The following is a 54,382-nucleotide window of genomic DNA, read 5'->3' as shown; positions in this document are numbered from 1 at the left end:
ACGGTGTAGGTGCGCGACTCGCCGACCTTGGCGTCGATCAGGGCACTGCCCAGCGGCGAATTGGGGGAGTAGACCTCGAGCTTGCCGTCGCTGATGCCCTCCTGGCGGGTGGCGATCAGGAATGTCTCGGTGTCCTTCTTGTCGTCGTCGTAGTACACCTTGACGACCGAACCGGGCAGCGCCACACCGGACTGCTTGGGGGCCTCGCCCACCTTGGCGTTGTTGAGCAGCTCCTGGAGCTGACGGATCCGCGCCTCCTGCTGGCCCTGCTCCTCACGGGCGGCGTGGTAGCCACCGTTCTCCCGGAGGTCACCCTCTTCGCGACGGTCGTTGATCTCGGCGGCGATCACCGGCCGGTTGGCGATCAGCTGATCCAGCTCCGCCTTCAACCGGTCGAATGCCTCCTGAGTGAGCCAGGTGACCTGTGTGTCGGTCATGTTCTCGCGCTCCTGTCTATAGTGCTCTCGCGGCGCTCCCACGCCTTTTGGCATGCAAAGTCCGTCGTTTCCGGGCCGGGGGCAGGCACGTGTATTGCCGCGGGCGTCAGCACCTATTCGAGTGCTAATGCAGCAATACACGGCCCCAGCGAGGAACCGTGTATCGCACAATCGTACCACCGAGCGGTCGACGAATCTTCATGTAATTGCTGTTCGGCGTTTGTTGCGCGCGCCAGAATCAAGGCGCTACCAGGTAGGACGGCACATCCGTGCCGCACCCGTAAACGTCGCCGATGACGGGCGGCCGGCTGGATTTCACCTCGGTGGTCACCTGCACCACGCGCTGATCGGACGGAGCGACCAGGATCTCGCGGCGTCCGGTCTCGCTGCCGTCGATCGAGCGGGCCCGCACGATGCACACCACCGGCTGCGACGGGTCGGGCCGGGTCACCCCGATCGTCACCGACACGGTCTGGTTGTCGACGAGCTCGTAGGCCGAGAGCTCGCCTTTCACCTCGCCGGTGCCCAACCGTTGGAAGGCCACGACGGCAAGGATCACACCGGCCGCGATCACCAGGCCGACCAGCGTAAACGTGATCCAGCGCCGGGTCCGCCGAGACATTTGGCGGGATCCGTAGCGGGCGGAGGGGCGTTCGATCATCAGAACTGGAACTATAGGGCGAGACAAGTTGCCCACCGCAGCCCAGGACCGGGTTCGCAGCGTGGGCATGACCGAGGGCATAGGCAAGAGGACACCGTAGTTAGATGAAAGTGAAATGAGTGAACTGCGGTTGATGGCGGTGCACGCCCACCCGGACGACGAGTCCAGCAAGGGGGCGGCGACCACCGCGCGCTATGCGGCCGAAGGTGTGCGCGTCATGGTCGTGACGCTGACCGGTGGTGAGCGCGGCGACATCCTCAACCCGGCCATGGACCTGCCCGAGGTGCACGGCCGGATCCATGAAGTGCGTCGCGACGAAATGGCCAAGGCGGCCGAGATCCTGGGCGTCGAGCACCACTGGCTGGGGTTCGTCGACTCGGGACTGCCCGAAGGCGACCCGATGCCCCCGCTGCCGGAGGATTCCTTCGCCCTCGTCCCGCTCGTCGAGCCGGTCAGCCGGCTGGTGCAGGTGATCCGGGAATTCCAGCCGCACGTGCTGACCACCTACGACGAGAACGGCGGCTACCCGCACCCCGATCACATCCGCTGCCACGAGGTGTCGGTGGCGGCCTACGAGGCGGCGGCCGACCACCTGCTGTTCCCGGAAGCGGGGGCGCCGTGGAGCGTGTCGAAGCTGTACTACACCCACGGCTTCCTGCGGCAGCGCATGCAGCTGCTGCAGGACGAGTTCGCCAAGAACGGTCAGACCGGACCCTTCGGCAAATGGCTGAAGCACTGGGACCCCGCCCATGACATATTCGCCAAGCGGGTCACCACCCGTGTTGAATGCTCGAAGTACTTCAGTCAACGTGACGACGCGCTGCGCGCCCATGCCACCCAGATCGATCCGGAAGGTGACTTCTTCCAGGCGCCGATCGAGTGGCAGCAGCGGCTCTGGCCGACTGAGGAGTTCGAGTTGGCGCGGTCGCGCGTGCCGGTGAACCTGCCGGAAGACGACCTGTTCACCGGGATTGAGAGATGATCGACACTTTGACCGCAGTGATCACACTGCTCGCCGACGAACCGCGAAATACCGGACCGGAATTCGGTAAGGCGACCCCGCTCGGTCTGTTGATCACGGTGGCGCTGCTGGTCGGAACTTTCGCCCTGGTCTGGTCGATGAACCGGCACCTGCGCAAGCTGCCCGAGTCCTTCGACCGTGAGCACCCCGAGCCCGACCAGGCCGCCGACGAAGGTACCGTCGACATCGAACCCACCCCCGACCCCGAGGGGCAGCCCCGTGAGCCCGGTAGCGGGTAACACACTCGGCGGGTCCACGAGCCCGTACCTGCGCCAGCACGCCGACAACCCGGTGCACTGGCGCGAATGGACGCCGGAGGCGCTTGCCGAAGCTGCCGAACGCGACGTTCCCATCCTGCTGTCCATCGGATATGCGGCGTGCCACTGGTGCCATGTGATGGCGCACGAATCGTTCGAGTCCGAGGACGTCGCCGCCGTGGCCAATGCCGGATTCGTCTGCATCAAGGTCGACCGGGAGGAACGGCCCGACCTGGATGCGGTGTACATGAACGCCACCGTGGCCCTGACCGGGCAGGGCGGCTGGCCGATGACGTGCTTCCTGACGCCCGACGGCCGGCCGTTCTTCTGCGGCACGTACTACCCGAAACTCGGATTCCTGCAATTGCTGCATGCGGTCGCCGAAACCTGGCGGGACCGGCGCGACGAAGTCGAGCAGGCCTCCGAGCAGATCGCCACCGAGCTGCGCTCGATATCGGCCGGCCTGCCCGGAGGCGGTGCACCGGTGGGCCCGGAGCTGTGTGACCACGCGGTGGCCGCGGTGCTGAAGGACGAAGACGAGGCCTCCGGAGGTTTTGGCGGCGCACCCAAGTTCCCGCCCTCGGCGCTGCTGGAAGGCCTGCTGCGGCACCACGAACGCACCGGATCGTCACCGGCGCTGCAGTCTGTGCAGCGGACGTGTGCGGCGATGGCCCGCGGCGGCATCTACGACCAGCTGGCCGGCGGATTCGCCCGCTACAGCGTCGACCCGCACTGGGTGGTGCCCCACTTCGAGAAGATGCTCTACGACAATGCCCTGCTGCTGCGGGTCTATGCGCATCTGGCCCGGCGCACCGGAGATATGTTGGCGCGCAAGGTTACTCAGGAGACCGCCGCGTTCATCATCTCGGATCTCGGGGCCGGCGGCATGTTCACCTCGTCGCTGGACGCCGACGCCGGTGGTAGTGAAGGACTGACCTACGTGTGGACACGCCCAGAACTGCGCTCGGTGCTGGGCGCGGATGACGGGGATTGGGCGGCTTCGCTTTTCGGTGTGACCGAGGGCGGCACGTTCGACCACGGGGCGTCGGTGCTGCAACTGCGCCGCGATCCGGAGGACGGGGCGCGCTTCGAATCGGTACGCGCGGCACTGCTGACGGCCCGTGCGTCGCGTCCTCAGCCGGCCCGCGACGACAAGGTGGTGACCGCCTGGAACGGGCTGGCCATCACCGCCCTGGCCGAAGCGTCGGTGGCGCTGGATCAGCCCGAATTCCTCTCTGCGGCAGTCGAATGCGCGCGAGGACTGCTGGATCTGCACGTGCTGGACGGGCGGCTGCGTCGGGCCGGCCTCGGCGGCCGGGTGGGGGACAGCGCGGCGATCCTGGAGGACCATGGCGCGCTGGCCACCGCACTGCTGACGCTGTATCAGCTGACCGGGTTCGGGCTGGACGAGGCGGTCGGCCTGTTGGATGTCGCGCTGGAACACTTCGCCGACCCCGATCAGCCGGGCCGCTGGTTCGACACCGCCGACGACGCCGAGAAACTCATGGTGCGCCCGGCCGACCCGATCGACGGCGCGACACCGTCGGGCGCATCGCTGATCGCCGAGGCGCTGCAACTGGGCGGACACCTGACCGGCTCACAACGCTATCTGGCTGCGGCACAGGCGACTTTGTCCTCGGCCACCCCGATCCTGGCGCGTGCGTCGCGCTCGGGCGGGCACTGGCTCGCGGTGGCCGAGGCGGCCGTGCAGGGGCCGATCCAGGTCGCCGTCGCAGGGGATCCGTCGTCGCCGCTGTTGGCCGCCGCGCGCCGGCTGGCCCCCGGCGGGGCACTGGTCATCGGGGGCGGAGTCGATTCCACCGAGCTGCTCAACGGACGTGACCGGGTGGACGGCGCCGACGCCGCCTACGTCTGCCGCGGCACCGTCTGCGACCTGCCGGTGACGACCGTCGGGGAACTGTCTGCCGCGCTGCGGGCGGCCGTGTAGCGTCGCGCGCATGAGCCACGATGCCGCAGCCCTGGAGTCCTTCGTCAAGCGCTACCTCGACACCGTCGCCGGCGGATCGGCCGCCGCGGTTGCCGCCCTCTACACCGACGACGCGACGCTGGAGGATCCGGTCGGCAGCGGCGAGGTGCACATCGGGCGGCAGGCGATCGAGGGCTTCTACAAGAACCTGGCCGGCGCAGGTGCCGACCTCACCACCGAGCTGCTGCAGTTCCGGCCCGGCGGGCACGAGGCGGCGTTCCTGTTCGCCATCAACGTCGGCTCGGCGATGCGGATCGAACCCATCGAGGTCATGACGTTCGATGCCGACGGCCAGATCACCTCGATGAAGGCGTACTGGTCACCGGCAGACGTCAAGCAGCTGTAGCTTTTCGCCGGATGAGTGTGCCTGGTCCGGCGGGCCGGCAGCACCGGTTGACCTGGGTGCTGGGTGCCACGTCGGTGGTGTTGGCGATCGCGCTGGCCGTGGTGGCCGGCCTGCACTTCGCGCAACCGCGCGAGGCCGGTGACAGCGTCCGCGCGGCGGCGGCCACCAGCCCCGAGGCCCGGTGGGCCAGCGCCGGCGACACCGCTGCGGTGTCGATCGTCACCGAGGACCCGACCTGTGGCGAGTGGACCCGGATCAGCGCCTCGCTGGTCGAGGTGCAGAACCGGGTGCTGTGGTTCGACCGGGACGGGTCGATCGCCGCCGTCGAGTGGTCGCCGGAACAGGCGGCGATGTATTCCACGGTCGCCACCGCCATGGGCAGCGTGGTGGTGCAGACCAGCCGTCTGGCGCGGCAGACCCCGCACCGCGTCATGCGCGAGGCGTACGGACAGCTGGTCGCCTACGCCCAGGAATTGATCAACCGCATCCCCCAGTACCAGCCGGCCGACATCGACGTGGCCCGCACCGCCGACGCCATGGTCGGTGCGGTGTCGAGCATCTGCGCGGCCGCCTCGGGTTCGGCGCCGGCGCGGGCACCGTTGCCGCCGGCCGCGCTGCCCCCCACGGCCCCGCCGCCGGCCCCCGCCGCGATCGATCGTCGCACGATGATGGCCGACAATCCCTCGATCTGTGCCGAGTGGCTGCCGATGTCGGCGAACCACCGGTACTCGGTGGCCGACCACACCGATGCCGACTGGCAGACGCCGGCGGTCGACTGGACGTTCTATCAACAGTCGGCCGGTGCGGCGGTGGGGTCGCTCGACACCGAATTCGCCGACGAGTCAGAGCAATTGAGCCGACGCAGCAACAACCCGGTGGTCGAGGATCTCGTGGTGCTGGCCGCCCAGTACCTGCGGGCGCATGCGTTGGCGTTGCCCACGTATGCGCCGGCCGACCGGGCACTGGCCGACGTGGCCGGCTACCTCACCAAGGCCATCGATTCGGCCTGCGCGGCCGTGGTCTGAGGTGTAGGCGAGCGTGCGCAAAGTGCTGACAAGATGCGGCGTGGCGGGGGACAGACGCGCGCGCTCGCGGTGAGAGGAATCAGAAGACGGCGAACCACATGGCGATGTAGTGGCAGATCGCCGCCACCGCCGTGCAGGCGTGGAAGAACTCGTGATGGCCGAAGGTGGTCGGCCAGGGGTTGGGCCACTTCAGCGCGTAGAGCACCCCGCCGATGCTGTACAGCGCACCGCCGACGATCAGCAGCACCACCGCCGCCACCCCGGCGCCGTGCATGATCGGCCCGATGAACCAGGCCGCGACCCAGCCCAACAGGATGTACAGCGGGACACCGAGCCAACGCGGCGCGGACGGCCAGAACATCTTGAGCAGCACCCCGGCGATCGCCCCGCCCCAGACGATCCAGAACAGCACCATGCCCTTGGATTCGGGCAGGGCCAGCAGCGCGAACGGGGTGTAGCTGCCCGCGATGAAGATGAAGATCATCGAGTGATCGAGCCGCTTCATCCACTTGCGGGCGGTCGCCGACGTCCAGGTGACCCGGTGATAGGTGCCGCTGACCGCGAACATCGCCACGATCGTGAAGGTGTAGAGCAGGGTGGCCAGCCCGGCGCGGGTGGATTCCAACGACCACGACACCGACACCAGCGCGGCGCCGGCGATGAACGCGACCACCGCCGAGTACACATGGATCCAGCCGCGCGCCCGTGGCCGGCCGAGGAACTGGGCGACGCCTTCGGCGACGGCTTCGGGCAGGTCTTCAGCCGGTCGGCTCAACGCGGCCGCAGAGCGGTACGGCTTGGTGCTACCGGTCGGCGCGGTCATATCACCTCCATTGACAACCCATGGTGTACCCGGAGATCACAGTAGTCTGGGTTCTCGTGGACATCATTCCCCCGCGGCTCAAAGAACCGGCCTATCGGCTCTACGAGATGCGGTTGCGTCACGAGTTGGCGCAGTCCAGATCCGAATTACCCCGCCACATCGCCGTTCTGTGCGACGGCAACCGCCGCTGGGCACGTGACGCAGGTTACGACGATGTCAGCATCGGCTATCGGATGGGCGCAGCCAAGATCGCCGAGATGTTGCGCTGGTGCCAGGCCGCGGGCATCGAGATGACGACGGTCTACCTGCTGTCCACCGAGAACCTGCAACGTGATCCCGAAGAGCTGGCCGCCCTGATCGAGATCATCACCGACGTCGTCGAGGAGATCTGCGCCCCGTCGAACACCTGGAGTGTGCGCACCGTCGGCGACCTCGAGCTGCTGGGGGAGGAGCCGGCCCGGCGCCTGCGCGAGGCGGTCGAGAGAACGGCGTCCACCCCGCCCGGCGCGTTCCACGTGAACGTCGCGGTCGCCTACGGCGGGCGCCAGGAGATCGTCGACGCGGTGCGCTCGCTGCTGTCGAAGGAACTGGCCAACGGCGCCACCGCCGAACAACTCGTGGAAGCCGTCACGGTCGACGGCATCTCGGAAAACCTCTACACCTCGGGGCAGCCCGACCCCGATCTGGTCATCCGCACCTCCGGTGAGCAACGGCTGTCCGGATTCCTGTTGTGGCAGAGCGCATATTCGGAGATGTGGTTCACCGAGGCCTACTGGCCGGCCTTCCGCCGCGTCGACTTCCTGCGCGCGCTACGTGATTACACCGCCCGGCATCGCCGCTTCGGACGATAGCGTCCGGTCTTCGCGCGAGCGTTCATCGCCGTGAGACACTGGGGCCATGGCTGCGCTGTCGGCGGTGGTCTTCACGCTCAGCTGGTGGCTGGGTCTGTATCTGCTCGCCCGCGACCCGCGTAAACCCGTCCTGGTCCTCGCCGCGCTCGGGCTGACCAGCTTCGCCGTCGTCGTCGCACTCGACGCCGTGCGCCTGGTCACCGGTTCGGAACTGCTCAGCCGCATCGAGATCTATCTGGTGGCGCTGCCGGGCATCGCCTGGTTCGCCGTCATGGTCGAGCTGGCGCGGCCGGCCGACACCTTCCGGTCCCGCGCCGGTGAGATCGCCGCCATCTTCGCCGTGGCGGTCCTGGCCTTCGCCGGGGCGGGTTTGGCGGGCAGCGTCGACGGCTCGCTGCGGACCGGCCACTGGGTGATGTTCGCGGTGATCTCGCTGTCTTCGCTGGGCGCCATGGTCAAGGCGGTGCTCGGCGGCGCGAAACCCGGGTCGGTGGTGGGCTTCATCGTCGTCGCGACACTGTTCTTCGCGCTGGGCAACGCGATCCTGGTGATCCCGCTCGGCCTGGTGCCCAGCTGGCTGGCCTTGGCCTCCACCGGATTCGACGTCGCACTGCTGGGTGTGGCGGTCGCGATCTGGGACGCCTTCGACGAAGGCCAGGCGCTGCGCGCGGACATGCGGCGCTCGATCATCGGCACGCTCGTGATCGCGGTGCCGTTCGCCGCGCAGGCCCTGATCGGCATGGCCGTACTCGACACCGGGACCGGGCACACCGTGCTGACGATCCTGTTGTTCACCAGCCTGGCCGTCGCGGTCGCCGTGGAGGTGCTGGCCGATCCCCTGGCCGGGCTGTTCGACCGGCTGGCCTTCTCCCGGTCCCCGGGCCTGCGGGCCGATCGGGAAGCGCTGCGCCAGACGGAGGCGGCGCTGCCGCTGCTGTCTGACCATCCGCTCGGCGGCATCGACGACGATGCCTTCGCCCGGCTCACCCGGCGCGCCCTCGGGCACTACGGCGATCTGTCGAAACTGGTCGCCAGCCCGCTGACCGCGTTGCCGGCGATCGACGCCCGGTTGGCCGAGCGCGGGGCGCCGGACCAGCCCCTGGAGCGGGCCAACGAACTCAAGGCGTTGCTGGCCGACCGTATCGCCGCGCTCAAACCCCGTGACGGCAGCGATTTCGGCACCACCGAGCAGTGGCGGCACTACAACTCGCTGTACTTCCCCTACGTCGTCGGGGTCCGTGCCTACGCGCAGAACGCCACCGCCGCCGGGCTCGACCCGGTCGCGCGTCAAGCCTGGCAGTGGTTCGTCACCGAGGTGCCGCAGCGGTCCCTGCACAACTGGCAGAACGCCGCGGCGAAGGTGATCGCCGCGGACCTGCGCGGTGACCTCGTCGCCGCCAACCACTGACACCCGTGCCCCGCTGACCAGCACCTGGCAGTGCTTGGCAGTGTTTGGCGTCGATCTGGCAGTGGTTGGTGAGCAGTGTCGGTGGTGTTCCACCCCCATCGACACCGTCCTCGCCGAGGAGCCCGAGATGACCGCCATCGTCACCAGAAGCCCAGTGCCCGATACCGACGTCGACGTCGCCGCCGGGACAGCCCCACACGATTCGCTGCTGCGCTTTGCGTTGCGCGCCGACGCCACGCTGTGCGCGGCAGTCGGCCTGTTGGCCGCCATGACCGCCGATCAACTGGCCCGGATCGCGGGGCTGTCCGCCACCGCCGGCTGGTTCGCCGGCGCCACGCTGGTCGGTTACGGCGCGTTGCTGTACGTGTTGGCCGCCGCGTCGCACGTGCGCCGGCTGGGCCTGTCCGTGCTCACCGGGAACGTGGTCTTCGCCGTCGTCGCAGTCGTCGCGATCCTGGCCGGCTGGTCGCCGCTGACCGGAGCCGGCGACGACCTGGTGCTGGCCTTCGTCGGCGCCACCGCCGTGCTGGCCTGGCTGCAATACCGCGGAGTGCGCCGTCTGGCGTGACTCCTTGCCGAGCCGGTGCGGGGTCCCGCCGCAAGAGGTTACGGCGGGTATCCCCGCACCGTGCTCCACACTCACCACCTCGTCGAAATCGCAAAGTATCGAAATCGCAAAGTAGAGAAGGAGAATCATGTCCGCCATCACCGCCGCCGGATCCGTCGCCATCGGCAGGGAAACCGGTTCACTGCTGCGCCTGGCCATGCGGCTCGACGCCGTCATCGTCGGAATCTGTGGAATCGCGCTGCTGGCCGCCGCCGGCTGGTTCGCCGAGCTGACCGGGCTGCCGACAGCCGTCGAGTACGGCGTCGGCATCTTCTCGGTGGTCTACGGGGTCGTGGTGTTCGCGCTCGCCGGGATCGAGCGGGTACGTCCAGCCGGCATCGGCACGGTGGTCGCCAACGCGGCCTGCACCGTGATCGCCCTGGCTGCCGTGTTCACCATGGAGCTCACCACCGCCGGCGTCGTGTTCGTCGTCGTCACCGGCATCTACACCTTGGCGATGGCCGAACTGCAGTACGTCGGGGTGCGGCGGATTCCGGCCTGACCTGAGTCGCGATCGCCTGGGGCTCCGAGGCCCTGGGCGATCTGCGATGCGGGTAGTCGAGGGCGACCGCCCGGCGCACCGGGACTTACAACTTCCGCAACCGCAGCCGGTTGATCGAATGATCGGCGTCCTTGCGCAGCACCAGCGTGGCCCGCGGCCGGGTGGGCAGGATGTTCTCGATCAGGTTGGGCCGGTTGATCGAATGCCAGATGTCGCGTGCGGCGAACACCGCCTGCTCATCGGTCAGGGTCGAATAGTGGTGGAAGTGCGAGGCCGGATCGGCGAACGCCGTCGACCGCATCGTCAGGAATCGGGAGATGTACCACTTCTCGATGTCCTCGATGCGGGCGTCCACATACACCGAGAAGTCGAACAGGTCCGAGATCATCAGCGCCGGACCCGTTTGCAGGACGTTGAGCCCCTCCAGAATGAGGATGTCGGGATGGCGGACCACCTGCTTCTCGCCCGGCACGATGTCGTAGAGCAGGTGTGAATACACCGGCGCACAGACCTCGTCGGCCCCCGATTTCACCGCGGTGACGAACCGCATCAACCCCCGCCGGTCATAGCTTTCCGGGAACCCCTTGCGGTGCATCAGGTTCCGACGGTGCAGCTCCCGGTTGGGGTAGAGGAATCCGTCGGTGGTGACCAGGTCGACCCGGGGGTGATGGCCCCACCGCGCCAGCAAGGCCTGCAGCACGCGGGCGGTGGTCGATTTGCCCACGGCCACGCTGCCCGCGACGCCGATCACGAAGGGCACCGGCCGGTCCGGATTCTGCTGCGGCTCGCCGAGGAACTCCGCGGTGGCGGCGAACAACCGTTGCCGGGCGGCGACCTGCAGGTGGATCAACCGGGCCAGCGGCAGGTAGACCTCTTCGACCTCGAGGAGATCGAGCTTCTCGCCCATACCCCGCAGGCGCAGCAGCTCGTCCTCGTTGAGTTTCAGCGGTGTCGACATGCGCAGTGCACGCCATTGACTTCGGTCGAACTCCACGTAGGGGCTCGGCTCGCTGGGCCGCGGCATTCGGTCAGTCTTACATTTACGGTTGTGGGCATGGCTAACGGGATGGACTTACGGTTGGACTCAGGGACCGGTTCCGCGGCGGACCCCGAAATGTTCGTCGGCGAGTACCTGCGCCTCGGCCTGCGGTTCAACCGCATCGAGGACGGCTACGTCGACTCCTTCACCGGAGACCCCCAGCTGCGGCGCGAGGTCGAGAACGAGCCGACGCCCGACCCGGCCGACCTGGCCCGACAGGCCGACCAGCTGCTCGGACAGATCCCTGACAGCCTCCCCCGTGACCGGGCCGCCTACATCGCCGCCCACCTGCGCGCGCTGAACTGCGCCGCCCGCAAGTTCGCCGGCGAAGACGTCGGGTTCGTCGACGAGGTACAGGCCTACTTCGACGTCCGGATCGCCAAGGGCGATCCGGAGCGCTACCGCCAGGCCCACGCCAAGCTCGACGAGGCGCTCGGCGGCACCGGCCCGCTGGCCAAGCGGATCCAGGGACACCGCCGGGCCGACGAGATCCCGCCGGCCCGGCTGGAGGAGTGCATCCACGCGTTCTCCTCGGCCCTGCGTGACAAAGTGCGCGCCGCCTACCCGCTGCCCGAAACCGAGACCATCACCTATGAGGTGGTCACCGACAAACCGTGGTCGGGCTTCAACTACTACCTGGGGGACTACCGGTCGACCGTCGCCGTCAACGCCGACCTCAAACAGCAGATGGCCAACCTGCCCCGCCTGGTGGCCCACGAGTCCTACCCCGGCCACCACACCGAGCACTGCCGCAAGGAGGCCGGGCTGGTGGCCCGCGACCACCAGCTGGAGCAGACGATCTTCCTCGTCAACACCCCGCAATGCCTGATGGCCGAAGGCCTGGCCGACCTGGCGCTGTATGCCATCGTGGGTGACGGCTGGGGGAGCTGGGCCGCCGACATCTACGCCGACGTGGGCCTGCGCTTCGACGGGGAGCGCGCCGCAGCGATCTCGGAGGCGACGGCCGGGCTGGCCGACGTGCGTCAGGACGCGGCGCTGATGCTGCACGACGAGCACCGCGACGTCGACGACGTGGTGGCGTTCCTCAAACAATGGCTGCTGATCGACGACACCCGGGCCCGGCAGACACTGCGCTTCCTGTCCTCGCCGTTGTGGCGGGCCTACACGAGCACGTATGTCGAGGGCTACCGGTTGCTGCGCGGCTGGCTGGACGCCCGTCCCGCTGACGTGTCGCTGACCGAGCGCTTCGGGAGGCTGCTCGATGAGCCGTTGATCCCGTCGACCCTGCGGGGCTGACGGCGCCGGGGTTTCACGCTGCTTTGTGAGACGGCGCCGGGGTTTCTCGCTGCTGTCGCGTCTTCCTCGCCGGTTTCTCGCCCGGTTTGTCACGCTGGAGTGGCTCTGGAGCGCGAGCGTCACGCTGGAGTGACCGGCCCGGATGGGCCGTCGCCACCTTGTCACGCTGGTGTGGCTCTCGATGCCGGGAGCCACTCCAGCGTGACAAACCAGCCGCCGGCCGTGTGAGCCGCGAGCAAACTGCCCAACTGGGTTGTCTCGGGGGGGCGGAATGCTCGCAATTGTGTTTGCTGACGGAAGTTCTGGAAGATCGTGATGCACCGCTGTGAGCCCTGTCTCAAAGCGCTTGATCGGTTTAGTTACCAGCGGGTAACATAGTTGCCGTAGGGCTCAGTGACAGAGCTGGGTCAGGCAAAGGGAACGATCGTCATGTCGACAACAAAAGAGGGACTCAACAAGATCAAGCGGTTGGCCATCGCGGTCGTCGCGGCGGGGGCGCTAGGGCTTGCCGCCATCGTCGGCTCCGCGGCCGTCGCCAACGCCGACCCGGTCACCAAGGTCGGTAGCGATCCGGTGGCCCCGGCCAACCCCGGGCGTAACAAGGCTCCGTTCACCAAGGTAGGTAGCGACCCGGTGACCTCCATCGTCACTGGCATCGCCGACGCGGTGACCTCGGGCGCCACCGGCGTCGAGATCCCCGATGTCCCCATCAAGAGCCCGTGGCCCGGTGGTGCGTGGGCCGACCACGACTGGCGCGAGGGATACCCCGGCGGTGCTTTCGCCAACAAGAACGACGGCAAGGGCGGCGGCGGCTATCTCAACGGCAGGGCCGGTGGCGCGTGGAACCACCGCTGACACTGCAAATCCAGGCGGACCCGAGGAGGTCCGCCTGGATTATTTGTGCCGGGTGAGTGGCTGTGCCGAGGGGTCCGAAGAGGTGTCGATCAGTGGATGCCGCGGGCTTAGGCTCGGAGGATGTCCGAGTTGCGGCTGTACATCCCAGCGTTGGCGACGCCGCTCAACGTTCTGCTGCTGCTTTGGATGGCCGTCGGCCGGGGGCTGTTCGTGCCCATGGGCTGGATGACGGTGCTCATCGTGCTCGCCTCACCCGTGCTCGTCCTCTGTCTGGTGATCACCACCAGGCAGATACACCGACTGCGTGGGGAACTCACGTCCGGGCAGGCCGGAGCGCAGCTGGTCCTGTGGTCGGCGATGTTCGGCTTCGGGCTGTTCCTCGCCGACGGCGGTGACAGCGGCACCTTCCCGTCGATCCTGATGAAATTGCTCGGTGAGCCGCCCTGGGGCGAAACCGTGAGCATGTTTCTCTGGTGGTGCTGCGTGTTCGCCGGGCCGGTTGCGTGGTTCGTGCTGCAGTCACGACTGGCCCGCAGTCTCGGTGCGGCCACGCCGGCACCTCACCCGACGCACCCCTACCCGGGTTATCCGCCCGGGTATCCAGGCCCGGGCCCGATGAACGGCCACCAGGGCGCCGACTAGGCTAAAAGCCATGGCAGCAGACTCGTCATCCACCTTGCCCGCGGCTTCCGGCGCTGAATACGCCGATACCTCAAGCGCCGCCTACCAAGCCGCATTGCAGGTCATCGAATCCGTCGAGCCTCGGGTCGCCGCAGCCACCCGCAAAGAGCTTGCCGATCAACGTGATTCGCTCAAGCTGATCGCCAGCGAGAACTACGCCTCGCCGGCGGTGCTGCTGACCATGGGCACCTGGTTCTCCGACAAGTACGCCGAGGGCACCGTCGGGCACCGCTTCTACGCGGGCTGCCAGAATGTCGACACCGTCGAGGCCCTGGCTGCCGAGCATGCCCGCGAACTGTTCGGGGCCCCCTACGCCTACGTCCAGCCGCACTCCGGCATCGACGCCAATCTCGTTGCCTACTGGGCGATCCTGGCCACCAAGGTGGAGGCGCCCGGCCTGGCCGAACTCGGCGCCAAGCACGTCAACGACCTGTCCGAAGCGGACTGGGAGACCCTGCGTCACAAGCTGGGCAACCAGCGGCTGCTGGGCATGTCCCTGGATGCCGGCGGGCACCTGACCCACGGTTTCCGGCCCAACATCTCGGGCAAGATGTTCCACCAGCACAGCTACGGGACGAACCCGGAGACGGGTTTCCTCGATTACGACGCCGTGGCCGCCGCGGCCCGCGAGTTCAAGCCGTTGGTGCTGGTCGCCGGCTACTCGGCCTACCCGCGCCGGGTGAACTTCGCCAAGATGCGCGAGATCGCCGACGAGGTGGGCGCCACCCTGATGGTGGACATGGCGCACTTCGCCGGTCTGGTCGCGGGCAAGGTGTTCACCGGTGACGAGGATCCGGTGCCGCACGCCCACGTCACCACCACGACGACGCACAAGTCCCTGCGCGGTCCGCGCGGCGGGATGGTGCTGGCCACCGAGGAATTCGCCCCGGCCGTGGACAAGGGCTGCCCGATGGTGCTCGGCGGACCGCTCAGCCACGTGATGGCCGCCAAGGCCGTCGCGCTGGCCGAGGCGCGTCAACCCGCCTTCCAGACCTACGCCCAGCAGGTCGCCGACAACGCCCAGGCACTGGCCGACGGCTTCGTCAAGCGCGACGCCGGCCTGGTCACCGGCGGCACCGACAACCACCTGGTGCTGCTCGACGTGCGCTCCTTCGGGCTGACCGGCCGTCAGGCCGAGTCGGCCCTGCTGGACGCCGGCGTCGTCACCAACCGCAACGCCATCCCCGCCGACCCCAACGGCGCCTGGTACACCAGCGGCATCCGGCTGGGCACCCCGGCGCTGACGAGCCGCGGCTTCGGCGCCGACGACTTCGACCGGGTGGCCGAGTTGATCGTCGACGTGCTGTCCAACACGCAGGCCGAGGGAACGTCGAAAGCCAAATACAAGCTCGCCGACGGCACCGCCGAGCGGGTGCGGGCGGCCTCGGCCGAGCTGCTCGACGCCAACCCGCTGTACCCGGGTCTGACCCTCTGACGACACACGGCGGCCCGACTTTCAGAAACATGTAAACCCGGGTTACAGTTACCTCATGGCACAGAAACCTGTCGCTAACGCGCTGACCTTGGAGCTCGAGCCGGTCGTCGAGGCCGAGCTGCGTCGCCACCTGGATACCGAGGTGCTCTGGTACGCACACGATTACGTGCCGTTCGACCAGGGTGAGAACTTCGCCTTCCTCGGTGGCCGGGACTGGGATCCGTCCCAGGTGAGCCTGCCCAAGAACGTCACCGACGCCTTGGAGATCCTGCTGATCACCAAGGACAACCTGGCCGGCTACCATCGCGAGCTCGTCGAGCATTTCATCCTCGAGGACAAGTGGGGCCGCTTCCTGGGCCGGTGGACGGCCGAGGAGCACCTGCACGCCGTGGCAGTGCGCAACTACCTGGTGGTCACCCGGGAGATCGACCCGACGGCCAATGAGGACGTGCGCGTCGAGCATGTGATGAAGGGCTACCGCGCCGACAGCTTCAGCCAGATCGAGACGCTGGTGTTCATGGCGTTCTTCGAGCGCGCGCACGCGGTGTTCACCCGCAACCTGGCGGCGCAGATCACCGAGCCGGTGCTGAAGTCCCTCGTCGAGCGCATCGCGGTGGACGAGGAGCGGCACGAACTGTTCTTCGCGAACCTGGTGTCGCACCTGCTGGACACCCACCGGGACGAGACCGTGGCCGCGATCGCCGCGCGGGCGCGCGAGATCGACGTGATCGGCGCGGACATCGACGCCTACCAGGACAAGGTCGCCGTGGTGGCCGAAGCCGGCATCTTCGACAAGGCCGCGCTGAAGAAGGTCATCTCGGACCGGATCACCGCGTGGGGGCTGGCCGAGGAGCCGCAGCTCCAGGAGTTCATCAGCACGTAACGCGGCGGGCGCTCAACGCGCGGCGTGCCATACAGCAAAGCCGTTGCGGCGGGAGTAGCGTCAAATCCGATGGCTAGCGACATGCTCTGCTGTCCGGACGGTACCGATCGGTTTGATTCGAGAGGACCGGCTCCGGTCCTGGTGCCGCAGTGTCCACCGAGCAACTCGTGTGGGGCCGCGCGGGTTCTAGGAGCGCCACGTGACTGAACAGCCTGTCCGTACCTACGTGCTCGACACTTCCGTGCTGCTGTCCGACCCTTGGGCATGCACCCGGTTCGCCGAGCATGAAGTGGTCGTCCCGCTGGTCGTGATCAGTGAGCTGGAGGCCAAGCGGCATCACCACGAGCTGGGCTGGTTCGCCCGGCAGGCGCTGCGGATGTTCGACGATCTGCGGCTTGAGCACGGACGCTTGGATCAGCCGATTCCCGTTGGGACAGAGGGCGGTACGCTGCAGGTCGAGCTGAATCACATCGATCAGACCGTGTTGCCCACGGGCTTTCGCACCGACACCAACGACACCCGGATCCTGGCGTGCGCAGCCAACCTCGCCACGGAAGGCAAATGCGTCACGCTGGTGAGCAAGGACATCCCGCTGCGCGTCAAGGCCGGCGCGGTGGGCCTGGCCGCCGACGAATACCACGCGCAGGACGTGGTGGTGTCGGGCTGGACCGGGATGGCCGAATGCGACGTCGCCGCAGGCGATATCGACACGCTGTTCGCCGAGGGCGAGATCGATCTGGCCGAGGCTCGGGATCTACCCTGCCACACCGGGATTCGGATGCTGGGCGGGAGTTCGTCGGCGCTCGGGCGGGTCAATGCCGAGAAGCGGGTGCAGTTGGTGCGTGGTGATCGCGAAGTGTTCGGCCTCCGGGGAAGGTCAGCCGAACAACGCGTCGCCCTGGATCTGCTGCTCGACGAGTCCGTGGGGATCGTGTCGCTGGGCGGAAAGGCCGGCACCGGCAAATCCGCGCTGGCTCTGTGCGCGGGCCTGGAGGCGGTGCTGGAGCGGCGTACCCAGCGCAAGGTCGTGGTGTTCCGGCCGCTGTACGCCGTCGGTGGGCAGGATCTCGGCTATCTGCCGGGCAGCGAGAGCGAGAAGATGGGGCCCTGGGCCCAGGCGGTCTTCGACACCCTGGAGGGGCTGGCCAGCCCCGCGGTGCTCGACGAGGTGCTCTCCCGCGGAATGCTGGAAGTGCTTCCGCTGACCCACATTCGGGGCCGATCCCTGCACGATTCGTTCGTCATCGTCGACGAGGCACAGTCCTTGGAACGCAACGTGTTGCTGACCGTGCTGTCGCGGCTGGGCGCGGGCTCGCGGGTGGTGCTGACCCACGACGTGGCCCAGCGCGACAACCTGCGGGTGGGGCGTCACGACGGCGTCGCGGCGGTGATCGAGAAGCTCAAGGGCCATCCCTTGTTCGCCCACGTCACCCTGCAGCGCAGCGAGCGCTCACCGATCGCCGCGCTGGTCACCGAGATGCTGGAGGAGATCAGCCCCGGCGCCCTGCCCTGAGTTCATGTGTGATTTGTGCACCCGCAGCGGCGCCCACCGCCGCTGCGGGTGCACAAATCACAGGTCCGGGTAGGCTGCCGGGGTGGCGAGGCTCCCCGACAGTCAGGCGTGGCGGTGGACCGTGGTCGGCGTGGCTGCCGCCGTCGTGGTCGTGGTGGTCGGGGTACTCACCGGCCACATCCACCGCGACGGCCCCGACGACGTCGACTGTGCAAAGGAGCGCTGCATCGCGCTGACCTTCGACGACGGCCCGGGTCCCTACACCGACCGGTTGCTGCAGATCCTCAAGGACAACGACGCCAAGGCCACGTTCTTCCAGATCGGCAACAAGGTCGCGGCCAACCCCGAGGGCGCCAGGCGGGTGGTCGAGGCCGGCATGGAACTCGGTCAGCACACGTGGGAACACCCCAACATGACCACCATCCCGCCCGAGGAAATCCCGGCACAGTTCAGCAAGGCCAGCGACGCCATCGAGGCCGCGACGGGCCAACGGCCCAAGCTGGTGCGCACGGCCGGCGGGCTGATCAACGATCAGGTGCTGGCCGAGGCGCGCAAGCAGGGGCTCGCCGACATCAACTGGGACGTCATCGCGTTCGACTGGGCCAACGACGCCAACACCGCCGCGACCCGGTACATGCTGATGACGCAGATCCGGCCGAACAACGTGGTGCTGTTCCACGACACCTACTCGTCCACGGTCGACCTGGTGTACCAGTTCATCCCGGTACTCAAGGCCAACGGCTATCACTTGGTGACCGTCAGTCACATGCTCGGTGAGCGCGAGCCCGGAACCAGCTATGGCAGCCGGGAGAACGGTCCGCCGGTGCCTGCCGCCGAGGCGCTCAAGGACATTCCGCCAGAAGAGATTCCGTCGCTGCCGGCGACGCCGTCACCCGCACCGATGCCGAACTTTCCGATCACCGACATCCCCGGGGCGAATTCGGGCGGGCCGAACAACGGGGCATAGGCGCATACCGCGGCGGTTTGAGGACCAAAGACCCTAACCGTGGTGGCCGGGCACGACGAGGCTTGAGGCATGCCCGACACGATGCTCGACTCCGCGGTGATCACCAGCGCAGCGCGGCTGGCGTCGCGTGCCCCCTCGCTGCACAACACGCAACCGTGGCGCCTGGTTGCCAAAGGTGACGGCCTGCATCTGTACCTGGATCCGCATCGAGTGGTGGCCGCGACCGACCGCTCGGCCCGCGAGGCGATCATCAGTTGCGGTGCGCTGCTTGACCACCTGCGGGTCGCGATGGCCGCGGCGAGGTGGGCGACATCGGTGGATCGCTTCCCCAATCCCAACAACACCGACCATCTGGCGACCCTGCAGTTCGCGCCGATGGATTACGTCACCGAGGGCCACCGCCGCCGGGCCGACGCGATCCTGGCCCGGCGCACCGATCGGTTGCCGATGACCCGCTACGCGGACTGGGACGCCTTCGAACCGCTGCTGCGGGAACGGTTGGCCGACAGCCCGGCACACCTGGACGTGCTGGACGAGGACGGCCGTGCCGATGTGGCCGAGGCGGCTGCGCTGACCGAGTCGCTGCGGCTCTACGATTCCGGATATCACGCTGAACTGGAATGGTGGACAACGCCATTCGCCACCGAAGACGGCATTCCGCAGAGCGCGCTGGTGTCGGCCGCCGAGAGTGAGCGGGTGGCGGTGTCACGTTCCTTCCCGGTGACGGCGCACACCGACCGGCGGCCGGACATCCACGACGACACGGCCACCCTCGTGGTGTTGTCCACCGACGGCTACAGCCGCGAGGACGCCCTGGATGCTGGGGAAGCGCTCTCGGCGCTGCTGCTGGAGTGCACGCTCTCGGGTCTGGCCACCTGCCCGGTCAGCCACGTGACCGAGCTGCATGCCAGCCGCGACATCATCGCCACCCTGATCGATCGCGACGCCTGCCCGCAATTGCTGATCCGGATCGGCATCGCACCCGCGCTCACCAGCACCCCGCCGCCCACACCCCGCCGCGCCGTCGACACCTTCCTCACCTTCGAAGCCGCCAAGACCGCTGAAACCGCTGAAACCGCCGAATAGGAGCCGACCGTGACCGATACCCTGACCGACCCCACCGCCACCATCACGGCCACCGCAGCCGTCGTGGTCGAGGCCGACGGCCGCGCTTCCAGCAACGACGCGCTGCACACCGCAATCGACGAGGCCCTGCGCCGCGGCGTCCCGCTGCGGGTGCTGACCACCTGGGGACCCCGGCACCGCGAGATGTACGACGCGACCGCCGTGGCCGAACGCGACCGGCTGTCTCAGGCGCAGCTTGAGCGGCGGTTGGCCCGTGCCCTGAAACGGTCCCCGGACCTCGACATACAGAGCATCGACGGCTTCGACAGCGCCGCGGAATACCTGGCGGCACACCCTCACTCGGCGCAGGTGCTCGTCGTCGGTGCCGAACACCCCGATTCGCCGGAGCTGCGGGCGGCGTTGGCGGGCTCGGGTTGCGCGGTGCTCACTTGCGCTCGGCGTCACCGGTTGTGAGACTCGGGGGATGATCAGAGTTTTTCTGGTCGACGACCACGAGGTGGTGCGCCGCGGTCTGATCGATCTGCTCAGCGCCGATCCGGAGCTGGACGTGATCGGTGAGGCGGACTCGGTGGCCCAGGCGCTGGCCCGGGTGCCCGCCCTGGCGCCCGACGTCGCGGTGCTCGACGTCCGGCTGCCCGACGGCAACGGCATCGAACTGTGCCGGGAACTGTTGTCGCGCATGCCCGATCTGCGGTGTCTGATGTTGACGTCGTTCACCTCCGATGAAGCCATGCTCGACGCCATCCTGGCCGGTGCCAGCGGCTACGTGGTCAAGGACATCAAAGGCATGGAGCTGGCCCAGGCGATCAAGGACGTCGGGGCGGGTAAATCGCTGCTGGACAACCGTGCCGCCACCGCCCTGATGGCCAAGCTGCGCGGGGATGCCGAGCGTTCCGACCCGCTGGCCGGGCTGACCCAACAGGAGCGGGTGCTGCTCGACCTGCTGGGTGAGGGGCTGACCAACCGGCAGATCGCGGCCCGGATGTTCCTCGCGGAGAAGACCGTCAAGAACTATGTGTCGCGGCTGCTGGCCAAGCTGGGCATGGAACGTCGTACCCAGGCCGCGGTGTTCGCCTCGACGCTGGACCGCCACGAACGTCGCTAGCCACGTAGGGTCTTTGGTCCCTGGCCGATGGGGCGTTCGGCCGTTTCGGTGGGCGCCCGTCGAGTCATATGGTCGCGCTATGAGCCATGTCGTCGATGTCGTTTCCGGAACCGGATTGTCAACGGGCACTGAGCCGGTCGCGGTTCTGTCCGAGCGGGAGTGCTGGGATCGGCTGGGAAGTCAATCGCTGGGCCGGATCGTCACCACGGTGGACGACGAGGCCAACATTTTCCCGGTCAACTTCGCGGTGCACAATCGCGCGATCCTGTTCCGCACCGGGGAGGGCACGAAGTTGATCAGCGCCGCCATCAACAACCAGGTGGTGTTCGAGGTCGACGATCACACTGCGTCCGACGGCTGGAGTGTGATCGTGCGGGGCACCGCGCGGACCTTGCGCACCGATGAGGAGTTGGACGCGGCGGCCCGGGTGCAGTTGCTGCCGTGGACGGCGACGACGAAGACGCACTGGGTGCTGGTGTCGCCGAACCGGGTCACCGGGCGGCGCTTCCATTTCGGACCCGAACCCGGCGTTGGGTGAGATCCTGACCCGCTCGCCCCGACGCGGCCGATAATGCCAGCATGGGCGATGTGACCGGGCAGGTGCCGCACCCCGACGACGAGCAGCGCGTCCCGCCGGTGCGTGACACCCTGTCCCAGCTGCGGCTGCGCGAGTTGCTCACCGAGGTCCAAGACCGGGTCGAGGAGATCATCACCGGCCGCGACCGGATCGACGGACTGGTCGAGGCCATGCTCGCGGTCACCTCGGGGCTGGATCTCGAGGTCACGCTGAGCACGATCGTGGCGACGGCGATTCAGCTGGTCGACGCCCGCTACGGCGCCCTGGGGGTGCGCGGCGACGATCACGAGTTGACCGAGTTCGTCTATCAGGGCATCGATGACGACACCCGTGCCCTGATCGGCCATCTGCCCGAGGGCCGTGGCGTGCTCGGGGTGCTGATCGACGATCCGAAGCCGATTCGGCTCGACGACATCCGCCTGCACCCGGCGTCGGTCGGGTTTCCGCCCAATCATCCGCCGATGCGCACCTTTCTCGGTGTGCCGGTGCGCATCCGCGACGAGGTGTTCGGCAATCTCTACCTCACCGACAAGACCACCGGGCAGCCGTTCAGCGAGGACGACGAGGTGCTGGTGCAGGCCCTGGCCGCGGCCGCCGGCGTCGCCGTGGAGAACGCCCGGCTCTACGAGCTGTCCCGCGATCGGCAGGCCTGGATCGCCGCCACCCGCGACATCGGTACCGAGCTGCTCGGCGGCACCGACCCGGCCACGGTGTTCCGGATGGTGGCCGACGAGGCCCTCAAGCTGACCGGTGCCGACCGCATCGTGGTCGCGGTGCCCGGCGGCGACACCGCCGAGCCCGAAACCCTGGTGGTGGCTGCCACGGCGGGCCGCCCCGGCACCGTGGACGCGATCCCGTTGACCCGCGACGGGCGCGCGGGCCGTGCGGCGGCAGACGCCATCGGCGCGGCGTTCCGCGACGGCACCCCGCACCGGCTGGACCGCCTACAGCTGGACGGCTCGGCCGGCCCGGCGCTGGTCCTGCCGCTGCGTGCGGTCGATACCGTCGCCGGTGTGCTGGTGGCGGTGCGTGCCGAGAATGCGCGCAGCTTCACCGCCGAGCAACTCGACATGGCCGCGGCCTTCGCCGATCAGGCCGCGGTGGCCTGGCAGCTGGCCAGCTCGCAGCGCAATCTGCGGGAGCTGGAGATCCTGGCCGACCGTGACCGGATTGCCCGCGACCTACACGACCACGTGATCCAGCGGCTGTTCGCGGTGGGCCTGGCGTTGCAGGCCACGATTCCGCGGGCGGATTCCGCTGAGGTGCGGCAACGGCTCACCGGCACCGTCGACGATCTGCAGGCGGTGATCCAGGAGATCCGGACCGCGATCTTCGACCTGCACGGCGCCCACGCCGGGACGACGCGGCTGCGTCAGCGGCTCGACGCGGTGATCGCGCAGTTCGCCGATGCCGGCCCGCACACCACCGCGCGGTTCATCGGACCGCTGTCGGTGGTCGACGCCACCCTGGCCGACCATGCCGAGGCGGTGCTGCGTGAGGCGCTGAGCAATGCGGTACGGCATTCGGGGGCAACCGAACTCACCGTGCGGGTGGAGGTTGCCGACGATCTCATTGTCGAGGTCTCCGACAACGGCTGCGGCATCGCGGCCGAGATCACCGAGAGCGGGCTCGGCAATCTGCGGGCCCGGGCGCTGAGCGCGGGCGGGACGTTCACCATCACCGACCGTCCCGGCGGCGGCACGGTGTTGCGTTGGGCCGCACCGCTTCCCGGGTAGCGTGTCCCCGCGAACAGACACAAAACTGCCCATTCTCCGAAGAGAATGGGCAGTTTTGTGTCTGCTCGCGCAGAGAAGGTGAGGGCGCAGGGAAGGGTGCTACTCGCCGGGTTTCACCTTCGCCATGGCCAGCACGTCGAGGCGCTTGTCCAGCTCGGCCTCCGAGAGCTTGTCGCCGATCAGGCCGCGGTCGATCACGGTCTGGCGGATGGTCTTCTTCTCGGCCAGCGCCTGCTTGGCGACCTTGGCGGCCTCCTCGTAGCCGATCGCCGAGTTCAGTGGCGTGACGATCGACGGCGACGACTCGGCCAGGGTACGCAGGTGCTCCTCGTTGGCAACCAGGCCGTCGATGCACTTGGTGGCGAACAGCCGAGACACGTTGGACAGCAGCGTGAACGACTCCAGCACGTTGCGGGCCATCATCGGGATGTACACGTTCAGCTCGAAGGCGCCCGACAGGCCGCCGACGGTGACGGCGGCATCGTTGCCGATGACCTGTGCGGCCACCTGGGTAACCGCCTCGGGCAGAACCGGATTGACCTTGCCCGGCATGATCGAGCTGCCCGGCTGCAGGTCCGGCAGCTGGATCTCGCCCAGCCCGGTCAGCGGGCCTGAGCCCATCCAGCGCACGTCGTTGGCGATCTTGGTCAGCGAGGTGGCGATGGTCTTCAGCGCGCCGGAGGCCTCGACCAGCCCGTCCCGGGCCGCCTGGGCCTCGAACGAGTCGGCGGCGGTGCGCAATTCGGCCAGACCGGTCTGGTTGACCAGCACCTCGACCACCTTGGCGCCGAAGCCCTCGGGGGCGTTGAGTCCGGTGCCCACCGCGGTGCCGCCGATGGCGAGCTCACCGAGGCGGGGCAGCGTCGCCTTGACACGTTCGATGCCGGCCTCGATCTGGCGGGCGTAGCCGCCGAACTCCTGGCCGAGTGTCACCGGCACCGCGTCCATCAGGTGGGTGCGGCCGGACTTCACCACGGTCTTCCACTGCTTGGCCTTGGCGGCCAGCGACTCGTGCAGCACCTCCAGCGCCGGGATCAGGTGGCGCACAGCGGCTTCGGTGGCCGCGATGTGGGTGGCGGTCGGGAACGTGTCGTTGGAGCTCTGCGACATGTTCACGTCGTCGTTCGGGTGCACGGTCAAGCCGTTGCGCGCGGCGATCGAGGCGATCACCTCGTTGGTGTTCATGTTGGAGCTGGTGCCCGAGCCGGTCTGGAACACGTCGATCGGGAACTGGTCGTCGTGCAGACCGTCGGCGATCTCACCGGCCGCGGCGATGATGGCGTCGGCCTTCTCGGCGGCCAGCAGCCCCAGGTCCTTGTTGACCTGGGCGCAGGCGGCCTTCAGCAGACCGAGCGCCCGGATCTGGGTGCGCTCCAGCCCACGGAAGGAGATCGGGAAGTTCTCCACGGCCCGCTGGGTCTGCGCCCGCCACAGGGCGTTGACCGGCACCCGGACCTCGCCCATGGTGTCGTGCTCGATGCGGAATTCACCCTCGACAGCAGCGTCGGTTCGGGCGTCGGTGCTCATTGCGTGCCTTTCTGAACGAGTTACGGGAGCGGGTAGGCGGCGGACTTGTCGCCGGTGAAGTCGATGGCGGAGTACTCGTTGAGTTTGGCCAGCCGGTGGTAGGCCTCGATCATCCGGACCGTTCCGGACTTGGACCGCATCACGATGGACTGGGTGGTGCATCCGCCCGGGTAGTACTGCACGCCCTTGAGCAGGTCACCGTCGGTGACGCCGGTGGCGCAGAAGAACACGTTCTCCCCGGACACCAGGTCCTCGGTGGACAGCACCTGGTCCAGGTCGTAACCGGCGTCGAGGGCCTTCTGCCGCTCGGCGTCGTCGGTCGGGGCCAGCTGGGCCTGGATCGCGCCGCCCATGCAGCGGATCGCCGCCGCGGCGATGATGCCTTCGGGAGTGCCCCCGATCCCGGCCAGGATGTCGGTGCCCGAGTTGGGCCGGCAGGCCGAGATGGCACCGGCGACGTCGCCGTCGGTGATCAGCCGGATGCGGGCCCCGGCGGCGCGGGCGTCGTCGATCAGCTGGGCGTGGCGCGGCCGGTCCAGGATGCACACGGTCAGATCGCTCACCGAGGCGCCGCGCACCTTGGCTACCCGGCGGATGTTCTCGCCGATCGGCGCGGTGATGTCGATGGCGTCGGCGCATTCGGGGCCGACGGCGATCTTGTTCATGTAGAACACCGCGGACGGGTCGAACATGGCGCCCCGCTCGGCGACCGCGAGCACCGAGATGGCATTGGGCATGCCCTTGCTCATCAGGGTGGTGCCGTCGACGGGGTCGACGGCGAAGTCGCATTCCGGTCCGTCGCCGTTGCCGACCTCTTCCCCGTTGAACAGCATCGGGGCTTCGTCCTTCTCGCCCTCGCCGATCACCACGACCCCGCGCATCGACACGGAGTTGACCAGCTCACGCATGGCATCGACGGCTGCCCCGTCGCCGCCCTCTTTGTCGCCGCGGCCGACCCAGCGGCCTGCTGCCATGGCGCCGGCCTCGGTCACCCGGACGAGTTCGAGGGCAAGGTTGCGATCCGGGGCTTCTCCCCGCGTGGGACTCATGGCCCAGATTGTCCCAGAACGTGGTCAGGGTTTGGGAGCTGGGATACTGGGAGCATGTCCACTGAGCCGACCTCCCAGCCAGTCCCGGCCCCCAAGCCGGCGAAGGCACGGTTGCTGCAGGACGGCCGGGACATGTTCTGGTCGATGGCCCCGCTGGTCGTGGCCTGCATCGTGCTGGCCGGAATGCTGGGGATGTGCTCGTTCCAGGCGGGCGGCCCGGGCCAGGGGCCGGTGCCGCCGTTCGACGTCCCGGCCGCCCTGCAGGCCGATGCCGACACGTTGAAGATCCCGATCCGGATGCCCCAGCTGCCCGAGGGTTGGCAGGCCAATTCCGGTAACCGCAGCGGCATCGACGGCGGTCTGACGCTGCCCGATGGCCAGCGTGGCCGGGCGGTGGCCTCGCGCGTCGGCTACCTGGCGCCCACCGGGCAGTACCTGAGCCTGACCCAGAGCAATGCCGACGAGGCCGCGCTGGTGGCCTCGATCAAACCGGATTCGTATGCGTCGGGCACCCAGGATGTCGACGGGGTGACCTGGGTGGTCTACGAGAGCAGCGATCCGGAACCGGTGTGGACGACGCGGCTGAGCGGGCCGGTACAGATCGCCATCACCGGCGCCGGTGGTACCGACGAGTACCGTACGCTGGCGAGTGCGACGCAGAAGCAGTCGCCGCTGCCGCCCAACAGGCCGTGACGCTCTGAGGAGATGGAGCCCGAGTTGACGTCGCCACAAGCTGATCTCACCGGGTGGGTCGCCGCGCCCTTCACCGCCGCCGGCCAGACCTATGACGTGTACCGCAAGGGGGCCGGCCCCGGGGTCGTGCTGATCCCCGAGATCCCCGGCCTGCATCCCGGCGTTCTCGCGCTGGGCGATCATCTGGTCGACAACGGCTTCACCGTGGCCGCTCCGTCGCTGTTCGGCACCCCGGGCGCGGCGGCGGTCCGTCCGGGTGCGGTCGGAGTGCTGGTGAAGGCTTGCGTGACACGGGAGTTTTCGGCCTTCGCCACCAATGCCGACCGGCCCGTCGCCCACTATTTGCGGGCGTTGGCCCGCGACCTCAACGCCACCACTCCCGGCAAGGGCGTCGGCGTGATCGGCCAGTGCTTCACCGGAGGGTTCGCGCTCGCCGCAGCGGTGGACGACAGCGTGCTGGCCCCGGTGCTGAGCCAGCCGTCGGTGCCGATACCGCTGACCGCCGCGCAGAAGCGCGATCCGGGGCTCTCGGAAGCCGAACTCAAGATCGTCGAACAACGCGCGGCCGACGACGGTTTGTGTACGCTGGCCCTGCGGTTCAGCCGGGACCGGCTGGTGCCGGGCGAGCGGTTCGCCACGCTCAAGGCCCGCCTCGGCGATGCCTTCGAGGTCATCGAGATCGACTCGGGCAAGGGCAATGAGCACGGCTTTGGCGCGTCGGCGCATTCGGTGCTGACCGATGAGGTGCGCGAGGTCGACGGTCACCCGGCGTATGAGGCGCGCAAGCGGGTCGTCGAGTTCCTCAGCCGGCGGCTCAGCGCCGGTTAGGCGCGGGCGGCCGGGGTCTGCCCGAACAGCACCCGGTGCAGCAGCCGGCGCCAGTTCACCCGGGGCCGACGTTCGGGTTCCTCGTCCGTCTCCAGCTCCACGCCCTTGTAGACGGCCAGGTACACGCTGACGGTGGTGACGATGATGATCATCAGCACCGGCCCGATCACGATGCCGAAGAAGCCGAACATCGAGATCCCGGCGAACACCGCCAGCAGCATCAGGGCCGGGTCCAGCCGGGCTGCCCGGGGGACCAGCCACGGCCGCAGCACATTGTCGATGTTCGTCACCACCAGCAGGTGGAACGCCACCACGAAGATGCCGCCGACGATGTTGCCGAAGAACATCATTCCGATCCCGAACGGGATGCTGACGATGCCGCCGCCCAGCGGGATCACCGACAACGCCGTCAACAGGATCGCGAAGATGAAGAACCCCTGATGGAACCCGGCGATGTAGATCGACGCCGCGCCGGCCACGCCTTGACACAGCGCGATGACGAACTGGCCTTTGACGGTGCCTTTGACCATGGCGCCGGTTTTGGCCAGGTACAGGTCGGTGATGTCCTCGCCGAGCGGGTTGAGCTGGCGGATCAGGTTCGCCGCCTCGGTCTTCTGGACCAGCAGGGAGATGAACACGTAGAGGAAGATGATCGACGCGGTGATGGCGCCGACGGCGCTGCCGACCGCGCCTTGGAGCACCTGCAGCAGCCATTCGCCGGCGCGTTGGGACACGCTGACGATGGCCCCACGCAGCGAGTCCGCGCTGAGGTGGATGTCGAGCACCGGAACCCGGCTCAGGATGGAGTTCGCCAGTTGCAGGGTGCGGTCGCCCAGGGTGCTGACGTCGGTCTCGGCCAGCCAGCCGCTGACCGCGTTGACCATCTGGGACACCTGCACGATGGCCAGGAACACCACCATCGAGACGGGGGCGATCACCATCAGAAGGGCCACCAGCACCGTCACCGTGACCGACAGCCCGGTGCCCAGCCGGGGCCGCATGCGTTCATACAGCGGTGAGAACAGGTAGGCGCCGACCGCGGCCATCACGATCAGGACGAAGAAACTGCGCAGGAAATAGGCCCCGAGCAACACGGCCAACACCGTGACGACGGCCAATGCCCGCTTCTGGGTGAGGGTGAACTGGTTCTTCATCGGACCCTTCCCGCTGTTGAGCTGACCTTATCGTCACGCTGGCGCGACGGTCGGCATTGAGCGCCACTCTCGCGTGACGGCCGCGAGTGACGGCCGGAGGCGGGCAGCTAACGGGCGGGCTACCGGGGTGTCGACGACGCGGCGTGCTGCGCGGCGCGCTGAGTGGCGACGAAACGCACCGACAGCCGCTGCAGCAGGCCGGGCGCCAGGCGGGCGAACAGCCAGGAGGCGTGGGCGCGACGCGGTTTGACGAGGATGGCCTTGTTGCGGGCAACGGCGGTCAAGATGTCGGCGGCCAGCCGATCGGCGTCGTATGCGGTCTTGACGCCCTGGCCCTGCAGGAAGTAGTCGCGCCCGACGAATCCGCCGACCGCGCCCTTGTCCAGGATCGGGGTCTCCACGGCGGCCGGGCACACCGCCAGGACGCCCACACCGTGTGCGGCGGCCTCCGAACGCAGTGCCAGCGACAAGCCGACCACCGCGTGCTTGGTCATCACATAACTGGTGAGCTGGCCCGCCGCGGCGAGCCCGGCCATCGACGCGGTGTTGACGATGTGTCCGTGCCTCTGCCGGATCATCTGCGGGTAGGCAGCAGCGACACCGTGCACGACGCCGCGCACGTTGACGTCGATGATGGCGTTCCACTGATCCAGCGTCAGCAGTTCGGTGTCCCCACCCCAGACGATGCCGGCGTTGTTGAACATCAGGTCCAACCGTCCGGCCCGCTCGACGACGCCGTCCACCGCGGCCTGCACGGCGCCCGCATCGGTGACATCCAGGCGGGCCGACCGCGCGCCGAGCGGCGCCGCGGTGCGCGCGGCCGCGTCCTCGTCGATGTCGGTGCAGAGCACCTCGGCACCGGCGGCGACCAACGCGCGGCACAGCGCCGCCCCGATGCCTGACCCGGCGCCGGTGACGATCGCCTGCTTGCCGGACATCGATGGTGTCATGCGCGATCCGCCTCCGTCTTCTCGCTGGACGTCACGCCTGGGCCAGCTTCATGACATGGCCGAGCACGTCGGGGTAACGCTTGAGATGTGCGCCGCCGTTGAGATCGAGCACTTCGCCGGTCAGCCAGGAGGCCTGCGGTGAGCAGATGAACACCACCGCGGCGGCGATGTCCTCGGGGACCCCGGTGCGGCCCAGCGCGGTGTTCTCGACGTACTCCTCGACCACGCCGGGGATCATCGCGGCGGGGTCGGTCAGCGGGGTCTGCACGAATCCGGGTGCGATGGCATTGACCCGGATGCCGCGCGGCCCCAATTCCAGCGCCGCCACCTGGGTGAGCATGGACAGTCCGGCCTTGGCTGCGCAGTAGGCACTCATCCCGGCCGCCGGCTGGCGCCCGTTCAGCGAGGAAATCGACACCAGCACACCGCCTTCGGGCAGATGCCTGCCGGCGTGTTTGGCGACGACGAAGCCGCCGGTGAGGCAGACGTCGACGACGGCGCGGAAATCCTCGACCGGCATGTCGGTGATCAGACCGACATTGCTGAACCCGGCGCAGTTGAGCACCACGTCAACCGGCCCGAGGGTCTCGAACAGCTGCTGCACCGATTCCTCATCGGTGACGTCGACGTAGCCGCTGGTGTGCGGCGCGCCGAGCTGGGCGGCCCGGGCGGCCGCGCCCTCGGTGTCGCGGTCGGCCACCACGATGCGACAGCCGTCGGCGGCCAGTGCCTGGGCGCTGGCCCACCCGATGCCGGAGGCTCCGCCGATGACGAGCGCGACGCGTTCCGTGCTCATGCGCGGCTCCCGTCCGGTCCTTCTTGCGCCTCGCCACTGTCGGCCCGGTGGTCGCCCCACTTCTTGTCGATGGCATTCCACACGTCGGCGTAGTGCCCGGGATAGTCCTTGTAGGCCGACTTCGACCGCAGGAACGCACGGATCAGCGGCGCGGCCAGCCCGATCGGGAAACGCTTCCAGCCGGCGTTGGACCTGGTGTCGGCCAGCAGCTGCGGCCAGGTGTGGTGCTGGAAGCCCAGCACTTCCTGCGACCGGCTGACATCCATCCAGTCGGTGGCGAACCAGGCGGCGTCGTCGTCGGGCTTGCCGGGCCGTCCGAGTGGCAGGCCGCCCCTGATCCCCATCGCGGTCGCCGCCTGCGAGCCCACCGCGGACTGCGTGTGCCGGTGTGTCTCGGGATCGCCGCCGATCAGGAACACCTCGTGGTTGGCCTCGACGGTGGTGGCGGTGACGAAGGCGGCCGCGACATCACGCACGTCGACGGTCTGCAGTCGGCCGTCGGCGGGCAGCACGCTCTCGAACGAGATGAGGTCGACGTCGATACCGAGGCTGAACTCGGAGCTCATCACCCCGCCCAGCCGCAGGATCAGCCAGTCCAGCGCCGAATCCCGCACCAGCGCCTCGGCCTCGACCTTGTGTGCGCCGTAGATGTCCGACGGGTTGGTCGGGGTGTCGGGTGTCAGCACGTCGGTGACGTGGTGCGGGTTGCGGGCGCCGTAGACCGCCACGCTGGAGGCCTGGACGAACCGGGGTGGCGTCGGCTGGGCCTCGGCGGCACGCAGCAGTGCGGCGGTGGCCTCCACGTTGACCTTGCGGGCCAGGCCACGCCGCATGTAGCAGAACGGCGGGATGATCGCGGCGAGGTGGATGATCGAGGCCGGGGTGACCGCGGCCACCAACGCGTCGACGGCGGCAGCGTCGGTCAGATCGGCCCAGCGCACCTGCACCGAGGCCGGCAGTGCTGCGGCGGCCTTGCGGTTGGCGGGAACATCGAGGTCGGTGGCGACCACTGTGCGGCCCGCGGCAGTCAGTGCCTTGACGACGGCAGAACCCACCAAACCAAATGCACCCGTGACCAAGACGGCGTCGGACATAGGCCTCCTCGCTAGAACGTGTTGCAACCCTAGCGAACGCGGGTGTGGTGTGTGTCACCACGATCTCGATGGTGGTCCAGCGACTGGTGGCCTGCTGTTCGCCGGTGGGGCCTCAGCTACCTACTCGGACCTCCGGTACTGGGCCAGGAAAGTCTCAGGCGAATGTTGCTGCGGTTGCCTCAAAAGCATTCACCAATGGCATTCTCGCCGGATAACTGTGACCGGTGACACGTAGCCGGGGGCACTGTGATGTGTTTACCGAAAGGTATTCGTTACCCGATTTGGCAATTTGCCCGAAGCCTATGCAAGGTGTGGCTGTAGTTATCAACGAAAGTGAGCCGATCGCAGGCGTTTGTGATGTACTCGGTTGCACGCGTCAGCAATTGGGGAGGTGTGTGATGTCCGAAGATCTCGCGACAGAGGTTAACGACAGCGATTCTGATCAGGTTGCCGGGGAGATTGCTGTCGGCGCCTCGGTGCTCGTGTATCCGGGAACCGATGACGAACTGCACGGCAGTGTCGTCGAGGATTTCGCCGACTTGGCCGGCACGGCTGTCGAGGTCGCTGGAGAGCGGATCGTCGAACCGGCGCGGCGCTGGGCAGTCAACCTCGATGACGGCGGCCTGGTGTTCGTCGACGACGACAGCATCGCGCTGGCCACGCAGGACGCCTGAGTCGCGCACAGGTCACCGCACGCTCAGCGGAAGGTGACTCAATCGGCGCACCAGCAGGCTCGGTTGCCATTCGGCGCTTCCGGCCGGATGGATGGTGTGGCCGCGGGACAGGACCGACGCAATCACGATGCGGGCTTCGAGCCGCGCCAGCGCAGCGCCGAGGCAGAAGTGGCCGCCCTTGCCAAATGCCAAGTGACTCTTGATGTTCGGCCGAGCTAGCCGAAATTCGTCCGGAGCCGCGAAGACCGCGTCATCGCGGTTTGCCGCTCCCCACAACAACAGCAGGTGCGCGCCGGCGGGCACCGTGACACCGGCGAGTTGGGTATCCGCACGCACGTGGCGGTAGTGACCCCGAAACGGGGATTCCAGCCGTAGCACCTCCTCCAGGAACAGCGCGATCATCGTCGGATCGTGTCGCAGTCGTTCGGCCAGCTCGGGTCGCCGGCTCAGGATCCAGACGGCGCTCCCGATCAGCGACGCCGTCGATTCCGCGCCCGCTCCGACCAACTGGATCAGCATGAACACCGCGGTGTCGGCGCTGAGGCGTTCGGCCCCGCAGTGCGCCGCCAGATCGCCCAGCAGATTCTCCCCGGGGTTTGCCACAGCTTCGTCGAACCGTTCGGCCAGATACCCGCCGAGCTCCATGGCCGCGATCCCCGACGCGGTCAGTTGATCGGAACCGAGCAGCCCATCCAGCAGTTGCGTGCTGGCATATGCCCACGTCACCAATTGGTCCACCGCCGCAGCCGGCAGTCCCAGCAGGCGCGCGAGCACCAGCATGGGCAACCGGTCGGCCAGCGTGGACATCCAGTCGAACTCGCGGTCGGCTTGGGCGAGCAGCTCGGCGGTGGTGGTGGCGATGAACGGATCCAGCTCGGCGATCCGTTTGGCCGCCATCCGGGGCAGCACCGTCTTGCGGTGGGCAGCGTGGGCCGGATCGTCGGCGGTGGCGAGCACGTGGATGGGGCTGTCCGGCTCGCCCATGCCGAAAGCCGTGACGGTGCCGTCGGGCTGCGACCACATCGTGGCGGTGAGATTGGACGAGAAGTCCCCAGTGCGGGCGGTGGCCTCGACGACGGCGTCGAATGAACTCACCACGAAGAAGGGGGAGTCGCCGACTTGCGCCACCGGTGAATCGGCCCGCAGCCGCTCGTAGAGCGGGTAGGGATCCTGCAGGCAGGCCGGCTCGAACAATTCTTGGGCCAGAAGCATTTGCCCAGGTTGGTGGGTGGTTCTGGGCTCCGTCAACCGGGTTGGCAGATGTTGATATCGGCCGGTGGGTGCGCGGCGCGGGCGGTGTCTCAGCGCAGCGCGCTGGCCTGCACAGTGATTGAGATAGATCGCTGTTTGCGTCTCACACTGCGATAAATTCATGCCTATGTCGCTACCTCGCGCAGATTGGCTGGTCGGTGATCGACGTGCGGCCGCAGCCGAACGCATCTACGCTGCGGCCGCCGAGATGGCCGCCCGGGACGGGTTCGATGCCCTCGATATCGATGCGCTGGCGGCTCGGGTGCACTGCTCGCGGGCGACGGTGTACCGGCACGCGGGTGGCAAGTCGCAGATCCGCGATGCCGTGCTGGGCCGGTTGGCGGCGTCGATCGTCGAGGAGGTGCGACGCGCCGTCGACAGACTGACCGGGGCGCAGCGTGTGCTCGTCGCGGTCACCGTTGCGCTGCAACTGATTCGCGCCGACCCGATGTTCGACCTGCTGCTGAGCGCGCTGCGCAGGGCAGACGGGATGGCCGGCCTGACGCAGTCCCCGGTGCCGGCCGCGTTCGCCACCGAACTCAGCGGGTTGGCGCAGGACGACCCGGTGGCCGCGGCGTGGATCGTGCGGCTGGTGCTGTCGCTGTTGCTGTGGCCCGGCGCGGACGAGGCGGCCGAGCAGGAGATGCTGCGCCGCTTCGTCGCCCCGGCGTTCAGCTAGGGCGTTTCACGCAGCGAAAACCGATGTGGCTCATGCCGGTATCGATCGCCTGGGGCCGCCGCGCGGCCGGGCGGTACCGCATGCAGTAGCTGTCGGCGCACAGGAACGAGCCGCCCTTGATCACCTTGCGCCCGATCGGAAACTGCGGCTGTCGGGGATCGACGCTGTCGGCTGCGCAGCACGGTGTGGTGGCCCGGTCCTCGCCGTACCAGTCGGCGGTCCATTCCCAGACATTGCCTGCCATGTCGAACAGCCGGTAGCCGTTGGGCGCGAAGCTGCCGACTGGTTGGGTTGTGCCATAACCGGTTTCGGGCAGGTAGGGAAACTCGCCGTGCCAGTAGTTCGCCAGCCGCTGTCCGGGTTGCTCGGGCTCGTCGCCCCACGTGTAGGCCGCACCCGAGATCCCGCCGCGGGCAGCGGTCTCCCACTCGGCTTCGGTGGGCAGTTCGAGGCCGGCCCACTGGGCGTAGGCGTGCGCATCCTCGTAGGCGATGTGGACCACCGGGTGGTTCTCGCGACCGGTCAACGACGACCGCGGACCCCGAGGATGATTCCAGCACGCGCCCGGCGTCCACGCCCACCATTGGCTGATGTGGCGCAGGTCCACCGGGCCGGCCGTGCGTCGGAACACCATCGATCCGGGTACCAGGTTCTCCGGTGGGGCGCCGGGGAAGTCGTCCGGATTCACCGGACGTTCGGCGACCGTGACGTAGCCGGTGGCCGCCACGAACTCGGCGTAGTCGGCATTCGTCACCTGGTGGCGCTGGATCCAGAACCCGGCGGTGGCGACCTCGCGGACGGGAGCCTCCTCCGGGTAGTGGGTATCGGAGCCGAGCGTCGTGGTCTGTGCCGGAATCCAGACCAGATCCGACTCAGTCAAAGACCCGCGTCCAATCGTCGCGCATGCTCGCCACCGCCCAGCCGTTGGGCCCCGCCAGGTCCAGGGCCTTCTCCGCCCCTGCGGTGTAATCGAATTCGCGGTCGGCATCATCGTGGCGCACCAGCAGTCCCATCGACGGGCCCGGCCCGGCTGCGGTGTACTCCAGCATCTGGATGTCGCCGTTGGAGTTGCCGGCCGCGAAGATCGGCCGACGGCCCACCCGCCCCCAGACACGCACGGCCTTGACCGGACCGTCGTTCAGGAATTCCGGTGTGGCCGTCGTCTTGAGTTGCCCGTCGACGAAGTCCAGCCCCACCGAGCTGCCGATGATCCGTTCCGGCGGAATGCCATACATCGATGACGTCACCGGACGCATGAAGTCACGGCCGCCGCCGGAGGCGATGTAGTTCGTGAAACCGTTGGCTTCCAGGTACCGCAGCAGCTCCACCATCGGCGCGTAACCACACGCGGTGTACGGGCGGCCCAACGTCGGGTGCTGTGCCTCGGCGAAGAACGCCTTGATCTTCGCGGCGTGATCTTCGACAGACAGTCCGGCATAAGCCGAAAGTATGCCGCCGGCAAGGATTTTCAAGGCAGAGTCGTCGCCGTTGTAGTGCTTGGTGACGGCATCGCCGAACCAGGCCAGATCGCCGGCTGCCGCAGCCTGGTACGGCTGCTTGGCGGCCAGGGCCGGGTCGGCTGCCGCCTGCTCGGCCAGTCGGCGCACCAGGAAATCCAGTTGGATGTAGGCCGGCTTTTCGCACCACAACGTGCCGTCGTTGTCGAAGACGGCGACGCGCTCCTCGGGGGACACCTCGGCGGTGACGCGCTCCACGAAGCGGACGATCGCCGACTTCGTGGAGCCGTCGTTCCAGGAATCGAGAACTCCCAACTCAGCCGCCCATGCGTTCGAGGAAGTTGTGGAGCTGATCGACCGCGTTGCTGATGGTGAACGAGGCCGGTTCGCGGCGCGGCGGAAACTCCTTGAAGGTCTCCAGGAACTGGGTCACCAGCGCGTTCGCCATGAGGGCGAGATAGTCGTGTTCGAACCACCAATCCCAGTAGGTGTTGGAGGTGATGTCGGCGCGCTCGTAGGGGTCGGTGCGCAGGTTGAACAGTTTCGGTGCGCGCAGCGGCGTGAACGGCTCGAACCAGATCTGCAGCGTGCCCTGGCAGCGCTGCTCCATGAACACCACTTTCCAGTTGTCGATGCGCACGCCGAGCACGTCGCAGTCGTCGGAGAAGTAGATCAACCCGCGGCGCGGGCTCTTGTCGACCTCGCCGGTGAGGTACGGCAGCAAGTTGAAGCCGTCGATGTGAACCTTGTACGTCCTGTCCCCGGCCTTGTGGCCCTTCTTGAGCTTCTCGACGATATCGGCGTCTCCGGCCGCGGCCAGGAAGGTCGGCAGCCAGTCGTGATGCTGGACGATCTCGTTGGAGACACTGCCGGCTTCGATCTTTCCGGGCCAGCGGATGAGCTCTGGGATGCGAAACGCGCCTTCCCAGTTGGTGTTCTTCTCGCTGCGGAACGGTGTGGTGGCACCGTCGGGCCAGGTATTGGCGTGCGGGCCGTTGTCGGTCGAGTAGATGACGATGGTGTCCTCGGCCAGGCCCAACTCGTCGAGCGCATCCAGCAATTGGCCCACGTTGCGGTCGTGGTCGACCATCGTGTCGTGGTAGCCGGACTGCCAGCGCCCGGCCTGTCCGACGCTTTCGGGCTTGGTGTGGGTGCGGAAATGCATGTGGGTGGTGTTCATCCAGACGAAGAACGGTGTATCCGATTCCTTTTGGCGCCGGATGAAGTCGATGCAGGCCGACGTCGTCTCGTCGTCGATGGTCTCCATGCGCTTCTTGGACAGCGGCCCGGTGTCCTCGATGCGTTGTTTGCCTACCGGGCCGAAGCGCTCGTCGACCTCGTCGGACTCCTCCTCGGTCGCCCAGGAATGGACGACACCGCGCGGCAGCATCTTCCTGCGCAGATTGGGTGCCTCTTCTTCGGTGGGGTAGTCGGGGTGCTCCGGCTCCTCTTCAGCGTTGAGGTGGTACAGGTTGCCGAAGAACTCGTCGAAGCCGTGATTGGTCGGCAGGTACTGGTTGAGGTCACCGAGATGGTTCTTGCCGAACTGCCCGGTGGCGTAGCCGAGCGGTTTCAGCAGTGATGCGATCGTCGGGTCTTCGGGTGACATTCCGACGTCCACACCCGGCATACCGACCTTGGACAGGCCGGTGCGGTACACACTCTGCCCGGTGATGAACGACGACCGGCCGGCCGTACAGCTCTGCTCGCCATAGGAATCGGTGAACAGCATGCCTTCCTTGGCGATGCGGTCGATGTTCGGCGTCCGGTAGCCCATCAGCCCCATGCTGTAGCAGGACAGATTGCTGATACCGATGTCGTCGCCCCAGATCACCAGAATATTGGGTTTGCCGTTCGGCATGGCTGGCTCCTCACGTCCGCGTCGATCCCGACAGGTTCGACCCTAGGCCTCGGTGCCACCCCTGGCAGTCGCTTCGCCTGCCTGTCGCCCGATATTTACCCGTCGACCCGCCGGTGCGGTGGTATGACCAGAGCATGAGTGAGCCGACGACGCGCGAGGCCGTGCGCACCCTGCATCCCGGTTACTTCGCACTTGTCATGGCCACCGGAATCATGTCCATCGCGATGAATTACCACAGTGTGCACGTGCTTTCGGTGCTGCTGTTGTGGGTGGCGGTGATCGCCTATCTCGCGCTGGTACTCCTCACCGTCACCCGCATCGTCGGCTACCGTCGGGAATTCCTGGACGACCTGACCGATCCGCGGCGCGGCTTCGCGATGTTCACGTTTGTGGCGGCCACCTGCGTGGTCGGTACCCGCGTCACCGCCGACGGGCATCACGGGCTGGCGTTCACCCTGCTGACGATCGGGTGGGTGGCCTGGATGATCCTGGGCTACGTGGTGCCCTGGACGGCGGTCCTGGGCCGAGCCGTCCGTCCGGTGCTGCAGAGCGCCAACGGCACCTGGTTCATCTGGGTGGTGGCCAGCCAGTCGGTTGCGGTACTGGCCGCGGCGTTGCAGCCCGAAATAACCCAGGGGCGTTCGGAATTGGCGTTGCTGGCGGTGTTCTCGTGGTCGGTCGGGATCTTCCTGTACGGGGCGGCGGGCATCTTCGTGGCGGTGCGCATGCTGCTGTACCCGTTACGGCCCGAGGATCTCACTCCGCCGTACTGGGTGGCGATGGGCGCCACCGCCATCACCGTGGTGGCCGGGGCCCGGATCGTGGAGATGGCGGACGCGCCGATGGTCGCGGCCACCCGCGGTCTCATCGCGGGGACGTCGGTGTTCTTCTGGGCATTCGGTACCTGGCTGATTCCACCGCTGATCGCCGCCGGAATCTGGCGGCATTGGATCCATCGCATTCCGCTGCGTTACGACGCGACCCTGTGGAGCGTGGTGTTCCCGCTCGGCATGTACGGCGTCGGTGGCCACTATCTCGGCCAGGCCGACCAGCTGCCGATCGTGGAAAACATCGGCTATGTGGAGAGTTGGCTCGCGCTGGCGGTGTGGGCGCTGACCTTCGTGGCCATGCTCCGCCACCTTTTCCTCACGCTGGTGCCTGGTGTCCGGGACAGATCCGGCGCACCCTTGAAGGTGGAGGGTGATTGAGATGTATGACAAGGATTTGACCAACAAATGGCTCGTCGAGATCGAGTTCTCCGAGGACGAGATCCATACCCACGCATCAGCCCGCGCCCAGCTGCGCGACGACATGATGTCCACCACGGGAGACGCCTACCGCAACCCGAAAGACCCGGGGGCACCGATGATCGGTGAGGAGATCGCCGCGGCCCGTGCGCTCATCACGCTGGGCAGCGAGCTGCTGCATGCTGCGTCGGCACGTATCGAGCAGTCCACGCACCATCCGGTGCACCTGTACCGGTGACACCGGGCGACGATCAAGCGGCGAGGAACGAGCCGCGTTGAGGAGCGCGGCAATCGGATCCCGCCGTCCTACGTGGTGACCGGCTCCTTGGTCGGCCCGGACTCCATCTGGTGGAACAGATCGGTGTAGTACGGCATGCATTCGGCCATGGCCTGGTTGGTGGTGAACAGTGGCTCATAGCCGAGATCGCGCTTGGCCTTGGCGATCGAGAAGTAGTTGTTGAGGTAAAGCCGTTCCACGGCAAGGGGTTCGATCAGGGGCTCGGGGATACCGAACTTGAAGTGCAGCCACTGCCACACCATCATCACCTTGTGCACCAGGCGTCCTGACACCCGGAAGGTGGGCAGCGGTCGGCCGCATGCGGCGAGCACCGGGCGGGCGAACTCGAACATGTTGATGGGTTCGCCGTCGTTGACGAAGTAGGCCTGGCCCGGTGCGCTGCCGCCGGGGACCAGGTGCTCGGCGGCCAGGATGAAGCCGTGAATCAGGTTGTGCACGTACGAGTTGTCCAACTTGATGTTCTTGTTCCCGACCAGCACCTTGACGTGCCCGGCCAGGACGTTCTCGAACACCTTGCGGAACATGGTCTGATCGCCGCGTCCCCAGATGCCGCTGGGGCGGATGGAGCAGGTCAACATGCCGTCCACGCTGTTCTGGGCCAGCACGTACTTCTCGGCGACCACCTTGGTCTCGGTGTAGAGGTCGTTGAACCGGTCGGTGTAGGGCATGGTCTCGTCGCCGTTGACGATGTCCTGCCCGCCCATCACCACGCTGTTGGAGGCGGTGTAGACGAACCGCTCGACGCCGGCCGTACGCCCGGCCTCGACCAGGTTCTTGGTGCCTTCGACGTTCACGCTGAAGCTGCGCTGCCGGTACTCCTCGGTGACCGAGGCGCCGCCCATCAGGTCGATGATGGCCGCGGTGTGGATGATCGTGTCGATGTCCTTGACGGCCGCGGCGACGGTCTGCGGATCACAGATGTCGCCTTCGAGCACCTCGAGCCCGGCGTGCTCGGGCAGCGGGGAAGGGGCCCGGTCGAAGGATCGGACCGCGTAGCCACGGTCGAGCAGCTCGGTCACCAGGTTGGCACCCACGAAGCCGGAGCCGCCGGTGACGAGGACGCGGCCCAATTCGGTGGTCAGTTTCGGATCACCCATGCCCGACAGAGTAACTGAAACATGTTTCAGTTACGAGCGCATCGGGTGGATCCGGTTGCTGGATCAACCTTCCTCGGGTTCGCGGGCGGCCAGCGCCTGCTCGACCCGCTCACGGGCTCCGGCTAAATGTTCCTCGCAGCGTTGTGCCAGCTTCTCGCCGCGCTCCCAGAGATTCAGCGAAGCATCGAGATCAAGCCCGCCCTGCTCCAGCTGCTGCACCACGGCGATCAGCTCATCGCGGGCCTCTTCGTAGCCCAGTTCACTAATAGGCTTAATACTCATGATCCTGACACCCTCGTTTACTCGCTACCGTCGCTGACCGCTGTGACCACCCCGTCGGACACCCGCACCCGCAGCTGGGTGCCGGCGGGGGCATCGGCCACCGACCGCAGCACCGTCGGCGTCCCCGTCTCCGGAACCGCTTGAACCACCGCATACCCGCGGGCCAGCGTCGCCGCCGGTCCGAGCGCGGTCAGCCGCGCCGCCAGGTGCCCGATCGTGTCGGCCTGCCCGTCGATCAGCCGGGTGACGTCGCGCTGCGCGGTGGCCCGGGCGCGGGTGATCTCGTCGGCGCGGGCCTCGACCGCGGCCAGTGGCTGGGCGAGCACCGGGCGGCTGCGCAACTGCCCCAGGTGATGCTGTTCCCGGTGCACCCAGTTGCGCAGGGCCCGGGCGCTGCGCCGGTGCAGGTCGGTGATCAGCGCCTGCTCGGCGGCGGCGTCGGGCACGATCCGTTTGGCCGCGTCGGTCGGGGTGGCCGCACGGACGTCGGCGACCAGGTCGGACAGGGGAGTGTCGGGTTCGTGTCCGATGGCGCTGACCACCGGGGTGCGGCAGGCCACGATCGCCCGGCACAGCGTCTCGTCGGAGAACGGCAACAGGTCTTCGACGCTGCCGCCGCCCCGGGCCAGCACGATCACGTCCACGTCGGGGTCGGCGTCCAGTGCCGCCAGTGCCGCCACGACCTGCGGAACCGCGTTGGGGCCCTGCACGATGGTGTTGCGGATCGCGAAACGCACCGCGGGCCAGCGGGTGCTGGCCACCGTGGTCACATCCCGCTCGGCGGCCGACGCGCGGCCGGTGATCAGGCCGATGGTGCTCGGCAGGAACGGGATCGGCCGCTTGAGCCGCGGGTCGAACAGGCCCTCCGCCTCCAACAGCCGGCGCAGCCGCTCGATCCGGGCCAGCAGCTCGCCGATGCCGACCGCGCGGATCTCACTGACCCGCAACGAGAACGTGCCGCGGCCGGTGTAGAAATTCGGCTTGCCGCAGATGATCACCTGCGTGCCCTCGGACAGTTTGACCGGGGCGTTGCGCACCAGATCGCGCGGACACGTCAGGGTCAGCGACATGTCGGCGGCCGGATCCCGCAACACCATGAAGACGGTTTTCGAGTCCGGCCGGACTTTCAGCTCGGTCAGTTGTCCCTCGACCCAGACCGTGCCCAGCCGGTCGATCCACTTGGCGACCCGGGTCGCCACGGCACGGACCGGCCAGGGGTTCTCCGGTGACTGACCCGGTTCGGTCACTTCGCGGTCGCGCGGGTGATCCTGTTGGCGAGCAACGTGACGAACGGTGCGCGGGCCCGGCCGGCCTCCTCGTAGGCCAGCAGCGCCTCCAGGTCGGCCACCCGCAGCGACGTCAGCCGGGCGCGCAGCTGCGCCAGGGTCAGCGCGTCGTAGCCGAGCTCGTCGACGACCGACGGCGTCGCGCCGGACGCGGCCGCCGGCGTGGCCTTGCCGTTGGTGGCACCGGCCGGCTCGGGCTCCCCGGTGCTGTACAGGGCGAACCGGCCCTCGGTGCGCCGCTCGCCGTCGGTGGCGGCAGCGGTATCGGCCGGGGCGTCATCGGGGCCGTCGGACTCGAGATCCTCGTCGAAGGTGGCCCACTCAGGCTGCTCGTCCTTGGGCGGAAACAGTTGCTCGAGGGTTTCGTCGCCCTTGATCACCAATTCGGCCAGGTTCTGCTGAACATGCATGACGAGATTGGCCGCCTGGCTGGCCACGGTCATGGGATAGGCCAGGATCGTCTGCGGCAACTTGCGAGCTTCTTCCAAGGTCGTGGCCGCCGCACCCACCAGCAGCCGGACCCCATACGGTGCAGTTCCCATGGCCCACAGCCTACGGCTGGCTCCGTTGCGCCGTGGCCCCGTACCCTGGTGACATGCCGTCGACAATCAACATGGGTATCCCGGGTGCCACGAGCTCGGTGAGGTCAGGCGGCGATTCATCCCCGCTGGGCAAACGGGTTCTGCTGGCTGAGCCGCGCGGATACTGCGCCGGCGTCGATCGTGCGGTCGAGACCGTCGAGCGTGCGTTGGAGAAGCACGGCGCTCCCGTCTACGTGCGGCACGAGATCGTGCACAACAAGCACGTGGTGGAGACGCTGGCCAAGGCCGGCGCGGTGTTCGTCGACGAGACCGACGAGGTGCCCGAAGGGGCGATCGTGGTGTTCTCGGCCCACGGCGTCGCCCCGACCGTGCACGAGACCGCCGCCGAGCGCAGTCTGCAGGTCATCGACGCCACCTGCCCACTGGTCACCAAGGTGCACAACGAGGCCAAACGGTTCGCCCGCGACGACTACGACATCCTGCTGATCGGCCACGAAGGCCACGAAGAGGTGGTCGGCACCGCCGGTGAGGCACCCGACCACGTGCAGGTCGTCGACAATCCGGACGCGGTGGACAAGGTCACGGTGCGGGATCCGAACAAGGTCATCTGGCTGTCGCAGACCACACTGAGTGTTGACGAGACCATGGAGACGGTGCGCCGGCTCCGCGAGAAGTTCCCGACGCTGCAGGATCCGCCGAGCGACGACATCTGCTACGCGACGCAGAACCGGCAGGTCGCCGTCAAGGCGATGGCTCCCGAGTGCGAGCTCGTGATCGTGGTCGGCTCGCGCAACTCGTCGAACTCGGTGCGGCTGGTCGAGGTGGCCCTGGGGGCGGGCTCGCGGTCCGCCTATCTGGTGGACTACGCCGACGACATCGACCCGGCCTGGCTGGACGGCGTCACCACGGTGGGCGTCACCTCCGGGGCCTCGGTGCCCGAGGTGCTGGTGCGTGGCGTGCTCGAGCGTCTGGCCGAATACGGCTACGGCACCGTGCAGCCGGTGACGACCGCCAACGAGACCCTGGTGTTCGCGCTGCCGCGCGAGATCCGTCCGCCGCGTTCCTGACCCGGCCTGGACCCGGTTTCAGTCCTCGTAATCCCAGGAGTGCCGGCCCTTCGCGGTTGACCGCGGCCGTGGCCGGGTCCGGTGCTCCACGCGGTGATCGTCGTCGTCAGAACCGCGGTAACGCACCCGCGACACCGGATGGTGCGTCGAGCGCCCATTTGTCTTCGGCGGCTCGAACGAATCCTCGAAGGGCTGGTAGTCGTCGAATCGACGGCGCGGCCGCGGGGGACGGCCACGGTCGAAGGATGCTGCCTCCCGACGCTCCGGCGGCGGCTGTTTGCGTGGCTCACGCGGTTGGGTACGCACCCGACGGCGAGGCTCACCGGCACCGGCCTCGGGGGTACGTGGCGGCCGGGGACGACGCGGCCGCTCGGGCATGATGCCGTCGAGATCGCCGAAATCGTCGCCGAAATCAGAGTCGGCCGCGGCGCGGGCCGGCCGTGGGCGTGGGGGCGCGGAGCGCTTGGTGGGCCTGCGCTCGCCGCGGGCCCGTCCGGTTGCTGCGGGCTGGGCGCCGGTGTCCGGGCCGCCCGAACGGCGCCGGGCGGGCCGATCGGCCGGGCGTGGGCGCCGCCGTGGCGGAGCGTCCGCGGCGGCCGCGGCCAGATCCGGTTCGGTGGAACGGCTGCGGCGGGCCGAGACGGTTGCGGGTTTGCGGAGAACCAGCCCGGAAAGTTTCTCTGTGACAGATGACACAATCCCGGCCAGCGGCATCGCCTTGGCGGTCCCCGCGGTGTCGGCGGCGCCGGTCGCGTCGGCTCCCTGCCGTGACGACAAGCCGACATACCACCGGCCCAGGCCGATCAGCAGGACCGCCGCCGAGATGAACAGCATCAGCGGGAACCGCTCGATCAGCGGATAGCCACAGTTGATGGCCAGGTCTTTCACGCCTTCCAGCTGGCCGCCGTGGAACAGGAAGTAGGACCCGGGCACGGCGACGAACAGGAGCAGCGGGGGCTGGATCACGGCGGTGAACAGGCCGATGTGCTGGACTGCCAGCACCGCGGACAGACAGCCGAGGGCGTAGCAGACCGCGAAGACCGCGCTGAGCTCGCGATCGCCCGAACCGGCATCGAAGGCAAAGCCGATCGCGGTAGCGGTGATGGCCAACAGCACAGCACCCCACCACGGCACACCGGCGAATCGCGGGTGCACAGAGCGGAGGTCAGCCGGCACTGCCGACTGTGCGCGCTGTCCTGACACACGTAGACCGTACCGGCTCCGTCTGGCCGCGTGCCGACAGCTCGCGCTGGCGCGCCCGTCACACCGGCCTAGACTCTCTTCTCTGTGAGCCTGAACCTGGGAATCGTCGGTTTGCCGAACGTCGGAAAGTCGACTCTGTTCAATGCCCTGACGCGTAACGACGTGTTGGCGGCCAACTACCCGTTTGCGACCATCGAGCCCAACGAGGGCGTCGTCCCGCTGCCCGATCCCCGGCTGGACAAGCTCGCCGAGATCTTCGGTTCGGAGAAGACCGTGCCGGCGCCCGTGACGTTCGTCGACATCGCCGGGATCGTCAAAGGTGCCTCCGAGGGAGCCGGGCTGGGCAACAAGTTCCTGGCCAACATCCGCGAATGCGATGCCATCTGTCAGGTGGTGCGGGTGTTCGCCGATGACGACGTGGTGCACGTCGACGGCCGGGTGGACCCGCGGTCGGACATCGAGGTGATCGAGACCGAGCTGATCCTGGCCGACATGCAGACGCTGGAGAAGGCGGTGCCGCGGCTGGAGAAGGAAGCCCGCAACAACAAGGAGCGCAAGCCGGTGCTGGAGGCTGCGCTGGCGGCCCAGGCGGTGTTCGATGACGGCAAGACGCTCTTCTCCACGGGCAAGGACTGGTCGATCCTGCGAGAGCTCAACCTGCTGACCACCAAGCCGTTCCTGTACGTGTTCAACGCCGACGAGTCGGTGCTCACCGATTCCGCCAAGCAGGACGAGTTGCGTGCCCTGGTGGCCCCGGCCGACGCGGTGTTCCTCGACGCCAAGATCGAATCGGAGCTGATCGAGCTCGACGACGAGTCGGCGACCGAGCTGCTGGAATCGATCGGGCAGACCGAGCGCGGTCTCGACGCGCTGGCCCGGGCCGGCTTCCACACCCTGAAGCTGCAGACCTATCTGACGGCCGGGCCCAAGGAGTCGCGGGCCTGGACCATCCATCAAGGCGACACCGCCCCCAAAGCCGCCGGCGTGATCCACACCGACTTCGAGAAGGGCTTCATCAAGGCCGAGGTGGTCTCCTTCGACGATCTCGTCGAGGCCGGGTCGATGGCCGCGGCCAAGGCGGCGGGCAAGGTCCGGATGGAAGGCAAGGACTACGTGATGGCCGACGGAGATGTGGTGGAGTTCCGGTTCAATGTCTAGGTGACGGAGTTCGCTCGCCGAACGTGAGCAAGATGGCGATATTTTGGCGAAAACTCGACATCTTCTTCACTTTCGACGACGTCGTGGTGTGTCCTCGGCGGGGTTCAGAGCGGCCTTGATCTGCCGTACTGCGTGATCGATACCCGCTGCTGTGTCGATGCGAAGCACTGCTGTATCCCAGCATTCATAGGTCCGTTCCTCGACCTGCTGCCATGTCGGCACCGTGAGTCCTTCGAGGTCGGATGTGCGAGCTTCGACTCGTCTCCGGTGGAGTGCACGATCGCTGCAGATCACCTCGACATCGACAAGGGTTGCTTGACCGGTCGTTGCGCATCTAGCCCAGGCTTCCCTCGTGATTGCAAGGGGATTCACGCTGTCGGCGACGACACTGTGGCCTGCCGCCAGGTGGTCGAGTGCGATTGCGTAGGCGCCCCGGTAACCCGCATCGGGTACTGCCGACCATCCGCCTGCTAGATCGACGATGCCGGAAGTGGTCAACGCAGCCTCGATCGTGTCTACGCGTACGTGTACGGCATCAATCGCAATGCTGAGACGGCGCGCGAGGGTGGTCTTGCCGACTCCAGGAAGGCCCGACAGGGCAATGAGTGTCGGCAATGCCTTTCGAGTGGTCACTGTCTCGATGGTATGAGTCCGCCAATGAATGTGGCTCAGGCGAACTTGAGAAGCTGCCGGCACACCCCGCCCAGCTATGGCATCATTAGATGCATCAATTGATGCGTGCGGAGGTGTCGAGTGCGGACGACAGTGACCATCGATGACGCGCTGCTTGCGAAGGCTTCTGAACTCACCGGCGTCACCGAGAGCGTGGCGCTACTCCGCCAGGGATTGCAGACTTTGATCCGAGTGGAAAGTGGCCGTCGCCTCGCAGCGCTGGGAGGCACGGATCCTGAGGCGTCTGCAGCGCCTCGCCGGAGGGCGTCTGGCGGTTGATCCTCGTTGACACGTCGGTATGGATCGACCATCTGCACGCCGCGGAAACGCGACTGGTCAGGCTACTGGGCGCCGACGAAATCGGTTGCCATCCTTTGGTTGTCGAGGAGCTGGCACTCGGTTCGATCAAGCAGCGTGACGTCGTTCTCGACTTGGTAGCGAACCTCTATCGATTTCCACCGGTTACGCACTCCGAGGTTCTCCATCTCGTCGAGCGCCGCCGCTTATGGGGCAGGGGATTGAGCGCCACCGACGTCAACCTCCTCGGGTCGGTCGCACTCGTGGACGGCGCACAACTATGGACGAGGGACAAGCGGTTGAAAGCGGCCTGTGGTGAGGTGGGCGTTGCGGTTGTGCACGAGGTTTGACGTTGATCGGCAACGGGATTCGGTGGAGTTCCGGTTCAACGTGTAGGAATCAGGTCAAGAAGTAGGCACTGGTGTACCCCTGCGTATGTTGCGGCCACCTGATGTTTTCAGAACCGCCGGGCAGCTATGACATCTGTCCGATCTGTTTCTGGGAAGATGACGCTGTTCAGCTCCGCTGGCCGACAATGGGTGGCGGCGCGAACAAGGTGTCACTGATCGAGGGACAAGCAAACTATCGCGAGTTCGGTTCGTGCGAGTCCCGATTGATCCCGCACGTACGCCCGCCGCAGGCTGACGAAAAGATCGAGGCCGGGTGGCGGCCGATAGACGAAGAGCGCGACCGTTTCGAGGCTTGGGAAGCCGAGCCCAAGCCGGACTGGCCCGACGATATGACTGTTCTCTACTGGTGGCGGCCGACCTACTGGAAGCCTGTTCGGTAGCGCGCGACGTGGTGGGTTCCGCTTCAACGTGTAGTCGGCGCGGATCTGGTCCAGCGTGGGTTTCGATGTCGGCTCAACTTGTCGGTGGTCCCGTCTAGCGTGCGTGAGATGAAGCTTGTTTCGATCCGCATCATCACCGCCGACGTGAAGCGTCTCGTCTCGTTCTACGAGGCGGTCACCGAGGCCGACGCGGTGTGGGCCAACGACCTGTTCGCCGAGATTCCCACGCCGGCGGGCACGTTGGCCATCGGAAGTGACAAGACCGTCCCGTTGTTCGGCGTCGGATCCGCCGAGCCTGCGGCGAATCGAAGCGCCATCATCGAATTCATCGTCGACGATGTGGATGCCGCGTACGAGCGGCTGCGGGCGGTATTGCACGACGTCGTCACCGAACCGACCACGATGCCGTGGGGCAATCGGGCGCTGCTGTTCCGCGATCCCGACGGAAACCTGGTCAACTTGTTCACGCCGGTCACCGACGATGCCCGGTCCCGCTTGAACGTGTAGATGCCTCAGCTCGCCAAAGTGAAGAAGATGTCGAGATTTCAGCGAGATCTCGACATCTTCTTCACTTTGGGCGAATGGGCGACGCGCTCGGCATCACGCAAGTTCCGTAATCGCGCTAGAATTCTGTACATGACAACGCTGCCGCTGGCTGAGGTTCGGGCGAACCTTTCCAAGCTCGTCGACGAGGCCGTCCGCACCCACCTGAGGATCGAAGTCACCCGACAGGGCCGGCGAGCGGCTGTGATTCTCAGTGCCGATGACTACGACTCGATCATCGAAACCCTGGATATTTTGAGCGACCCGGACCTGATGGAGGACATCCGCCAAGGGCAGGCAGACGTCGCGCGCGGCGACTTCCACACACTTGACGACGTGACGAAGGAGATGCGGGCCAAAGGGCGACTGCCCAAGTGACGTATGAAGTGGTCTTGTCTCCGAGGGCACGCAGGGCTCTGTCGGAAGAACTTCCGGAGGCGGTGGCTGCGGCCTGCATCGAGTTCATCACCGGACCGCTGGCGGAGAATCCCCGCCGCGTCGGCAAGCCGCTGCGGAATGAACTGGCCGGAACGTATTCGGCAAGGCGGGGTGAATTTCGGGTCGTCTACGACATTGATGACAACAGAATCTGTGTCGAGGTCATTTCGATACGTCACCGACGCGACGCATACCGCACCCGAGAGGTTGTCGGCTCTTAGTGTGAACCCATGGCGCAACACGACGGACGAACGACCTGGGTGGTCGTCGCCTCCCGCGACCATGCCCGGCGCGGGCTCCCGGACGGGTTTGTCATGGCGAACCATGGCAAGCGCGCTCCGCTGGCCCGGATGAACATCGGTGACGGCATTTTCATCTACTCGCCGAAGACGGCTTTTCCGGACGGGGAGAATTTTCGCGCGATTGCCATCGTGGGAGAGGTAACCGGTGAAGCGCCCGAGCCGAGCACCGCTATCCCGGGCGGTTTCCGGTTGGCTGCCGCGCTGCGCGAGATCAGCCCACTTCCACTTGATCGCATTCGCGACCATCTTCCGGTGAACCGCTTACGCTTCGGCAGCTTCGCGTTGTCGCCGGAGCAGAGCGCGGCCATCTGGGCGCTTGTCGATGGCTGAGGAAGTCAGCGTCAGAACAATTTGCGGGCCAGCTTCCAGGCCTTGTCGCTGTAGGGCGGGTACAGCATCGCGGACAGGTCGGGCCGGGTCGGTTTGGTCATCACCGTCTTGGCGTGGCTGAATTCCTCGAACCCCCAGTGGCCGTGGTAGGCGCCGATACCCGAGTTTCCGACCCCGCCGAACGGCAGACGCGTGGTCGAGGCCTGGAATGCCACATGGTTGACCAGCATGCCGCCGGCGGACACCTCGGAGACCACGCGATTGCGCACCTTACGCGATTCGCTGAAGAGATACGCGGCCAGCGGTTTGGGCCTGGCGTTCACGAAATCGATTGCGTCATCCAGCGAATCGACCGTGAGGACCGGCAGGATCGGGCCGAAGATCTCTTCGGTCATCAGTGGCTCGGACGAGTCGGGGTGCACCACCACGGTGGGCTCCACGGTCAGCGCAGCGGTGTCGACACCACCGCCGAACACGACGTCGCCGCGGGTTCGGGTGAGGTAACCCGCCAGTCGCTCGACATGGTGGAGGTTCACGATCCGCATGCCTTTCGGTTGATCGGTCCGGTATCGCACCCAGGCATCGCACACCTTGTCGACGAATCGTTCGGCCACGTCACGGTGGGCCAGCACGTAATCGGGAGCCACGCATACCTGGCCCGAGTTGATGAGCTTTGTCCACGCGACCCGGCCGGCCGCGACGTCGACGTTGCAGTCGTCGGCGAGCAGGACCGGGCTTTTCCCGCCCAACTCCAGGGTGACGGGCGTCAGGTGTTTGGCGGCCGCGGCCATGATCTTTCGGCCGGTTTCGGTGCCCCCGGTGAAGCACACCTTGTCGAAGCCCTGCGCCAGGAGCAGTTCGCTGATCTCGCGGCCGCCTTCGACCACCGCCACCGCGTCGTGGTCGAGGTAGCGTGGCACCAGTTCCGCCATCAGCTTCGATGACCGGCTGGAAAGCTCAGAAGGCTTGAGTACCACCGTGTTTCCGGCAGCGAGGGCGCAGATGACCGGGCCCAGTGACAACAGGAACGGCAGGTTCCAGGCGCCGATCACCAGCACGGTTCCGTACGGCTCGTATTCGATCCAGCCTCGCCCGGGCAATTGGGGCAGCTCGAGGAGGTGTCGATCTCGCCGCATCCAGCGCTTGACATGCTTTGCGGCATACCGTGCTTCGGCCACGGTGCCGGCGATGTCGGTGAACCACGATTCGAATGGGTCGCGGCCGAGATCGTTGGACAGCGCGTCGATGATCTCCTGCTCGTTGTCGACCATCATCTGCGCCAACCGGTTGAGTTGATCGGAGCGCCATTGCGCTGACCGGGTCCGGCCGCTGCGGAACGTTGCCCGCAATGTCGCGGCAACCCGAGCGACATCGACCTCGGTGAGGTTGTCATCGAACGGTGCATCCGTCAGCCCGGCGCCCGGGGACGTTGTCTCGGTCATTGTTACCCCCATGAATAGAAGATCACATTAGTGCTGAAAATAGCTGTTCAAAGCATTGAGCACTACCGAATGAACATTAACATAATCCGTAATGTCGGACGCCGGATCGGATCGCCCCCAGCTCTTGACGGCCGGGCGCCGATGGTGACAGCATTTCTGCGAACGTAGGTTCTCAGATATGCACTCTCCCGATGAAGGCGGTTCAGGTGGCAGCTCGCAGCCCGCATCCGATTGCCGGCCACTTGCGTCGCGGGCTGGCCAGGCTCGTCGAATCCGAGGAGCTCGGCGAATCGTTCGCGCTGGCCGCCGCGTCACACGCCCGCGACGAACACCAGGCCCACGCCTGGCGGGTCATCCACGCGCTCGAGGCCCAGACCAACGGGGCAACCCGGAAGTTCCTTCAGCACAGTGGTATCGACGTCAGCGAGACGAACCGCCTCGCCGCGGCGGCCGGCCGTATCGCGGCGCCGCCGTCGGTGTACTGGCCGTGGAAGGTGCAGTTGCATTCGCTGCGGTTGGCGACGCGCCGCTATCTACCGGTGTTCCAGGGCCTCGCCGACGGCTTCCACGGCACACCCCACCAGGATTTCTTCGAGTACGTCGTCGACCACGAGGTCGCCATCATCCGGTTCATCGAGCGGGACCTCGACGGTCAGCCGGCGCCGCTCGATGCCATGCTCCGTCTGCTCGAGACGCCGGTGCCGATGGTCGAACAGCCCTGACGGGCCGTCAATTCACCGTCACGGCGATCTCGTCGCCGAGTCGGTAGCCGTCGGCCAACGGCAACTCGTCGCCGCTCCAGAACGAGCCGGGATCGAACCAGTTGTAGCGCTTCTCGGTGCTCAACAGGCCCATCTCCTCGTAGGTGATGGCCACGGTCTCGGCGCAGTAGGCGGTTTCGAGCCCGACCTGGCGGGTGCGTTCCTTCCTGCGGTCGGCTGATTCGCGAACCTTTTTGTGGACCAAGGGAATTCCCCGGGTGAAATCGCTGACCGCGGGCATCCGCCCACGCAGCCAGCGGCCGGTGAGGCGGGCGGTGGTGGGGAACGCCGTGCCGTCCATCCGGGCGATGACCTTGAGCAGAGCGTCCTCCTGCTGGCGCGAGGCGAACGGGGTGAGCTGTCGCCACCAGCAGCGCTGACCGTAGTTGTGGGCCCAGCGTTCGACGGCCTCACGGGCGTCGTTCAGCTGTACGCCGCGGTGGTGGGTTCCGGTCCACAGGTCGAGCAGCTTGTCGCCGAGCTCGGCATGCCAGATCAGCGGGGGCAGATCGTCGATGGCCACGGTCATGCCGACATGGTTGACCGGGCTGTTGGTCAGCGTCTGGATCGCCCGGTCCGGCCCGGAACCCCCGCGGAACAGCCAGATGTCGCCGGTGCGGGTTTCCTCCAGCGCCTTGGACAGGGACACCGTGTTCGCCTTCACCAACGCAGCTTAAAGCGCGTCGAACTACTCGACTGAGTGTTCGGCACCGCCCTTCTCGGGCGTCGTCGGTTCAGGCCGCGGGGGCGGTGTGAACGTCGGTTCCCGCGTCTTTCGGGCTGGTTTCACCAACACGGGGGTGTTGGCCAGCGCCGTCCCGTCGGCGGGCATTGGTGGCCCGGCCCCGTTGCTTGGGGGTCCGGGGATCGGTTGGGTGGGTGTGAGGCCAGCGGGCCAGATTCGTCGCGGCGTTGCCGTCACGATCGATCACATGCCCGTTGGGGCAGGTGAACACCCGCTCAGCCAGGGTCAGGTCGGTGCGGCGCTGTCCGCAAAGCGAGCAGAGCTGACTTGACGGATACCAGCGGTCGGCTTCGATCAGCTGCCCGCCGCGCCACGCTTGTTTGTAGCGCACCATCCGGGCGAACTCGGCCCAGCCGGCATCGGAGATCGCGCGAGCCAGCCGGTGATTGGCCAGCATGCCTGCCACATTCAGGTTTTCGATGACGATCCGGTCGTGGGTCTTGACCAGCTCGCCCGATACCTTGTGCAGGAAATGCCGCCGAACGTTGGCGACACGATGGTGATGCCGCGCTAGCCGGGCCGCGGCATCCTTTCGATGGCGTGATCCTTTCTTTTTGTGTGACAACGACTTCGACAACCGCCGCTGCCGTTTCATACCCACAGCCAGCGCCTTGGGTGCATCGTCAATGCGGGCGACCTCGGTGCCGTCGGCGGTCGCGGCGACCAGGAACGCCGACAGGCCGCGATCGACCCCCACCCAGCCGCCAGCATCGTCGGGGTGGCGTGTCGGGTGCTGCTGGGCCGGGTGCAGGTCGGCGGCCTCGACATTGAGTGCGATCCACCACCGGCCCCCGCGGTAACTGATGGTGGCGAAGAGGATCTTCGCCCGTCGTTTGCCCAGCATGCGCCGCAGCCGACGGGTGTCGTCATGTACCGCAACAGCGCCGATGCCCGGCAGCGTGACCGAGCGGGGCCGATCATTGTCGCCGATACGGATCGCGGCGGGTTTGCCCTTGGGATGCTTGTTGCGCAGTCGAAACGACGCGATGCCGCCGGTCTTCTTCTTGAACCGGGGGAACCCGACCCGACGGCCTTTGCGCTTGCCCGACCGCGAATCCGACCATGCCGCCAACCCTCTCCCGAGGTCGACGGCGGATTCCTCAAACACCTGCTGACACACCTCACGCCGCCACGACAGCCCCGTGGCCACCACGTCGACGCCGCCGTCGGCATCGACGGCGAACACCCGGCCGGCGCCCTCGGTCTTCTTCCACGCGTTGAACGCGTTGATCAGATCGAACCCGGTCCACGGCACCTGCGTGTCCGGGACCGTTCTGCGGTGGGTCAGCGCAGATTTCACAATCCGCAGGCACTGGTTGAACGCGAATCGCGACGCACCGGCATGCCGGGCCAGCACCGCGTGCTGCTCGACCGTTGGATCGAGACAGAACCGGAATGTCGTGTGCCGCGCCATCACCGTTCAGCGTCGCACACACCACTGACAACACGCTGGCCAGCGACGACGTGTCCGAACTCTCGATCACCATCGATCGTCATGTGCCCCAAGGCGCGGTCGGCGCCGGTACCGCCCCGATCTATCTGACACCGCGTGGGCTCGTATCGCCAGCTTTCTCGTGCCGAAACATCCACGCGGTGGGCGGCCTTGCCCACCGCAACGGTGGCGGGAGTACCTCGACGCCATCTTGTACGTGCTGCGCACCGGATGCGCCTGGCGGCATCTGCCGCACGACCTCACCGTGTCGTGGTCGTCAGCGCACAAACATTTCCTGCGCTGGTGCCGTACCGGCGTCTGGGCGCGAATCCTTACCGCGGTCCGCGGCGAGGTCCGCACCCCGGACCCGGGCGGCGCCAACGGCCCACCGCAGCCGTCGTCGATTCCTCGTCGGTCAAAGCCTCGCCGGTGGCCGGGCCGCGCGGCTTCGACCGGGCGAAGAAGGTCGACGGCGTCAAACGGCATGTGCTCGTCGACTCAGCCGGTGTGCTGGTCGCCGCGGTCGTCACCGAGGCCAATGTCGGGGACCGGGCAGCATTCCCGAAGCTGCTCGGCAAGGCGAAGCGGATCGCCGGGGACCATCGGTCACGTGTGGGTCGACAAGGGTTACACCGGCCAGGCCGTCACCTCCGCAGCGACGGAAGCGGGCGTCACAGTAGAGGTGGTGTCCGGGCCAAAACCCGGCCACGGGTTCATCGTCCAACCACGACGCTGGGTGGTCGAACCCACCAACGGCTGGATCAATCACTGCCGCCACATCGACCGCCACCACGACATGACCCTGGTCGCGCACGAAGACTTCGTCTACCTCAGCCAAGTCGCCCTACTACTGCGACGACTCGACCGCAGCCAGTTGTTCGACACGCTTTAGGCACACTCGTTGCATGCGCAGCATCTGGAAGTGGGTCGGGCTGGCCGGTGTCGCCGGCGTCGTCGCCGGTGGTGTCCTGGTGGCGCGGGATCAACGACGGCGAAACGCCTACACCCCGCAGGACATCCGGGAACGGCTGCACCAGCGGCTGGCTGAGGCCGAGCAGGCGAACAAGCCGTAGCCGTAGCGGCTCAGCGGCCGACGAACTCCACGACCACTTCGGTGAACGCGTCATTGTCGTCACCGGCGGCGGTGTGCCCGGCGTCGGACAACTCGACGAACTCGGCGGCGGGCACCTTGTCCAGGAAGTCCGCCACGCCCTCCGGGCTGACCACGTCGGACAGCTTGCCGCGGATCAGCAGGATCGGGATGCTCAGGTTCGTCGCGGCCTGCTCCAGCTTTTCCACCCGGACGAACGGGTCGTCCTCGGGCTTGGTGAGGAAAGCCGGATCCCAGTGCCAGTACCAGCGTCCGTCGCGCAGCCGC

General features: G+C 67.3%; 63 protein-coding genes and 2 pseudogenes (2 of these 65 cut by a window edge). 41 read left to right on the top strand and 24 right to left on the bottom strand.

What is annotated here, in order from left to right; translation table 11 throughout:
* Together greA and FR943_RS21395 are read right to left on the bottom strand one after the other, a co-directional pair.
* Positions 1-437, bottom strand: partial view of a transcription elongation factor GreA gene (greA, locus tag FR943_RS21400; RefSeq protein ID WP_019346394.1) — the 5' portion only. The gene continues 58 nt to the left of window position 1, outside the view; the window shows 437 of its 495 coding nt (coding positions 1-437); its start codon is at positions 435-437; its stop codon lies off the left edge, out of view.
* 238 nt (positions 438-675) lie between these two features.
* Complete coding sequence (locus tag FR943_RS21395) at positions 676-1,098, bottom strand: DUF4307 domain-containing protein (RefSeq protein ID WP_217160270.1); 423 nt, start codon at positions 1,096-1,098, stop codon at positions 676-678.
* Positions 1,099-1,213: 115 nt separating this feature from the next.
* Between FR943_RS21395 and mca the strand changes: the two genes are divergently transcribed.
* The 5 genes from mca to FR943_RS21370 are packed head-to-tail and all read left to right on the top strand — an operon-like array spanning position 1,214 to position 5,734.
* Positions 1,214-2,080 (top strand): mycothiol conjugate amidase Mca, encoded by an 867-nt coding sequence (gene mca, locus FR943_RS21390; RefSeq protein ID WP_217160269.1) that lies wholly within the window; start codon positions 1,214-1,216, stop codon positions 2,078-2,080.
* Positions 2,077-2,358, top strand: a complete 282-nt coding sequence (locus FR943_RS21385) for a hypothetical protein (RefSeq protein ID WP_217160268.1) — start codon at positions 2,077-2,079, stop codon at positions 2,356-2,358. Before mca ends, FR943_RS21385 begins: the two co-directional genes overlap by 4 nt.
* On the top strand, positions 2,339-4,324 hold the full coding sequence (locus tag FR943_RS21380; RefSeq protein ID WP_217160267.1) for a thioredoxin domain-containing protein: 1,986 nt from the start codon (positions 2,339-2,341) through the stop codon (positions 4,322-4,324). The genes FR943_RS21385 and FR943_RS21380 overlap by 20 nt, the downstream gene beginning before the upstream one ends.
* A 10-nt stretch (positions 4,325-4,334) precedes the next feature.
* On the top strand, positions 4,335-4,709 hold the full coding sequence (locus tag FR943_RS21375; RefSeq protein ID WP_217160266.1) for a nuclear transport factor 2 family protein: 375 nt from the start codon (positions 4,335-4,337) through the stop codon (positions 4,707-4,709).
* Between the two features lie 11 nt (positions 4,710-4,720).
* Positions 4,721-5,734 carry an ESX-1 system-associated protein gene (locus FR943_RS21370; RefSeq protein WP_217160265.1) on the top strand — a complete coding sequence of 338 codons (1,014 nt, stop codon included), beginning with the start codon at positions 4,721-4,723 and terminating at the stop codon, positions 5,732-5,734.
* A 79-nt stretch (positions 5,735-5,813) separates the two neighbouring features.
* On the opposite strand, the gene trhA is transcribed toward FR943_RS21370, so the two are convergent.
* On the bottom strand, positions 5,814-6,557 hold the full coding sequence (trhA, locus tag FR943_RS21365; protein ID WP_217160264.1) for a PAQR family membrane homeostasis protein TrhA: 744 nt from the start codon (positions 6,555-6,557) through the stop codon (positions 5,814-5,816).
* A gap of 56 nt (positions 6,558-6,613) precedes the next feature.
* Here trhA and FR943_RS21360 point away from each other — a divergent pair, with 56 nt between their 5' ends.
* From FR943_RS21360 to FR943_RS21345, 4 genes are all read left to right on the top strand, one after another.
* Entirely contained in the window at positions 6,614-7,408 is a 795-nt protein-coding gene (locus FR943_RS21360; protein ID WP_217160263.1) for a (2Z,6E)-farnesyl diphosphate synthase, read from the top strand.
* 46 nt (positions 7,409-7,454) lie between these two features.
* On the top strand, positions 7,455-8,816 hold the full coding sequence (locus FR943_RS21355) for a hypothetical protein (RefSeq protein ID WP_217160262.1): 1,362 nt from the start codon (positions 7,455-7,457) through the stop codon (positions 8,814-8,816).
* A 127-nt stretch (positions 8,817-8,943) separates the two neighbouring features.
* Positions 8,944-9,384: a hypothetical protein gene (locus FR943_RS21350; protein WP_217160261.1), complete on the top strand. Its 441-nt coding sequence runs from the start codon at positions 8,944-8,946 to the stop codon at positions 9,382-9,384.
* Between the two features lie 127 nt (positions 9,385-9,511).
* Positions 9,512-9,925 (top strand): hypothetical protein, encoded by a 414-nt coding sequence (locus FR943_RS21345; protein WP_217160260.1) that lies wholly within the window; start codon positions 9,512-9,514, stop codon positions 9,923-9,925.
* An 85-nt stretch (positions 9,926-10,010) separates the two neighbouring features.
* Here FR943_RS21345 and coaA read toward each other — a convergent pair whose 3' ends face one another.
* Complete coding sequence (gene coaA, locus FR943_RS21340; RefSeq protein WP_217160259.1) at positions 10,011-10,949, bottom strand: type I pantothenate kinase; 939 nt, start codon at positions 10,947-10,949, stop codon at positions 10,011-10,013.
* 42 nt (positions 10,950-10,991) lie between these two features.
* Between coaA and FR943_RS21335 the strand changes: the two genes are divergently transcribed.
* The 12 genes from FR943_RS21335 (at position 10,992) to FR943_RS21280 (ending at position 23,059) form a co-directional block, all read left to right on the top strand.
* On the top strand, positions 10,992-12,221 hold the full coding sequence (locus FR943_RS21335; RefSeq protein WP_217160429.1) for a DUF885 domain-containing protein: 1,230 nt from the start codon (positions 10,992-10,994) through the stop codon (positions 12,219-12,221).
* Between the two features lie 429 nt (positions 12,222-12,650).
* A complete protein-coding gene (locus FR943_RS21330; protein WP_217160258.1) occupies positions 12,651-13,076 on the top strand; it encodes a hypothetical protein in 426 nt (141 codons plus the stop codon).
* Positions 13,077-13,196: 120 nt separating this feature from the next.
* Entirely contained in the window at positions 13,197-13,718 is a 522-nt protein-coding gene (locus FR943_RS21325) for a hypothetical protein (protein WP_217160257.1), read from the top strand.
* Positions 13,719-13,728: 10 nt separating this feature from the next.
* On the top strand, positions 13,729-15,192 hold the full coding sequence (locus tag FR943_RS21320; protein ID WP_217160256.1) for a glycine hydroxymethyltransferase: 1,464 nt from the start codon (positions 13,729-13,731) through the stop codon (positions 15,190-15,192).
* A 55-nt stretch (positions 15,193-15,247) separates the two neighbouring features.
* Positions 15,248-16,075: an acyl-ACP desaturase gene (locus tag FR943_RS21315; protein WP_217160255.1), complete on the top strand. Its 828-nt coding sequence runs from the start codon at positions 15,248-15,250 to the stop codon at positions 16,073-16,075.
* A gap of 199 nt (positions 16,076-16,274) precedes the next feature.
* On the top strand, positions 16,275-17,588 hold the full coding sequence (gene phoH2 / locus FR943_RS21310) for an RNA 5'-3' helicase PhoH2 (protein ID WP_217160254.1): 1,314 nt from the start codon (positions 16,275-16,277) through the stop codon (positions 17,586-17,588).
* A gap of 82 nt (positions 17,589-17,670) precedes the next feature.
* Positions 17,671-18,555 (top strand): polysaccharide deacetylase family protein, encoded by an 885-nt coding sequence (locus FR943_RS21305; RefSeq protein ID WP_217160253.1) that lies wholly within the window; start codon positions 17,671-17,673, stop codon positions 18,553-18,555.
* 69 nt (positions 18,556-18,624) lie between these two features.
* Positions 18,625-19,641: an Acg family FMN-binding oxidoreductase gene (locus tag FR943_RS21300; protein WP_217160252.1), complete on the top strand. Its 1,017-nt coding sequence runs from the start codon at positions 18,625-18,627 to the stop codon at positions 19,639-19,641.
* A gap of 9 nt (positions 19,642-19,650) precedes the next feature.
* Entirely contained in the window at positions 19,651-20,094 is a 444-nt protein-coding gene (locus FR943_RS21295) for a universal stress protein (RefSeq protein ID WP_217160251.1), read from the top strand.
* A gap of 10 nt (positions 20,095-20,104) precedes the next feature.
* Complete coding sequence (dosR, locus tag FR943_RS21290; protein ID WP_217160250.1) at positions 20,105-20,746, top strand: hypoxia response regulator transcription factor DosR/DevR; 642 nt, start codon at positions 20,105-20,107, stop codon at positions 20,744-20,746.
* A gap of 79 nt (positions 20,747-20,825) precedes the next feature.
* A complete protein-coding gene (locus FR943_RS21285) occupies positions 20,826-21,284 on the top strand; it encodes a pyridoxamine 5'-phosphate oxidase family protein (protein WP_217160249.1) in 459 nt (152 codons plus the stop codon).
* A gap of 41 nt (positions 21,285-21,325) precedes the next feature.
* Positions 21,326-23,059 carry a GAF domain-containing sensor histidine kinase gene (locus tag FR943_RS21280; RefSeq protein WP_217160248.1) on the top strand — a complete coding sequence of 578 codons (1,734 nt, stop codon included), beginning with the start codon at positions 21,326-21,328 and terminating at the stop codon, positions 23,057-23,059.
* Positions 23,060-23,158: 99 nt separating this feature from the next.
* Here the strand turns inward: FR943_RS21280 and FR943_RS21275 are convergent, their stop codons facing one another.
* Both FR943_RS21275 and glpX read right to left on the bottom strand, forming a co-directional pair.
* The gene (locus FR943_RS21275; RefSeq protein WP_217160247.1) at positions 23,159-24,586 is read right to left on the bottom strand and encodes a class II fumarate hydratase; all 1,428 of its coding nucleotides are present in this window, start codon (positions 24,584-24,586) and stop codon (positions 23,159-23,161) included.
* A gap of 20 nt (positions 24,587-24,606) precedes the next feature.
* Positions 24,607-25,635, bottom strand: a complete 1,029-nt coding sequence (glpX, locus tag FR943_RS21270) for a class II fructose-bisphosphatase (protein ID WP_217160246.1) — start codon at positions 25,633-25,635, stop codon at positions 24,607-24,609.
* A gap of 54 nt (positions 25,636-25,689) precedes the next feature.
* On the opposite strand from glpX, the gene FR943_RS21265 reads away from it, so the two are divergent.
* Positions 25,690-26,328: a DUF4245 domain-containing protein gene (locus tag FR943_RS21265; RefSeq protein ID WP_217160245.1), complete on the top strand. Its 639-nt coding sequence runs from the start codon at positions 25,690-25,692 to the stop codon at positions 26,326-26,328.
* A 24-nt stretch (positions 26,329-26,352) separates the two neighbouring features.
* A complete protein-coding gene (locus FR943_RS21260) occupies positions 26,353-27,156 on the top strand; it encodes a dienelactone hydrolase family protein (RefSeq protein ID WP_246585169.1) in 804 nt (267 codons plus the stop codon).
* Here FR943_RS21260 and FR943_RS21255 read toward each other — a convergent pair.
* The 4 genes from FR943_RS21255 to FR943_RS21240 form a co-directional block, all read right to left on the bottom strand.
* Positions 27,153-28,310: an AI-2E family transporter gene (locus tag FR943_RS21255; RefSeq protein WP_217160243.1), complete on the bottom strand. Its 1,158-nt coding sequence runs from the start codon at positions 28,308-28,310 to the stop codon at positions 27,153-27,155. The two genes, FR943_RS21260 and FR943_RS21255, sit on opposite strands and share 4 nt — an antisense overlap.
* Before the next feature lie 119 nt (positions 28,311-28,429).
* Positions 28,430-29,260, bottom strand: a complete 831-nt coding sequence (locus FR943_RS21250) for an SDR family NAD(P)-dependent oxidoreductase (protein ID WP_217160242.1) — start codon at positions 29,258-29,260, stop codon at positions 28,430-28,432.
* A 31-nt stretch (positions 29,261-29,291) separates the two neighbouring features.
* Entirely contained in the window at positions 29,292-30,056 is a 765-nt protein-coding gene (locus tag FR943_RS21245) for an SDR family NAD(P)-dependent oxidoreductase (protein ID WP_217160241.1), read from the bottom strand.
* Positions 30,053-31,150 carry a cholesterol dehydrogenase/isomerase gene (locus FR943_RS21240; RefSeq protein WP_217160240.1) on the bottom strand — a complete coding sequence of 366 codons (1,098 nt, stop codon included), beginning with the start codon at positions 31,148-31,150 and terminating at the stop codon, positions 30,053-30,055. Before FR943_RS21240 ends, FR943_RS21245 begins: the two co-directional genes overlap by 4 nt.
* A 398-nt stretch (positions 31,151-31,548) precedes the next feature.
* On the opposite strand from FR943_RS21240, the gene FR943_RS21235 reads away from it, so the two are divergent.
* A complete protein-coding gene (locus tag FR943_RS21235) occupies positions 31,549-31,824 on the top strand; it encodes a hypothetical protein (RefSeq protein WP_217160239.1) in 276 nt (91 codons plus the stop codon).
* A gap of 12 nt (positions 31,825-31,836) precedes the next feature.
* On the opposite strand, the gene FR943_RS21230 is transcribed toward FR943_RS21235, so the two are convergent.
* Entirely contained in the window at positions 31,837-33,036 is a 1,200-nt protein-coding gene (locus tag FR943_RS21230; RefSeq protein WP_217160238.1) for a cytochrome P450, read from the bottom strand.
* 166 nt (positions 33,037-33,202) lie between these two features.
* On the opposite strand from FR943_RS21230, the gene FR943_RS21225 reads away from it, so the two are divergent.
* Positions 33,203-33,754, top strand: a complete 552-nt coding sequence (locus FR943_RS21225) for a TetR/AcrR family transcriptional regulator (protein ID WP_217160237.1) — start codon at positions 33,203-33,205, stop codon at positions 33,752-33,754.
* On the opposite strand, the gene FR943_RS21220 is transcribed toward FR943_RS21225, so the two are convergent.
* Genes FR943_RS21220 through FR943_RS21210 form a run of 3 tightly spaced genes read right to left on the bottom strand, consistent with a single transcriptional unit; the run spans position 33,747 to position 37,072 of the window.
* Positions 33,747-34,634: a formylglycine-generating enzyme family protein gene (locus tag FR943_RS21220; RefSeq protein WP_217160236.1), complete on the bottom strand. Its 888-nt coding sequence runs from the start codon at positions 34,632-34,634 to the stop codon at positions 33,747-33,749. The genes FR943_RS21225 and FR943_RS21220 overlap by 8 nt on opposite strands.
* Complete coding sequence (locus tag FR943_RS21215) at positions 34,627-35,526, bottom strand: HAD family hydrolase (protein WP_217160235.1); 900 nt, start codon at positions 35,524-35,526, stop codon at positions 34,627-34,629. Before FR943_RS21215 ends, FR943_RS21220 begins: the two co-directional genes overlap by 8 nt.
* Before the next feature lies 1 nt (position 35,527).
* Positions 35,528-37,072 carry an arylsulfatase gene (locus FR943_RS21210; RefSeq protein ID WP_217160234.1) on the bottom strand — a complete coding sequence of 515 codons (1,545 nt, stop codon included), beginning with the start codon at positions 37,070-37,072 and terminating at the stop codon, positions 35,528-35,530.
* Positions 37,073-37,206: 134 nt separating this feature from the next.
* Between FR943_RS21210 and FR943_RS21205 the strand changes: the two genes are divergently transcribed.
* Positions 37,207-38,280: a tellurite resistance/C4-dicarboxylate transporter family protein gene (locus FR943_RS21205; protein WP_217160233.1), complete on the top strand. Its 1,074-nt coding sequence runs from the start codon at positions 37,207-37,209 to the stop codon at positions 38,278-38,280.
* 1 nt (position 38,281) lies between these two features.
* Positions 38,282-38,557, top strand: coding sequence for a DUF1876 domain-containing protein (locus tag FR943_RS21200; protein ID WP_217160232.1), 276 nt, complete (start codon positions 38,282-38,284; stop codon positions 38,555-38,557).
* 68 nt (positions 38,558-38,625) lie between these two features.
* Here FR943_RS21200 and FR943_RS21195 read toward each other — a convergent pair whose 3' ends face one another.
* From FR943_RS21195 to FR943_RS21180, 4 genes are all read right to left on the bottom strand, one after another.
* Positions 38,626-39,714: a 3-beta-hydroxysteroid dehydrogenase gene (locus FR943_RS21195; RefSeq protein ID WP_217160231.1), complete on the bottom strand. Its 1,089-nt coding sequence runs from the start codon at positions 39,712-39,714 to the stop codon at positions 38,626-38,628.
* Between the two features lie 63 nt (positions 39,715-39,777).
* On the bottom strand, positions 39,778-39,990 hold the full coding sequence (locus tag FR943_RS21190; RefSeq protein WP_217160428.1) for an exodeoxyribonuclease VII small subunit: 213 nt from the start codon (positions 39,988-39,990) through the stop codon (positions 39,778-39,780).
* 23 nt (positions 39,991-40,013) lie between these two features.
* Positions 40,014-41,243 carry an exodeoxyribonuclease VII large subunit gene (gene xseA / locus FR943_RS21185; protein WP_217160230.1) on the bottom strand — a complete coding sequence of 410 codons (1,230 nt, stop codon included), beginning with the start codon at positions 41,241-41,243 and terminating at the stop codon, positions 40,014-40,016.
* Positions 41,240-41,824, bottom strand: coding sequence for a lipid droplet-associated protein (locus tag FR943_RS21180; protein WP_217160229.1), 585 nt, complete (start codon positions 41,822-41,824; stop codon positions 41,240-41,242). The genes xseA and FR943_RS21180 overlap by 4 nt, the downstream gene beginning before the upstream one ends.
* A 53-nt stretch (positions 41,825-41,877) precedes the next feature.
* Between FR943_RS21180 and FR943_RS21175 the strand changes: the two genes are divergently transcribed.
* A complete protein-coding gene (locus FR943_RS21175; RefSeq protein ID WP_217160228.1) occupies positions 41,878-42,891 on the top strand; it encodes a 4-hydroxy-3-methylbut-2-enyl diphosphate reductase in 1,014 nt (337 codons plus the stop codon).
* Between the two features lie 18 nt (positions 42,892-42,909).
* Here the strand turns inward: FR943_RS21175 and FR943_RS21170 are convergent, their stop codons facing one another.
* Positions 42,910-44,046, bottom strand: a complete 1,137-nt coding sequence (locus FR943_RS21170; protein ID WP_308170623.1) for a DUF6542 domain-containing protein — start codon at positions 44,044-44,046, stop codon at positions 42,910-42,912.
* Positions 44,047-44,178: 132 nt separating this feature from the next.
* On the opposite strand from FR943_RS21170, the gene ychF reads away from it, so the two are divergent.
* The gene (gene ychF / locus FR943_RS21165; RefSeq protein WP_217160226.1) at positions 44,179-45,252 is read left to right on the top strand and encodes a redox-regulated ATPase YchF; all 1,074 of its coding nucleotides are present in this window, start codon (positions 44,179-44,181) and stop codon (positions 45,250-45,252) included.
* A 66-nt stretch (positions 45,253-45,318) separates the two neighbouring features.
* Here ychF and FR943_RS21160 read toward each other — a convergent pair whose 3' ends face one another.
* On the bottom strand, positions 45,319-45,885 hold the full coding sequence (locus FR943_RS21160) for a P-loop nucleotide/nucleoside kinase family protein (protein ID WP_217160225.1): 567 nt from the start codon (positions 45,883-45,885) through the stop codon (positions 45,319-45,321).
* Between the two features lie 120 nt (positions 45,886-46,005).
* Here FR943_RS21160 and FR943_RS21155 point away from each other — a divergent pair, with 120 nt between their 5' ends.
* From FR943_RS21155 to FR943_RS21125, 7 genes are all read left to right on the top strand, one after another.
* Positions 46,006-46,203, top strand: a complete 198-nt coding sequence (locus FR943_RS21155) for a type II toxin-antitoxin system VapB family antitoxin (RefSeq protein WP_217160224.1) — start codon at positions 46,006-46,008, stop codon at positions 46,201-46,203.
* Positions 46,200-46,571: a type II toxin-antitoxin system VapC family toxin gene (locus FR943_RS21150; RefSeq protein ID WP_217160223.1), complete on the top strand. Its 372-nt coding sequence runs from the start codon at positions 46,200-46,202 to the stop codon at positions 46,569-46,571. The genes FR943_RS21155 and FR943_RS21150 overlap by 4 nt, the downstream gene beginning before the upstream one ends.
* 71 nt (positions 46,572-46,642) lie before the next feature.
* Complete coding sequence (locus FR943_RS21145; RefSeq protein WP_308170622.1) at positions 46,643-47,011, top strand: CPCC family cysteine-rich protein; 369 nt, start codon at positions 46,643-46,645, stop codon at positions 47,009-47,011.
* A 108-nt stretch (positions 47,012-47,119) separates the two neighbouring features.
* Positions 47,120-47,518 carry a VOC family protein gene (locus FR943_RS21140; RefSeq protein WP_217160221.1) on the top strand — a complete coding sequence of 133 codons (399 nt, stop codon included), beginning with the start codon at positions 47,120-47,122 and terminating at the stop codon, positions 47,516-47,518.
* Positions 47,519-47,932, top strand: coding sequence for a type II toxin-antitoxin system Phd/YefM family antitoxin (locus FR943_RS21135; protein ID WP_308170621.1), 414 nt, complete (start codon positions 47,519-47,521; stop codon positions 47,930-47,932).
* Entirely contained in the window at positions 47,929-48,213 is a 285-nt protein-coding gene (locus tag FR943_RS21130) for a type II toxin-antitoxin system RelE family toxin (protein WP_217160220.1), read from the top strand. The genes FR943_RS21135 and FR943_RS21130 overlap by 4 nt, the downstream gene beginning before the upstream one ends.
* Positions 48,214-48,222: 9 nt before the next feature.
* Entirely contained in the window at positions 48,223-48,624 is a 402-nt protein-coding gene (locus tag FR943_RS21125) for an EVE domain-containing protein (protein WP_217160219.1), read from the top strand.
* Between the two features lie 11 nt (positions 48,625-48,635).
* On the opposite strand, the gene FR943_RS21120 is transcribed toward FR943_RS21125, so the two are convergent.
* On the bottom strand, positions 48,636-50,066 hold the full coding sequence (locus FR943_RS21120) for an aldehyde dehydrogenase family protein (RefSeq protein WP_217160218.1): 1,431 nt from the start codon (positions 50,064-50,066) through the stop codon (positions 48,636-48,638).
* 191 nt (positions 50,067-50,257) lie between these two features.
* On the opposite strand from FR943_RS21120, the gene FR943_RS21115 reads away from it, so the two are divergent.
* Positions 50,258-50,788 carry a hypothetical protein gene (locus tag FR943_RS21115; protein WP_217160217.1) on the top strand — a complete coding sequence of 177 codons (531 nt, stop codon included), beginning with the start codon at positions 50,258-50,260 and terminating at the stop codon, positions 50,786-50,788.
* A 7-nt stretch (positions 50,789-50,795) separates the two neighbouring features.
* Here FR943_RS21115 and FR943_RS21110 read toward each other — a convergent pair whose 3' ends face one another.
* Together FR943_RS21110 and FR943_RS21105 are read right to left on the bottom strand one after the other, a co-directional pair.
* Positions 50,796-51,491, bottom strand: a complete 696-nt coding sequence (locus FR943_RS21110; RefSeq protein ID WP_217160216.1) for a guanylate cyclase — start codon at positions 51,489-51,491, stop codon at positions 50,796-50,798.
* A gap of 70 nt (positions 51,492-51,561) precedes the next feature.
* On the bottom strand, positions 51,562-52,986 hold the full coding sequence (locus tag FR943_RS21105) for an RNA-guided endonuclease InsQ/TnpB family protein (protein WP_217160215.1): 1,425 nt from the start codon (positions 52,984-52,986) through the stop codon (positions 51,562-51,564).
* 133 nt (positions 52,987-53,119) lie between these two features.
* Between FR943_RS21105 and FR943_RS26895 the strand changes: the two are divergent.
* The 4 genes and pseudogenes from FR943_RS26895 to FR943_RS21095 all read left to right on the top strand — a co-directional run.
* Positions 53,120-53,323 (top strand): annotated as a pseudogene (locus tag FR943_RS26895) (transposase); the annotation flags it as partial.
* Positions 53,236-53,583: pseudogene (locus FR943_RS26890) on the top strand (transposase); the annotation flags it as partial. The pseudogenes FR943_RS26895 and FR943_RS26890, both read left to right, overlap by 88 nt.
* 31 nt (positions 53,584-53,614) lie before the next feature.
* A complete protein-coding gene (locus FR943_RS26215) occupies positions 53,615-53,896 on the top strand; it encodes a transposase (protein WP_218045997.1) in 282 nt (93 codons plus the stop codon).
* A 13-nt stretch (positions 53,897-53,909) separates the two neighbouring features.
* Positions 53,910-54,077: a hypothetical protein gene (locus FR943_RS21095; RefSeq protein ID WP_217160213.1), complete on the top strand. Its 168-nt coding sequence runs from the start codon at positions 53,910-53,912 to the stop codon at positions 54,075-54,077.
* Positions 54,078-54,087: 10 nt separating this feature from the next.
* On the opposite strand, the gene FR943_RS21090 is transcribed toward FR943_RS21095, so the two are convergent.
* Positions 54,088-54,382, bottom strand: partial view of an alpha/beta fold hydrolase gene (locus FR943_RS21090; protein WP_372448202.1) — the final stretch only. The gene runs 578 nt beyond the window's last position; 295 of the gene's 873 nt are visible here — the last part of the coding sequence; its start codon lies beyond the right edge, outside the window; its stop codon occupies positions 54,088-54,090.

Source organism: [Mycobacterium] fortunisiensis (assembly GCF_019050325.1).
Lineage (GTDB): Bacteria > Actinomycetota > Actinomycetes > Mycobacteriales > Mycobacteriaceae > Mycobacterium > Mycobacterium fortunisiensis.
Note: the sequence above shows the minus strand (reverse complement) of the source record. Positions and strands in the feature narration are given on the sequence as shown.

What these genes read in the sequence shown, in the direction of transcription:
- FR943_RS21395 (WP_217160270.1), bottom strand. Translation starts at nt 1,098, where the DNA reads ATGATCGAACGCCCCTCCGCCCGCTACGGATCCCGCCAAATGTCTCGG.
- mca (WP_217160269.1), top strand. Translation starts at nt 1,214, where the DNA reads ATGAGTGAACTGCGGTTGATGGCGGTGCACGCCCACCCGGACGACGAG.
- FR943_RS21385 (WP_217160268.1), top strand. Translation starts at nt 2,077, where the DNA reads ATGATCGACACTTTGACCGCAGTGATCACACTGCTCGCCGACGAACCG.
- FR943_RS21375 (WP_217160266.1), top strand. Translation starts at nt 4,335, where the DNA reads ATGAGCCACGATGCCGCAGCCCTGGAGTCCTTCGTCAAGCGCTACCTC.
- FR943_RS21370 (WP_217160265.1), top strand. Translation starts at nt 4,721, where the DNA reads ATGAGTGTGCCTGGTCCGGCGGGCCGGCAGCACCGGTTGACCTGGGTG.
- trhA (WP_217160264.1), bottom strand. Translation starts at nt 6,557, where the DNA reads ATGACCGCGCCGACCGGTAGCACCAAGCCGTACCGCTCTGCGGCCGCG.
- FR943_RS21355 (WP_217160262.1), top strand. Translation starts at nt 7,455, where the DNA reads ATGGCTGCGCTGTCGGCGGTGGTCTTCACGCTCAGCTGGTGGCTGGGT.
- FR943_RS21350 (WP_217160261.1), top strand. Translation starts at nt 8,944, where the DNA reads ATGACCGCCATCGTCACCAGAAGCCCAGTGCCCGATACCGACGTCGAC.
- FR943_RS21345 (WP_217160260.1), top strand. Translation starts at nt 9,512, where the DNA reads ATGTCCGCCATCACCGCCGCCGGATCCGTCGCCATCGGCAGGGAAACC.
- coaA (WP_217160259.1), bottom strand. Translation starts at nt 10,949, where the DNA reads ATGCCGCGGCCCAGCGAGCCGAGCCCCTACGTGGAGTTCGACCGAAGT.
- FR943_RS21335 (WP_217160429.1), top strand. Translation starts at nt 10,992, where the DNA reads ATGGACTTACGGTTGGACTCAGGGACCGGTTCCGCGGCGGACCCCGAA.
- FR943_RS21330 (WP_217160258.1), top strand. Translation starts at nt 12,651, where the DNA reads ATGTCGACAACAAAAGAGGGACTCAACAAGATCAAGCGGTTGGCCATC.
- FR943_RS21325 (WP_217160257.1), top strand. Translation starts at nt 13,197, where the DNA reads ATGTCCGAGTTGCGGCTGTACATCCCAGCGTTGGCGACGCCGCTCAAC.
- FR943_RS21320 (WP_217160256.1), top strand. Translation starts at nt 13,729, where the DNA reads ATGGCAGCAGACTCGTCATCCACCTTGCCCGCGGCTTCCGGCGCTGAA.
- FR943_RS21315 (WP_217160255.1), top strand. Translation starts at nt 15,248, where the DNA reads ATGGCACAGAAACCTGTCGCTAACGCGCTGACCTTGGAGCTCGAGCCG.
- FR943_RS21300 (WP_217160252.1), top strand. Translation starts at nt 18,625, where the DNA reads ATGCCCGACACGATGCTCGACTCCGCGGTGATCACCAGCGCAGCGCGG.
- dosR (WP_217160250.1), top strand. Translation starts at nt 20,105, where the DNA reads ATGATCAGAGTTTTTCTGGTCGACGACCACGAGGTGGTGCGCCGCGGT.
- FR943_RS21285 (WP_217160249.1), top strand. Translation starts at nt 20,826, where the DNA reads ATGAGCCATGTCGTCGATGTCGTTTCCGGAACCGGATTGTCAACGGGC.
- FR943_RS21280 (WP_217160248.1), top strand. Translation starts at nt 21,326, where the DNA reads ATGGGCGATGTGACCGGGCAGGTGCCGCACCCCGACGACGAGCAGCGC.
- FR943_RS21275 (WP_217160247.1), bottom strand. Translation starts at nt 24,586, where the DNA reads ATGAGCACCGACGCCCGAACCGACGCTGCTGTCGAGGGTGAATTCCGC.
- glpX (WP_217160246.1), bottom strand. Translation starts at nt 25,635, where the DNA reads ATGAGTCCCACGCGGGGAGAAGCCCCGGATCGCAACCTTGCCCTCGAA.
- FR943_RS21265 (WP_217160245.1), top strand. Translation starts at nt 25,690, where the DNA reads ATGTCCACTGAGCCGACCTCCCAGCCAGTCCCGGCCCCCAAGCCGGCG.
- FR943_RS21255 (WP_217160243.1), bottom strand. Translation starts at nt 28,310, where the DNA reads ATGAAGAACCAGTTCACCCTCACCCAGAAGCGGGCATTGGCCGTCGTC.
- FR943_RS21250 (WP_217160242.1), bottom strand. Translation starts at nt 29,260, where the DNA reads ATGACACCATCGATGTCCGGCAAGCAGGCGATCGTCACCGGCGCCGGG.
- FR943_RS21245 (WP_217160241.1), bottom strand. Translation starts at nt 30,056, where the DNA reads ATGAGCACGGAACGCGTCGCGCTCGTCATCGGCGGAGCCTCCGGCATC.
- FR943_RS21240 (WP_217160240.1), bottom strand. Translation starts at nt 31,150, where the DNA reads ATGTCCGACGCCGTCTTGGTCACGGGTGCATTTGGTTTGGTGGGTTCT.
- FR943_RS21235 (WP_217160239.1), top strand. Translation starts at nt 31,549, where the DNA reads ATGTCCGAAGATCTCGCGACAGAGGTTAACGACAGCGATTCTGATCAG.
- FR943_RS21230 (WP_217160238.1), bottom strand. Translation starts at nt 33,036, where the DNA reads ATGCTTCTGGCCCAAGAATTGTTCGAGCCGGCCTGCCTGCAGGATCCC.
- FR943_RS21225 (WP_217160237.1), top strand. Translation starts at nt 33,203, where the DNA reads ATGTCGCTACCTCGCGCAGATTGGCTGGTCGGTGATCGACGTGCGGCC.
- FR943_RS21210 (WP_217160234.1), bottom strand. Translation starts at nt 37,072, where the DNA reads ATGCCGAACGGCAAACCCAATATTCTGGTGATCTGGGGCGACGACATC.
- FR943_RS21205 (WP_217160233.1), top strand. Translation starts at nt 37,207, where the DNA reads ATGAGTGAGCCGACGACGCGCGAGGCCGTGCGCACCCTGCATCCCGGT.
- FR943_RS21200 (WP_217160232.1), top strand. Translation starts at nt 38,282, where the DNA reads ATGTATGACAAGGATTTGACCAACAAATGGCTCGTCGAGATCGAGTTC.
- FR943_RS21195 (WP_217160231.1), bottom strand. Translation starts at nt 39,714, where the DNA reads ATGGGTGATCCGAAACTGACCACCGAATTGGGCCGCGTCCTCGTCACC.
- FR943_RS21180 (WP_217160229.1), bottom strand. Translation starts at nt 41,824, where the DNA reads ATGGGAACTGCACCGTATGGGGTCCGGCTGCTGGTGGGTGCGGCGGCC.
- FR943_RS21175 (WP_217160228.1), top strand. Translation starts at nt 41,878, where the DNA reads ATGCCGTCGACAATCAACATGGGTATCCCGGGTGCCACGAGCTCGGTG.
- FR943_RS21140 (WP_217160221.1), top strand. Translation starts at nt 47,120, where the DNA reads ATGAAGCTTGTTTCGATCCGCATCATCACCGCCGACGTGAAGCGTCTC.
- FR943_RS21135 (WP_308170621.1), top strand. Translation starts at nt 47,519, where the DNA reads ATGCCTCAGCTCGCCAAAGTGAAGAAGATGTCGAGATTTCAGCGAGAT.
- FR943_RS21125 (WP_217160219.1), top strand. Translation starts at nt 48,223, where the DNA reads ATGGCGCAACACGACGGACGAACGACCTGGGTGGTCGTCGCCTCCCGC.
- FR943_RS21120 (WP_217160218.1), bottom strand. Translation starts at nt 50,066, where the DNA reads ATGACCGAGACAACGTCCCCGGGCGCCGGGCTGACGGATGCACCGTTC.
- FR943_RS21115 (WP_217160217.1), top strand. Translation starts at nt 50,258, where the DNA reads ATGAAGGCGGTTCAGGTGGCAGCTCGCAGCCCGCATCCGATTGCCGGC.
- FR943_RS21105 (WP_217160215.1), bottom strand. Translation starts at nt 52,986, where the DNA reads ATGGCGCGGCACACGACATTCCGGTTCTGTCTCGATCCAACGGTCGAG.
- FR943_RS21095 (WP_217160213.1), top strand. Translation starts at nt 53,910, where the DNA reads ATGCGCAGCATCTGGAAGTGGGTCGGGCTGGCCGGTGTCGCCGGCGTC.